The organism is Bacillus sp. 9.4 (assembly GCF_055486415.1).
This window is the reverse complement of the sequence record NZ_JBVFMU010000002.1, coordinates 971,700-1,029,083: the sequence shown is the minus strand read 5'-3', so window position 1 is coordinate 1,029,083 and position 57,384 is coordinate 971,700. Positions and strand designations below refer to the sequence as shown.

Below are 57,384 nucleotides of genomic sequence, written 5' to 3'. Positions count from 1 at the left end.
CCTCCGAGAGTTAAACCTGTGAGCCCTACATTAGCAATGGTGCCTGCGGGAAGCGTCAGGCCGTATTGCCAGAGTGTCCGATAGACTTCTCCCAATTCAGCCCCCGCTTCAATATAGGCCAGCTTTTTATCCTGATTCACAGTTATTTTTTTCATCTCGCTTAAATCAATAACAAGACCGTTATTTAAAAGGGAAAAGTTCTCATAGCTGTGTCTGCCGCCTCTAATACGGAAAGGCACACGGTTTTCACGCGCCCATTTCAGCGCATTGAGTGCATCCTGTTTGTTTTGGCAAAACACAATGATGTCAGGATACCTTTCTAAGCTTAGGTTAATATTGGTTCTTGCTTCGTTATAGTCCGGATCATCCCGTGTCACGATACGTCCGGTCAATTTTGTCTTTTCCACACTCCCACATCTCTTTCTCTCGTATTCTAGTTTCTCTAGCTTATGCGTCAGGGGAAAAGAGTGTATAAGGAAAAAGCGGGGATGCAATCTGATACAGTGTCAACACCCTCAAAAAATAGTTGACAGGTCGGTATTGTATGAATTAACATGGTCAGTACAAATTTTTCAAATTTATCGCGCTGATCGGAACACCGAAGGCTCTTATCGTTTAGATAAGGGCCTTTTTTGTATGAAAAAGGAGGGATTATTGATGGGAGTCAAAAAAGAAAAGGGGAGAAAACGATTCAGGAAGCGAAAAACCTACGGGAATCAGATTTTGCCGCTTGAGCTGCTGATTGAAAAAAACAAACGAGAGATTATAAACAGCGCGGAGCTCATGGAAGAAATTTATATGAAGATTGATGAGAAGCATACGCAATGTGTAACTAAATATAAAAAAACCCGCTGACTACAGCGGGTTTTTGCATTTCTACATTAAGCATCTTTTTTAATCGGCAATCCAAGGCCTTCTGCCACGCGTTTTCCGTATTCAGGATCCGCTTTGTAGAAGTGCTCGATTTGACGAAGCTTGATTTCTTCTTTTTCTACCGGCTTCATAGCATTAACGATATTTTCAACAAGGCGGGTACGTTCATCTTCACTCATTAAACGATACAGATCACCGGCTTGAGTGTAGTGATCGTTGTGATCGTAGCTTACGCTGTCAGCGATACCTTGTACCGGATATGCTGCTTGCTTATCCTCAGGTGACTCTTTTGGACCGCCGAAGCTGTTAGGCTCGTAATACACAGATCCGCCGCCGTTATCGTCAAAACGCATTTGTCCATCACGCTGATAATTGTTTACTTTGTTGCGTGCACGGTTGATTGGCAGCGCTTGATGGTTTGCACCGACACGGTAGCGGTGTGCATCATGATAAGCAAACAGTCGGCCTTGAAGCATTTTATCCGGTGAAACATCAATACCAGGCACGAGTGTTCCAGGTGAAAATGTCGCTTGTTCTACCTCTGCAAAGTAGTTTTCCGGATTCCTGTCTAGAACCATGCGTCCGACCTCGATTAACGGGTAGTCTTTTTGAGACCAAACTTTTGTGACATCAAACGGATCGAAACGATACGTGTTTGCATCTTCTAAAGGCATGATTTGCACATATAGTTTCCATGCAGGATAATCACCGTTTTCGATTGCATTGAAAAGGTCTTCTGTATGGTAATCAGGGTTTTCACCAGCAATTTTTGCTGCCGTATTGACATCAAGGTTTTTTACGCCTTGTTCCGTTTTAAAGTGATATTTAATCCATACGCCTTCGCCTTCGGCATTTGTCCATTTGAATGTATGGCTTCCGAAGCCGTGCATGTGGCGAAGTGTTGCAGGAATTCCGCGGTCAGACATCAGGATTGTCACTTGGTGAAGTGACTCTGGTGAAAGTGACCAGAAATCCCATACAGCCGTAGGGTTTTTCAGGTGTGTTTTAGGATCTCTTTTTTGTGTATGGATGAAATCAGGGAACTTAATCGCATCGCGGATAAAGAATACAGGCGTATTGTTGCCGACGATGTCGTAGTTTCCTTCTTCAGTATAAAATTTAACAGCAAATCCGCGCGGGTCGCGAACTGTGTCAGCAGAGCCAAGTTCACCGGCAACTGTTGAGAAACGGATGAACAACGGTGTGCGTTTGCCGACTTCAGAAAGGAAAGCGGCTTTCGTGTATTTTGTTACGTCGTTTGTCACTTCAAAATATCCGTGTGCGCCTGCTCCTTTGGCGTGAACAACACGTTCAGGAACACGTTCTCGGTTGAAATGGGCCAATTTTTCGAGTAGATGTACATCTTGAATTAAAGTTGGTCCGCGAGAACCGGCAGTCATTGAGTTTTGATTATCTCCAACCGGAGCGCCCCAGCTAGTTGTCAGTTTATTTGAACTCATGTTATCACCTCTTGGAATTTATAAGAACATAATATCATCTCTAAGTAAAAAGTCAATATTATTTTATAATTATTATAAAATAGTTATCTCTATTAATCGATATCTAGTATCGAAAGTGTTGAAAAACCTTGTTGTAACAGCTTTTTATGACACTTAATAATTTTTGGAGAAATAATTTTTTCTTCTCTATTTGCGAAACAAGCAGAGTAAGTGATAAACAAGGATATCAAAAATCGTATTTAAAAAAGAGTTGACATATCGGAATAATTTGAATTAACATGTTATTCAAACAAAAAAACAATTGGGCAGCTGATCGGACCGCCGAAGGCTCTCATCTCTACAAGAACAGAGATGGGGGCCTTTTTGTTTTTTTGAAGGCGGGGTTGGCAGAAAGAGAGGGATAAAAGTGGCTGTGACCATCAGCATCAAAGAAAAGGCATTTGTTCAAGAGGGCCGCAAAAACACGGTCTTAGAGAACATAGAATTATCAATCGCACCAGGCGAATTTCTAACGCTTATCGGACCGAGCGGGTGCGGAAAAAGCACCCTGTTAAAGATTATTGCAGGGCTTGATTCTGAATATGACGGGAGTGTTGAAATTAACGGCCGCAGCGTAACAGCTCCGGGTATTCAGCAAGGATTTATTTTTCAGGAACACCGCCTCTTTCCTTGGCTGACTGTTGAGCAGAATATTGCCGCCGACTTGAATTTGAAGGACCCAAAAGTCAAACAAAAGGTGAATGAACTGATCGAGATTGTCAGATTGAAAGGATCGGAAAAAGCATATCCGCGCGAGCTGTCAGGCGGCATGTCACAAAGAGTAGCCATCGCCCGGGCCCTTCTGCGGGAGCCTGAGGTGCTGCTTTTAGATGAACCGTTTGGTGCACTCGACGCATTTACAAGAAAACACCTGCAGGACGTGCTGCTGGATATATGGAGGAGGAAAAAAACAACGATGATTCTCGTGACTCATGATATAGATGAATCTGTTTATTTAGGAAATGAGCTTGCGATCCTTAAGGCCAAACCGGGGAAAATCCATAAGCTGATGCCCATTCACCTGGCGTATCCGCGAAACCGGACGACTCCGGATTTCCAGGCGATCAGACAGAGAGTGCTGTCGGAATTCGAGAAAACAGAAGATTTGGAGTACGCAGAAGGATCAGGGATATAGAAAGGGCGGAAGCGGAAATGAAAAAAGGACTCATTGTATTGGTTGCCGTTATTTTTCTGCTCGCAGGCTGTGGAGCAAATGGAGCCAGCGGTGACCACAAACAATTGAAGGAAATTCGTATTGGTATTCAGCAAAGCTTAAGCCCGCTTTTGATCGCAAAGGAAAAAGGCTGGTTCGAAGATGCATTTGAAAAAGAAGGCATCAAAGTGAAATGGGTGGAGTTTCAAAGCGGTCCGCCCCAATTTGAAGGCCTTGCGGCAGACAAACTTGATTTTTCTCAAGTCGGTAATTCGCCTGTGATTGCTGGACAGGCGGCAGGCATTGACTTTAAAGAAATCGGTTTGTCTCAGGACGGTTTGAAAGCAAACGGCATCCTTGTCAATCAAAACAGCGGCATTCAAGACGTTAAGGACTTAAAGGGAAAGAAAATTGCAGTCGCCAAAGGCAGCAGCGGGTTTGATTTTTTGTATAAAGCGCTTGATCAAGTGGGGTTGTCAGCTAACGATGTGACAATTATTCAGCTTCAGCCTGATGAAGCAGCTTCCGCATTCGAAAACGGATCTGTTGATGCCTGGTCCATTTGGGAGCCGTACTTGTCCTTAGAAACAATGAAACACGGAGCAAAAATCCTTGTGAACGGAGAAAGCACAGATTTATATTCACCGGGTTTTACTTTAGTAAGAACAAAGTTTTCAGAAGAGCATCCAGACGAAGTGGTCCGTTTTCTGAAGGTGTTTAATAAAGCCGTTGTATGGCAAAAGGAACATCTGGATGAAGCAGCGGACTTGTATTCTGACATTAAAGATCTCGATAAAAAGGTCGTCGAAAATGTGCTGAAAAATACTGAACCTCTGAATGAGGTCATCAGTGACGACATTGTGAAAGCGCAGCAGGAAACAGCAGATTTTCAATTTCGAACAAAGGCGATAGATAAGAAGATTGATGTGAAGGATGTTGTCGATAACACTTTTATCAAAAAAGCATTAAAGGAACATTCCTCAGGAGGTGATCAATGATGAAAGCAGAGGCTGCGGGCTCGCTGCCCAAAACGAATGCGGAAGCGGTGCGAAAAAAGCCCGGAAGGAAGAGATATGGCTGGATGAAGGGGCTTTTACTGCCCGCTGTCATCATTGCCATCTGGCAGGTCATCGGCGGGCTGGGGGTTGTGTCCGCTACAGTGCTGCCTACACCTGTTACGATTGTTCTGACCTTTAAGGAGCTTATTTTGTCCGGCGAACTGTTCGGCCATCTGCAAATCAGCATTTATCGGGCGGCGCTTGGTTTTTTGCTTGGCGCGGGGCTTGGATTGATGATCGGGATTTTGGCCGGATTCTCCAAACGGACGGAGCTGTATCTTGATCCGTCGTTGCAAATGCTTAGAACCGTACCTCATCTGGCCGTCACGCCGCTGTTTATTTTATGGTTCGGATTTGACGAAGTATCTAAAATTTTGCTGATTGCGCTCGGTGCCTTCTTTCCTGTCTATATCAATACGTTTAACGGCATCCGCGGGGTTGACGCGAAGCTGTTTGAAGTCGCCCGGGTGCTTGAATTTAAATGGCATCAGCAGATATCCAAAGTGATATTGCCGGCAGCCCTGCCCAATATATTGCTAGGCATTCGCTTATCGCTCGGCATTGCATGGCTCGGGCTCGTTGTGGCAGAGCTGATGGGCTCAAGCTCGGGAGTCGGCTATATGATCATGGATGCGAGACAGTTTTCACAAACGAATAAAGTCTTTGCAGGGATTATCATTTTTGCAGTGGTTGGAAAGCTGACGGATTCCTTCGTCAGGCTGCTGGAACGAAAGCTGTTAAAGTGGAGAAACAGCTACGAAGGATAAAAGATATAAAGGGGAGATGAATATGGAAATTCTTTGGTTTATACCGACTCATGGAGACGCGAGATATTTAGGATCTGAAAGTGATGGACGGACTGCGGATCATCTTTACTTTAAACAAGTCGCGCAGGCGGCAGACAGGCTGGGATATACAGGAGTTCTTCTGCCAACGGGAAGATCGTGCGAGGACCCGTGGCTTACAGCGTCGGCGCTGGCAGGAGAAACAAAGGACTTAAAGTTTTTAGTCGCGGTAAGACCTGGTTTAATGCAGCCTTCTCTGGCAGCCAGAATGACGTCCACCCTAGACCGCATTTCAGACGGCCGGCTGCTGATCAACGTTGTGGCTGGGGGCGATCCGTATGAGCTGGCAGGCGATGGCCTGTTTATCAGCCATGATGAGCGCTATGAAGCAACAGACGAATTTTTAACCGTTTGGCGGAGACTTTTGCAGGGAGAAACGGTTTCCTATGAAGGAAAGCATATAAAAGTGGAAAACAGCAATCTGCTTTTCCCGCCGCAGCAAGAGCCGCATCCGCCCATCTATTTCGGTGGTTCGTCACAGGCTGGGATTGAAGCTGCCGCAAAGCATACAGACGTATACTTGACATGGGGTGAGCCGCCTGAACAAGTAAAAGAAAAGATAGAGAGAGTCAAAAAGCAAGCGGCAAAAGAAGGGAGATCCGTTCGATTTGGTATTAGGCTGCATGTCATTGCCCGTGAAACTGAACAAGAGGCGTGGGAAGCGGCTGAGCGCTTGATCAGCCACTTGGATGATGACACCATTGCCAAAGCGCAGGCAGCTTTGAGCCGTTACGACTCTTCAGGCCAGCAGCGGATGGCCGTCCTTCATCAAGGCGATCGGACGAAGCTTGAAATCAGTCCGAATCTGTGGGCGGGGATCGGCCTGGTCAGAGGAGGGGCAGGAACAGCTCTTGTCGGTGATCCGCAGACGATTGCCGACCGGATAGCGGAGTACCAGGCACTCGGCATAGAATCGTTTATATTCTCCGGCTATCCGCATTTAGAAGAAGCGTATTATTTTGCAGAGCTTGTATTTCCGCTTTTGCCGTTTGAAAATGATCGGACGAGAAAGCTTCAGAACAAAAGGGGAGAAGCGGTAGGAAACACTTATTTTGTCAAAGAGAAAAATGCATGAGTTTAACTAAAATACAGTCCCCGAACATGGTATGATATTCAAAAAAAGGGGGCTTTTTTTCTGAAAACATTGAGAAGCGCGGCAGTCATTTGCCTCATAGCTATGCTGTCAGCATGCGGACATTCAAAACAGATGGAAATCAAAGCGGCGGACATATCAGAACTTGAAAAAAACAGAATGGATGTTGCAGCTTCACAGGCATTCACTGCTGAAGCCGTCAATATCGGTGAAGGTATTTCTTCAGCTGACATGTACATCGAACATTATCAAAAGGGAAAGCTTGTTGAGAGGTTTGGACCTGTTCGTGCAGATTATTCAGAGGAAAAACCCGATACCATACAATTTGTTTATTTTGAGAATGAAGAGGGGGAAGGAAAGAATAAACATACCACCATTCATTTTGGCATTGTAGATAAACAGGGAACTATAGCGGCTGATTCATCGGTGAAACGCGACGATAGCACAACACAGGAAATGACTCAGAATATTTCATCGCCGGAACCGATTACTTTCGAGAAGCCTGCTTTGATCGGCAGCAGTATTAGAGGGACTGACGAGACAATGCACACCTCTGAACATAAAAAAGAGCTCATTAAGCATCAAGATGCGTTACTGTATTATGTGGAATTGCATCATTAGAATGGGCGGCTTCAGGCCGTCTGTTTTACAAAGCGGTATGCTTGCTTTTTTGAATGGTGCATGATACATTTTAAATCGTAATAATTTCGATTTAAAAGGGAGGCTATGTGACTTGGCTAAAAAATCAAAAGTGGCAAAAGAGTTAAAACGCCAACAGCTTGTTGAACAATACGCTGATATTAGACGCGAGTTGAAGGAAAAAGGAGATTACGAGGCACTCAGCAAGCTGCCAAGAGATTCAGCACCGGGAAGGCTTCACAACCGCTGCATGGTAACGGGGCGCCCGAGAGCATATATGAGGAAGTTTAAAATGTCCAGAATCGCTTTTAGGGAGCTGGCCCATAAAGGCCAGATTCCCGGTGTGAAAAAAGCAAGCTGGTAAGAAAAAACTCCGGCCGATTACAGCGCGCCGGAGTTTTTTTCGTTTTTCTTGAAAGAGATGACGTAGGAAAGGTGCTGGATGATCATGATGATAAACACAATAATAATAGGGAAAAACGGAATACGCGATTGAAATAGCGGATAAAAAATGAGAAGAACGGCTGCGGCAGGCAGCGAGAAGTAGACAGCGATATATGACGCGCGGCATGCTTTTGCCGTCATCATCTGCTCTCTTTCATCCTGCTCTTCAAACTCATCAGGCAGAAGAAGCTGCTTTCTGGCAGGGCGGCTTTTTTTCTGTAAGTACAAATAAACCGCAGACGCCGCAACAAACAGAATAAAGGGGGTGAGGTTTAATTCAAATACCATCCCGCCGCTCTTTGTGCCGAAAAAAGATGCTATGCCTTCTGAGGCTTCAAAGTATGAAATCAGCGTCCAGCATGCAAGGCCAAATAATACAAGGTGAAAAGCTGCTTTTGTTTTCATGCTCATCTTAGTTTTCCTCCTCTAACCAAAAGACATCCTCCATTTTCATGGAGAAGGCTTTGCAGATTTTCAGTGCTAACAGCAGTGAGGGAACATAATCGCCTTTTTCAATCGCTGCCACAGTCTGTCTTGTGACGCCGACCGTTTCTCCGAGTTTTTCCTGAGAATAGCCGAAGCGTGCCCTCAGCTCTTTTACTTTATTTTTCATCATGACGTCTGTCCCCTTCACAATCTCGATTGATTATATTGTATAGTATACTTAACATTATGTAAATGGAACTTAACAACTTTACAAAAAGATAACTTTTTTTCGACAAAATTTTTATATTCCCTTGACGAAAAATAAATAAACATGTAATATAAAAAAAGTCAGAGCGGTACTGTTGCTGACAACCACAAATGCGGGTGTAGTTTAGTGGTAAAACCTCAGCCTTCCAAGCTGATGTCGTGAGTTCGATTCTCATCACCCGCTCCATACATACGTTATTAACGCAGTGTTTCGTTTCTCAGATAAACGAAGTATTGCGTTTTTTTATGTAAAAAAGAACACGGTATTCGTGTTCTTTTACGTAAGCCAATGTACTGTATGGGTGCCGCCGTGAATTTGTTCAAACATTTTCGTTAATGATGATAAGAGGTTAACAGCGCTGCTTTTCTCAATCGATGGCGGGAAAAAAATGATTTGCAGCATATTCTTAGTCTCGTTTGAAACGGGATAGTGGTTGACGCTGTTTTTGAAATCGCCAAAAATGCCGTTTTCATCAGAGAAAAGCAGTATGTTTTCTTTTTCTCCCAATGAGATCCGGACCGGCTCATGAAGCTTTCCGGCATCATAAATCATAATAGGCAGAGAATATTTTAATGCGAAAAAATCGATTGTATCATGGGCCGAGTCTTTACTTTCCATGAATTGTTCCTTGGATATCGGGACCAGCATGTCCTCCATTGGGGTTGTTTCTCCCTCAAATGACGGGTTAAGCTGTTTAAAGAGTTCCTGCCATTCCTTGACGAAGGATTCATCGGATATACCGCCGTCCGCATAGTCGAAAAACAAGGATTCTTGAAACAGGCGGAGTCTGCCTTTCAGCATTTGCGGTGAGGAGCCGACTTCGATATTCTCATAAATGACAGCCGCTGCTCGTAAGCCGGCCGCACGTTCAGTAATAACAGAATCAAGTTTGATATTCACTAGCATTCACTCCAGTTACGTGATATCAACCTATTATAAACGCTGTATCGTTTTATCACAAAGAAAGGAGGCTGTGCAAAACATGAACGTTTATCAGCTCAAAGAAGAATTAATTGAATACGCGAAAAGCATTGGCGTGGACAAGATTGGTTTTACGACTGCTGATACTTTTGACAGTTTAAAAGACCGTTTGATTCTTCAAGAATCACTCGGCTATCTCTCCGGCTTTGAAGAGCCGGATATCGAAAAAAGGGTGACGCCGAAGCTTCTTTTGCCGAAAGCGAAATCAATAGTGGCAATTGCTCTCGCATATCCTTCCAAAATGAAGGATGCGCCGAGAAGCACGAGAACTGAGCGCAGGGGCATTTTTTGCAGAGCTTCCTGGGGAAAAGACTATCATGATGTGCTGAGGGAAAAGCTTGATCTGCTGGAGGATTTTCTAAAAAGCAAGCATGAGGATATCAGAACGAAGTCAATGGTTGATACAGGTGAATTGTCTGATCGCGCCGTTGCGGAACGTGCCGGAATTGGATTCAGTGCGAAAAACTGTATGATCACAACACCTGAGTATGGCTCTTATGTGTATTTGGCGGAAATGATCACAAATATCCCTTTTGAGCCTGATGTGCCGATTGAAGATATGTGCGGGTCCTGCACGAAATGCTTGGACGCCTGTCCGACGGGAGCCCTGGTTAATCCCGGGCAGCTTAATGCGCAGCGCTGCATCTCTTTTCTGACCCAGACAAAAGGATTTTTGCCTGATGAATTCCGGACAAAAATCGGAAACCGCCTGTACGGGTGCGATACGTGCCAAACGGTATGCCCTCTCAATAAAGGGAAGGATTTTCATCTTCATCCGGAAATGGAGCCTGATCCTGAGATTGCCAAACCGTTATTGAAGCCGCTTTTGACCATCAGCAATCGGGAATTTAAGGAGAAATTCGGGCATGTCTCAGGTTCTTGGCGCGGGAAAAAACCGATTCAGCGAAACGCCATTCTCGCGCTTGCGCATTTTAAGGATGCTTCCGCACTGCCTCAATTGGCGGAACTGATGCATAAGGATCCGCGTCCTGTCATCAGGGGGACAGCCGCATGGGCAATCGGAAAAATCGGAGACCCCGCCTACGCGGAAGAGCTTGAAAAAGCGCTGGAAAAAGAGAAGGATGAAGAGGCAAAGTTGGAAATTGAAAAAGGAATTGATTTGCTAAAAGCTTCAGGCATGACTAAACAAGGCTTGTCCTGACATACGTATAGAGCAGAAGGAAAAAACACTTGAGATCATCCAAGTGTTTTTTCTCTATAAAAAAGTATGGCGGGTGGGGTGAGCTTGAAGCACATTTTAGAACAATTAGCGGAGGAGCGGCTGGGCTTTCTGGTTAACGGGCATGCTATGAGACAGGAGTCTCAAGTCGGAGACCTTAAAGTCATGGAGCGTAAGAAAAAGCTTCTGGAAAAACGTAAAGTTGACATCATAAAAGCGAAAGCAAAGGCCGTGATTAATCATGTGCGGGTTGAGGATGACGGAACGACCTGCCTTTCGTATACCATCCATTACGAATACGTGTGTAAGGAACAAGATGACAGCTTGTATATAGAAGAGCACATAGAGGAGCGAATGGCTTTCCTGTATGATCACATTTTGATTAGTGATCAGGAAATTGCGAAAAAGCCGGCTGGATTTCATGAAGGGACCAGTATTATTGACTATTCTGAAGCTGAAGAGGAAAGAGAAGCGTTTAGCAGGGCTTTTCAATACGATCGTCTCGGCGCTGTCCAATATGCCGAGAAATTTTGGAACAAGCGCAATCCTGCTTATAAAAATTTCAGCGATAACTGTACCAATTTTATTTCTCAGTGTCTTCATGCAGGAGGCGCGCCGATGCGCGGTCATCCGAACAGGGGATCAGGCTGGTGGATGAAACAAAGCTCATGGAGCTACAGCTGGACGGTGGCTCACTCTATGAAAATGTATTTGTCGAATTCAAAGGTCGGACTGCGTGCGGTGCGGGTGAAATCAGCGGAAGAGCTGATGCCGGGCGATGTGATTTGCTATGACTTCGAAGGAGACGGCCGGTTTAATCATACAACGATTGTCGTGGCAAAGGACAAAGGCAATATGCCGCTTGTCAACGCCCAGACCTATGACAGCCGGATGAGGTATTGGTCATATGAGGATTCTACGGCATACACGCCGTCAATACGATATGCCTTTTTTCATATCGTTGATGATACGACAAAAGAGTAATTAATGTTATAATGATGGGCGGATAAGAAAAACAGAGGTGAACATTGTGGCATTACATGTCGTTTTATATCAACCAGAAATTCCCGCTAACACAGGGAATATTGCACGTACTTGTGCAGCAACCAATACAACGCTACACCTGATTCGTCCGCTCGGCTTTTCAACGGATGATAAAATGCTGAAGCGTGCCGGACTCGATTATTGGGAGTTTGTTAACGTTGTGTATCATGATTCGTTAGAAGAATTGTTTGAGGCATATAAAAAAGGCAAGTTTTTCTTTATTACAAAATTTGGCCAGCAGCCTCATACATCATTTGATTACACTGATCTTGACGAGGATTATTTCTTCGTGTTCGGAAGAGAAACAAGCGGTTTGCCAAAAGATTTAATTCAAAATAATATGGACCGCTGCCTGCGTCTTCCGATGACAGAGCACGTCAGATCGTTAAATCTGTCCAATACTGCCGCGATTCTTGTTTATGAAGCGCTGCGCCAGCAAAATTACCGTGATTTAAAATAGTGAAAAAACCCGCTCATCGATGATGGGCGGGTTTTTTTGCGGATGTTGAAATGCTTTGTTTCGTTTTTGGGCTTAACAACGTAACAGTGTTATGTTACAATGTACCCATCAAAGGAGCTGGACTTATGGAAGAACAATTAATCTCTAAAAAAGAATTACTTGAAAGAACATCGATTTCATACGGTCAGCTGTATCGATGGAAGCGGAAAAACTTAATACCTGAGGAATGGTTTATTCGTAAATCCACATTTACAGGGCAAGAGACGTTTTTTCCGAGAGAGGAGATTTTAAAACGTATATCAATGATTCAAAAGATGAAAGAAAATTTGTCTTTGGATGAAATGAGGGAAATGCTGTCGCCGAAAATGAAGGATGTCAGCATGACCGCTGATGAATTGCTTCATAAAGGTTTGGTTTCAAGGCCTGCTCTTGAAGCCTATTCAGAAGACGGAGGAAGTCCGGTTTTTTCATCCAGCGATTTGCTTTCGCTGTTTGTGCTTGAGGGCCTGCTGCAGTCTGGAAATGTCGGCCTTGCAGAAGCAAAAATGGCTGCAGAGGTATTAAAGAAGCATGATACTGAAGAGATTGAAAAACAGACGGAGCTGATTGTGCTCCGCAAGCTCGGTGTCACAACTTGTTTTATAGCGGCTGCGGCGGACAGCATTTTGTTTGAATCATCCGTAAAGGTTGTGGAACGGGTAGATTTATTAAAAGCTTCAGAGGAATTAAAAACAACATTTATGCAGGAGGGCCATCAATGGATGTAGTGGAAAAGCTGGTGATAAACGGGTCAGGAAGTTCAAAGGGAGGAACATTTCAATCTGTTGAGATTAATGGCAGCGGGACAGTGGCCGGGGACGTGGAGTGTGACACTTTTTCTTTTAATGGAAACGGAAAAGCCGACGGCAGCGTCAAAGCGAAAGCGGTAACCATCAGCGGTTCAGGAAAGATACATGGAGACGTTGAAGCAGAATCTATCCGGATGAATGGCACTGGTTTTATTCAAGGAGAGGTATCTGCAAAACAATTGAAAATCGCTGGATCATCAACATTTGGCGGCACTGTCAAGGCTGATGGCATTGACATTAGCGGAAAAGCTGTCATGGAAGCAGATTGTGAAACAGAAACCTTTCAATCAGAAGGGAAATGCAAAATCAGCGGGCTTTTAAATGCAGACCAGGTGATCATTAAGCTTTCTGCAGGGGAAAGCTATGTGCGGGAGATCGGCTGCCGCCATCTTCAAGTGACCTGCAGAAAAGGAATGCTGACATTGCTCAGATTGATGCCGCAGCCTGTTCTAACAGCAGAGCTGATCGAAGGTGACGTGATTGAATTGACAAATACAAAGGCGAAAACCGTGCGCGGAAATAAAGTGGTCATCGGCCCGGATTGCCAGATTGAAACCGTCGAATACAGTGGGGACTATACCTGTGATCCAAGCGCGTCGGTTGAAACATCCACAAAGTTGTAAGGAGGATCGTAATGGAGACAACAAAACTGGGAAATTTAAAATTATATGGCGCTGGGCATGCCGCAGGAGGCGCGTATCACAATGTCAGCATCAAAGGAGAAGGTGTAGTTGGAGAAGGGCTGTCTGCTGTAGGCTGCCGCATATACGGAACGGGCCTTTTTCTCGGAAAAGCAGAGACTGAGCGGCTGCGTGTGCTCGGAGAAAGTGAATGTAAAGGCGATCTGACAGCCGGCAAAATCAATATATATGGGACAATGAAAGTCAGCGGTTCACTTCAATTTGATCGATTCAATCTGAAAGGCCAGACTGAAATTGGCGGGAATATGACTGGAGAATCCTGTGATGTGAAAGGGAAGCTTAGCGTAAAAGGTGATTGTGAAACAGAAATGTTCCATGTCACAGGCTGTGTTGATGTATCGGGGTTATTAAATTCGGGTGAGATCAAGCTGGGATTGAGCCATGATATAAGCCATGTGCAGGAAATCGGCGGAACAACAATTACAGTGAAAAGACGCGCGAGTTTTTTTAACCGGAAGAAAGGGAAACTGATCGCCGATGTCATAGAAGGAGATCGGGTTTATTTGGAGAATACCGAAGCGGCAGTTGTCAGGGGAAAAGAAGTGATCATCGGGCCGGGATGCAGCATCGGAACAATTGAGTACGAAAACAAATATGAATGCGATCCGCATTCACAGATTAAAGAAAAAACAAAACTGTAAAACATTGTTCTGTTATACAAAAAGGGTGCTCTTTCAGGAGCACCCTTTTTTATTCTTTTCCAGGCTTGCTTTCGTATCCTGCGGTAAAAATTGATACTAAAAAAGTGACAATGACACCCATCATGATGATTGTTTTCACCGTCTCTCCCCCTCTTCAATTCTTCCGTGCTGTCCGAGTCTGGATGATTCTGTATTTTTCTTTATTATGAACGGTCGCGGTCTGCCTTGTCAACGATGTATAAGTATCTTTATTTTTAAGAAACCAAAGCATGTATCACGAGATGGCGGCATAGATTGTATCAAAGTACCTTATTTGCATAGTGTATCAAACATGATAGAGGAGGTCCTTATGGATATATTAAAGAAAATTGAACAGTACAGAGAGGAAGAGCAGCGGCTGAAATGGGAAGGAACTTTCGCCGATTATTTGGAGATTATTAAAGAAAATCCGATGGTCGCGCAATCTGCTCATTCTCGAGTTTTTAATATGATAAAAGACAGCGGGATAGAGGAGATTGACGGACGCAAGAAGTACAGTTTTTTTGACCGCGAGCTGTTCGGGCTTGAAGAATCTCTGGAGCGTCTTGTGGAAGAGTATTTTCATCCGGCTGCCAAACGTCTAGATGTCAGAAAGCGGATTCTATTGCTGATGGGGCCTGTGAGCGGCGGTAAATCCACGCTGGTCACGATGCTTAAAAAAGGTCTCGAAGCGTACACGCTGACAGATAATGGCGCTGTATATGCGATTAAAGGCTGCCCGATGCACGAGGACCCTCTACATTTAATCCCCCATCATTTACGCGATGACTTTTACAGAGAATACGGCATTAGAATAGAAGGAAGTCTTTCTCCTTTAAATGTCATGAGGCTCGAGGAAGAGTACGGAGGAAGAATTGAGGATGTGAAGGTGGAGCGCATCTTCTTTTCAGAAGATAAGCGTACGGGAATTGGAACATTCAGTCCCTCTGATCCGAAATCTCAGGATATCGCCGATTTGACGGGGAGTATTGATTTCTCAACAATCGCCGAGTACGGTTCCGAATCAGATCCGCGCGCTTACCGGTTTGACGGAGAGCTGAATAAAGCGAACCGCGGAATGATGGAGTTTCAGGAGATGCTGAAATGTGATGAGAAATTTCTCTGGCATTTACTTTCCTTGACACAGGAAGGGAATTTTAAAGCTGGACGGTTTGCGTTAATTTCTGCTGATGAGCTGATCGTGGCTCACACGAATGAAACGGAGTATCGCTCATTTATATCTAATAAGAAGAATGAAGCCCTGCACTCAAGAATCATTGTGATGCCGGTTCCTTATAATTTAAAAGTGTCTGAGGAAGAGAGAATTTATGAAAAAATGATCGCAGAAAGCGATGTGGCGGATGTTCATATTGCCCCGCATACGTTGAAGGTCGCCGCGATGTTCTCAATCCTTACCCGGTTAAAGGAGCCGAAGCGGTCGGATATTGATTTGGTCAAGAAAATGAGACTGTATGATGGAGAAAGTGTGGAAGGATATAATTCTGTCGACGTTGAGGATATGAAAAAAGAATATAATGATGAAGGCATGAGCGGCATTGATCCGCGGTACGTGATCAACCGGATTTCTTCAACGATTATCAGAAAAAATATGGAATCGATTAATTCTCTCGATGTCCTTCGCTCCTTAAAAGAAGGTCTTGATCAGCACCCATCAATTTCAAGCGAGGACAGGGAGCGGTATTTGAATTTTATTTCTGCCGCCCGCAAGGAATATGACGACATTGCGAAAAAGGAAGTTCAAAAAGCGTTTGTGTATTCGTATGAAGAATCAGCAAAAACACTTATGGACAATTACCTAGATAACGTAGAGGCTTATTGCAATAAAAACAAGCTTCGTGATCCTTTGACAGGAGAGGAAATGAACCCTGACGAAAAGCTGATGAGATCCATCGAAGAGCAGATCGGCATTTCGGAAAACGCCAAAAAAGCGTTCCGCGAAGAAATTTTAATCCGCATCTCGGCCTATGCGAGAAAAGGCAAGCGGTTTGATTACAATTCCCATGAAAGACTGCGTGAAGCTATTCAGAAAAAGCTGTTTGCTGATCTGAAGGATGTCGTTAAAATTACGACCTCAACAAAAACGCCGGATGAGCAGCAGCTGAAAAAGGTAAATGAAGTCGTGGCCCGTTTAATTGATGAGCACGGCTACAACTCGACGAGCGCCAATGAGCTGCTGAAATATGTCGGCAGCCTGCTGAACCGATAAGCAACGTGACCCGTCCGAATAGGGCGGGTTATTTTGTCCCATTTTCTAAATAGTTTGTCAATTAAATGTGCTTTTATGCATATGATGAATATAAATCTTTTCGAAAGACTTGTTTCATAATCTGGCACAAGCCGGAATACGTATGTATCACGACCACAAATGGTTAAGGAGGGGAATTCATGTCCCAAAATGACAGCGGCCATTTTTTGATTTCTGAGGAAAACTGGTCCCTCCATCGCAAAGGCATCGATGACCAGCAGCGCCACCAGAAAAAAGTGCAGGAAGCGATCAAAAACAACCTTCCGGACCTCGTAACTGAGGAAAGCATTATTATGTCCAATGGAAAAGATGTAGTGAAGATCCCAATCCGTTCACTTGATGAGTATAAAATCCGTTATAACTATGATAAAAATAAACATGTAGGGCAAGGAGACGGCGAGAGCCAGGTTGGAGATGTTGTGGCCCGGGATGGATCAGACAAAAAACAAGGGCCTGGAAAAGGGCAGGGTGCCGGTGATCAGGCAGGCGAGGATTATTATGAAGCGGAAGTTTCATTAATGGATTTAGAAGAAGCGCTTTTTAAAGAATTAGAGCTTCCGAATCTCCAGCAAAAAGAGCGGGACAATATCATTCATACAGATATCGAGTTTAATGATATCCGTAAAACAGGGTTAACCGGTAATATTGATAAGAAAAGAACGATGATGTCAGCCTTTAAACGAAACGCAATGTCAGGAAAACCGTCGTTCTATCCAATTTATCCGGAGGACCTGAAATATAAGACGTGGAATGACATCACAAAGCCCGAATCAAAAGCCGTCGTTTTAGCAATGATGGATACAAGCGGCAGTATGGGGGTTTGGGAAAAATACATGGCCAGAAGCTTCTTTTTCTGGATGACCCGTTTTTTGCGGACAAAATACGAGACTGTGGAAATTGAATTTATTGCCCATCATACAGAAGCAAGAGTGGTCTCGGAGGAGGATTTTTTCTCAAAGGGAGAAAGCGGCGGAACAATTTGTTCTTCCGTATATCGGAAGTCGCTTGAGCTTATTGATGAAAAGTACAATCCCGCCCGCTATAACATTTACCCGTTTCATTTTTCTGACGGTGACAACCTGACATCTGATAACGCGCGCTGTGTGAAGCTGGTCAATGATATTATGAAGAAGGCCAATCTGTTTTGCTACGGCGAGGTCAATCAGTACAACAGGCATTCAACGTTAATGTCTGCATATAAAAATGTAAAAGATGAGAAATTTAAGTACTATATTTTAAAACAGAAATCTGATGTTTTTCAGGCTCTAAAGAACTTTTTCAGAAATGAAGAGTCTGGTGTAAGCCATCAATTTTCGTAATGAAAAGCCCATTTCAGGGCTTTTTTTTATTTAATAAAAGCAAGAAAACGCTTGCGAAAAAAATACGGGAGAAAAAGAAATTTTTCCTTTGACAAATCTTCTTTCATTTATTAATATTTTATCTTGTGAACTATTATTGAGGAATGAGGTGAAAAGGAGTTGACTGAATCAGAACGTGCTTTGCTCACTTTTGAACAGCTCTTCGATACGTCTCGGGCGATATATAAAAAACAGAAGAAGATATTGGAGATTGTGCTTGAGCCTTTTGATATTACAGTCCTTCAATATTTGCTGATGTTTAAAATTCATCAAAGCGGAAGCACCCCGCTAAGCAAGCTGGCAATGTCGCTTGATCTTAAGCCTGCTTCTGTGACGCGGATGACAGATATTCTGTATAAACGCCAATTGATGAATCGATATGACAGTCCGGATGACCGCCGTATCGTCATGATTCAGTTAACCGAAGAGGGGGAAGAACTGATAGAAAAAGCCGCTGTGCAATATGCAAAAATGGGTGCTGGCTTGTACCAAAAGCTTGATACCTCCCAGCTGCAGTATTTGCGCAAACTAGCCGGAAGCTTAACGAAGCTTGCTGAAGGCTGTTCAGAAAAAAGCGGTAATTAAAAACTTCTCACATATTTTCACCAGCTTTCCGCAAAATGATAGAGGATGAAACGAAAGGAGAAAACAAAATGAACAGAGGACGTTTAATTCTGACCAACATTATCGGTTTGATTGTTGTTCTTGCAATTATAGCTGGAGGTGCTTATTACTATTATCAAAGCACAAACTACGTAAAAACAGATGAAGCAAAAGTAGCGGGCGATATGGCTGCTATTACTGCTCCAGCAGCAGGTAAAGTATCTGACTGGGATCTGGACGAAGGAAAAACAGTGAAAAAAGGCGACACAGTTGCAAAAATCAAAGGCGAACAAACTGTTGACGTAAAATCCATTATGGATGGAACAATTGTGAAAAACGAAGTGAAAAACGGACAAACCGTACAAGCTGGTACAACAATTGCACAAACGATTGACATGGACAACCTATACATCACAGCAAATATTAAAGAAACAGATATTGCGGATATTGAAGTAGGAAATAGTGTAGACGTAGTAGTTGACGGAGACCCTGATACAACATTTGACGGTACTGTAGAAGAAATTGGCTATGCGACTAACTCAACTTTTGATATGCTTCCATCTACAAATTCAAGCGGAAACTACACAAAAGTAACACAAAAAATTCCTGTGAAAATTTCAATCAAAAACCCATCTGATAAGGTGCTTCCTGGAATGAATGCATCTGTTAAAATTTCTGAGTAAAACAGATCAGTCATCAAACCATGAAAGGAGGTTGTCTTAGATGGCTACAGGCAAAGAAAAAAATGCAAAAAACCCTATGTCATTGCTGATTGTGCTAATGGCGGGTTTATTTTTGGCAATCCTAAACCAAACACTGCTTAATGTTGCAATGCCGCACTTAATGACTGAATTTGGCGTAAGTGCAACGACGATTCAGTGGCTGACAACAGGTTACATGCTTGTTAACGGTGTATTGATTCCGTTATCTGCTTTCCTGATTACACGATTTGGCCAGCGGAGTCTCTTTCTCGTCGCGATGTTTTGTTTTACGCTCGGTACGTTAGTCTGCGGTATCGCGCCTAACTTCTCTACAATGCTGATCGGCCGTTTGATTCAGGCCGTGGGCGGAGGTATCTTGCAGCCGCTCGTTATGACAACCATTCTGTTAATTTTCCCGCCTGAAAGCAGGGGGAAAGGAATGGGGATTTTCGGGCTAGCGATGATGTTTGCTCCAGCGGTCGGCCCGACTCTTTCCGGATGGATTATTGAGCATTATACATGGCGCATTATGTTTTACGGACTTGTGCCGATCGGCGCAATTGTTATCATTGTGGCTTTCTTCATCTTTAAAAATATGGTGGAGCCGCAAAAAATCAAACTCGATACTCTTGGCGCAATCCTCTCGATTGTCGGATTCGCCTCCTTATTATACGGGGTCAGTGAAGCCGGATCTGACGGCTGGACCGACCCGATTGTATTGTCTACAGTTATTATCGGAGCCATTGCAATTGTTGCTTTTGTTGTTCAGCAATTGCGTCATGATGATCCGATGCTTGATTTCAGAGTGTTTAAATATGACATTTTCTCACTCTCGAGTGTCATTAATATCATTATTACAGTGGCACTTTACACTGGTATGTTCCTTTTACCGATCTATCTGCAAAACCTGGTCGGCTTTACGGCGCTTCAATCCGGTCTGCTTTTGCTTCCGGGTGCGATCGTTATGCTGATTATGTCACCGATCTCAGGTATTTTGTTCGATAAATTCGGACCGAGACCGCTTGCGATTATCGGGCTTCTCGTGACAGTGGTAACAACCTATCAATACACGCAATTGACAATTGATACACCATATACACACATCATGCTGATCTATTCAATTCGTGCATTTGGTATGTCTCTCTTAATGATGCCAGTCATGACAGCCGGGATGAACCAGCTTCCTGCCCGTCTGAACAGCCACGGAACGGCGATGAGCAACACGCTTCGCCAAATCAGCGGATCAATCGGAACAAGTTTAATTACGACGATTTATACAAACCGGACGACATTCCATTATTCACAAATTGCAGATAAAACAAGCACGGCGGACCCGAACTTCCTCCATGCGTTCCAAAATGCAGTTTCGAATTTAATGGTGAATATGAATGTGTCTTATGATACGGCGAAAACATATGTGTACTCACATATTTATAAACACGCGTCACTCGATTCTAATGTCATGGGGATAAATGATGCCTTTATGTGGGCAACCTTATTCTGTGTAGCAGGTTTGATTTTAAGTATCTTCCTGCGTGACGTCAGAAAAGATAAATTGCGTAAGAAGAAAAAAGAGGAGCTTTCATTACTTCCTGCTCCAAAAGAAGCTAAGGAATCTTAATCTGTACAGGGAGGTTTCCTGAATGAAAATTTATGTAGTGTATGATAGTGAAGGCGAACATACTAAAGTGCTTGCAGAAGCAATTGCTGAAGGCGCGCGAGAAAACGACGCGGCTGAAGTGTTCATCGACCATGTAGATCAGGCTGATATCCGCAAGCTTAAAGATATGGATGCGATTATTTGGGGATGCCCAGGGCATTTCGGAACAATCAGCTCCGGTCTTAAAACTTGGATCGACAGACTTGGCTACTTGTGGGCTGAAGGCGAGCTGATCAACAAAGTCGGTGCTGTCTTCTGCACAACGGCAACAACACACGGCGGCTTGGAAATGACAATGCACAATTTAATCACGCCGATGTTCCACCAAGGCATGATTGTTGTCGGACTGCCTGGCAACGTGCCTGAAAACGCACTTTATGGCTCTTATTACGGAGCAGGTGTCACTTGTCCGGTAGACAGTGATGAGTTAATGTCTGAGGAAGGTATTCAGCTTGGACGCGCGTTGGGAAGACGTGTCAGCCAAGTCACAGGAAACCTAACAGCAGGACAGTAAGGAGAGGTTGAAATGGCCATTATTATAGCAATAATTGCTGCTGTCATTGTCATTGCGGCCCTTATTACATTTAACGTCCGCAACGCCTCACCTGGACCTGAGAAGCAAGAAGCAACCGATAGAATCGCACCTCCAGAAGAGGAAAAAAACGAAGCGCATTACCCTGCTGAAGCAAGGGCTGCCGAGCATACGCCATCCGTTGTCAAAAACGATTCTCCAAAAGAGAAGCGTGACACAATGGGTGATGATATTTACAGGCAGGCGCTGCAAAAGTTTAAGCATTCTGATGAAGTTCATGCAGAAGAAGAGGTCACTGAGGAAAGTGACAAAATGCAGGACCGCAGCTATCGTGATGCGCTGCTCTCTATGAAAAATAAGAAAAAGTAATGAAAAAGGCAAATCCGTTTACTCATGCGGGTTTGCCTTTTTTGCTGTTTCCATCAATTATGTTTTTATCAAATAAATCCATGGAATATGTTGTATTCCATCTTGATCTAGTGTACTATGTTACTCATACACCGAGGATTTTTTCCGGGAGGTAAAGACATGAATTCTTTTTTAGGTTTATTAAAGAAAGATATCAAGCTTTCAAGAATGTGGCTGCTAGTATGGATATGCGGAATCATTTTCTTATTGGGAACAGGCCATATTATAGCTTCTCGCACGAAAGAACCTCTAGTCATTTTTGGTTTTTTTGTTGCAGTTGCTTTTTTTCTGCTTTTCTTATCTCCTGTTTTTGTGTTTTATCACCTTCGCAAGGAAGGGAAATCACAGCTTTGGCTGTACAATCCAAATGGCGGCTTCTGGCTGTTTTCTTCTAAATTGGCAGCATCTTTGCTCTATCAATTTGTGATTCAGTTGGCATTAACAGCCTATGGCATATGGATATATCATATGCTCTCTGTAAAAAATCTGCTGGAGCATCAAGTTGATATAACGAGTACAGTTGCTTTGCTGAATATGTATGGGCTTATTTCTTCGTTAGATATGTCAGTAACAGTCATTGTGTTTTGGACTGTTTTTCACTCTCTCAGAAATTGGCGCGGAATGCGGTGGGCTGCGATGGTTCTGTTGGTTGCAGTGTGGTTATTCTTCGATGAATACATCATAAGCCCTTTGGTTGAATCTCAAAAGCATTTCTGGCCTGTAACAGTCTATTGCAATTTTGATTTCCACTTCCACAATGTTTGGAGATTGGAATTAAAACCTATCCATCTGTCTGTGCTAGGGTTGCCTATTACTTTAGTCATCACATTCTTGCTGCTCATTATGGCTTCAAAACTGCTTGATCGTAAAGTAGAGGTGTAAATATGGACAATCAATTCCAATCCTCGAAACCGATTTATCTGCAGATCGCTGATCAGATCTTTTATAGGCTGGTCAGGAAGGAGCTGCTCCCAGGAGACAAGCTTCCTTCAGTAAGAGAAATGGCGATTCAAACTAAGGTAAATCCCAATACAATTCAAAGAACTTACAGTGAGATGGAAAGGCTGGGTATTGTGGAGACAAGAAGAGGTCAAGGGACGTTTATTGCGGAAAAAGCAGAAATCGTAGACGAGCTGAAAGACAAGCTGACACGAGAGGTGCTGGAAGGATTTGTCAAGCAAATGAAAGAGCTGGGGCTAACGAAAGAGGAAATGGTAGAAGGGATTAAAACATTCACAGAGGGAGGCTAAAATGGAAATCAAGCTAGAACATGTATCAAAAAAATATGGCCGCCATACGGCCGTCAATGATGTGTCAATCACCCTATCATCCGGACGGATTTATGGCCTGATCGGACCGAACGGCAGCGGCAAGTCAACGACCCTGAAAATGATGGCTGGCCTTCTGTTTCCGACTTCAGGATTTGTGAAAGTTGATGAAGAGCAGGTTACGAGAGAAATGGTGCGTCAAACGGCTTATCTTACTGAGCTTGATATGTTTTATCCGCATTTCACTGTTAAAGATATGGTGAATTTTTATCAGTCGCAGTTTCCTGATTTTCAAACAGAACAGGCTTATAAGCTATTGAATGAGATGCAGCTGAATCCGGAAAAAAAGATCAAAAAGCTATCAAAAGGAAATCGGGGCCGGCTGAAAATCGTTCTTGCTTTAGCGAGACGGGCAGACGTCATCTTGCTTGATGAACCTTTTTCCGGGCTTGATCCGATGGTCAGGGATTCCATCGTAAACAGCCTTGTGTCGTACATTGATTTTGAGCAGCAGATTGTCGTGATCGCGACACATGAAATTGATGAAATTGAGACTTTGTTAGATGAAGTAATCATCCTCGCCAATGGAGAAAAAGTTGCGCAGCGTGAAGTAGAAGATATTCGTGAACAGGAAGGCATGTCTGTTTTGCAATGGTTTAAATCAAAAATGGAAGTTTGCTAGAAAGAGGAGGAATATGATGAAAACAGTGTTGGAATTGAAAAACGTGACTAAAAACATCAGAGGCCGAACGATCATTGATGATCTCAGTTTTACGATTCGTGAAGGCGAGGTGTTCGGTTTTTTGGGACCAAACGGAGCGGGGAAAACGACAACCATCCGGATGATGGTGGGGTTAATGAAGCTGTCGAAAGGTGATGTCCTCATTTGCGGCCAATCAATTACGAAAGAATATGCCAAGGCGATTAAGCATATTGGAGCGATCGTTGAGAATCCCGAGCTGTATAAATTTTTGAGCGGATATAAAAATCTCCAGCAATACGCAAGGATGGTCAAGGGTGTCACGAAGGAAAAAATTGATGAAGTTGTTGAGCTGGTCGGTTTAACAGACAGAATCCACGACAAGGTGAAAACATATTCTCTAGGGATGAGACAGCGTCTTGGCTTGGCACAATGCCTTCTGCACGATCCGAAAGTGCTGATTTTGGATGAACCGACAAACGGCCTTGATCCGGCGGGGATCAGAGAAATCAGAGATCATTTAAAGAAGCTGACCCGAGAAAGAGGAATGGCTGTCATCGTTTCAAGCCACCTGCTGTCAGAAATGGAACTGATGTGTGATCGAATTGCGATTCTGCAAAAAGGAAAGCTGATCGATATTCAAAATGTAAAAGATGAAAACATTGATGAGAATGATACATATTTCTTCCAGGTTGAGCAGCCGAGTGAAGCCGCTACTGTTTTAAATCAGTACGATTTGCTGAGTAAGACAAATGGTGTAGAAATCAAACTGGCTAAAGAGGAAGTCCCTGCGGTTATTGAATTGCTGGTGATGCAGCAAATCCGTATTTATGAGGTCAAGGTCATAACAAAATCATTAGAGGACCGTTTCTTAGAAATGACAGGTGAAACAAAAGAGGAGGTTCAGCATGCTTAATTTGATTTATAATGAGTGGCTCAAAATTTTCAGCCGAGCCGGAACATGGGTGATGATCGGAATTCTGGGGCTGACAATGGTTGGTTTTGCATTTTTGGCGAATCATTTTTCTGCTGGTGAATCAAATTCCCATTGGAAACAAGAACTTCAAGCACAAAACGCCGAATTAAAGAAAGAAATCAAAGAAGATCCTTCACTGAAAGATGGGTATAAAGAAACAATCACACTCAACGACTATCGCATCGAGCATAATATCCCTAGTGACACGGGCTATACGGTATGGTCTTATGTAACGGATTCGGCAAACTTTACCATCCTTACCGGTCTGTTTACTATTATCATCGCGGCCGGAATTGTCGCGAACGAATTTAATTGGGGAACGATTAAGCTATTAATGATTCGGCCGCTCAGCCGTTTTCAAATTTTGATGTCCAAATATATTACAGTTCTCCTGTTTGGGCTCCTGTTGCTGTTGATTTTATTTATCGGTTCTACTTTATTAGGGTTGATCTTCTTCGGAACGGGTGGTGAAACCGCCGCGAATATTCATTTAATCTATAAGGATGGCCATGTCATTGAGCAAAACATGATAGGGCATTTGGCCACAACGTATCTTTCTGAATCCGTCTCGGCTTTAATGGTGGCGACGATGGCGTTTATGCTGTCTGCGGTATTTAGAAACAGCTCTCTTGCGGTTGGTTTTTCCATCTTTTTGTTGGTTGCCGGTACGACTGCAACTGCATTTATTGCAGCGAAATTTGACTGGGCAAAGTATATATTGTTTGCTAATGTCGACTTGACTCAGTATGTGGATGGCACACCGTTAATAAAAGGGATGACTATGACGTTTTCTATCGTCATGCTGGCGATCTACTTTATCATCTTCCTGTTGCTTGCTTTCGGAATCTTCATGAAGCGGGATATTGCAAACTAATAAAGAAAGCTGTTTTGCTTATGCAAAACAGCTTTTTTGTCAAAATAAAAACTGCAGGTTTGCACCTGCAGTTTTTCATATCAATTTATGCTTACGCTTCTTTAGTAACGTTAGCAGCTTGTGGTCCGCGGTTTCCTTCAACGATTTCAAAAGAAACAGCTTGGCCTTCTTCTAAAGTTTTGAAGCCTTCGCCTTGAATAGCAGAGAAATGAACGAATACATCGTCTTGACCTTCTACTTCGATGAATCCGAAACCTTTTTCAGAGTTGAACCATTTTACTTTACCTTCTAACATGAAATTTCCTCCTAAAGCGATCATAACGCTTAAATTCACTATTCTTGCTCTTAACAAACTTTCAAGACGAAAACTCTTACAAAACTTTCTTCTTAAAGATAGTTCGAACAAAAATAATTACCTTTACTCTACCAGTAATCTTCGGAAAAAACAACTGCTTATTGAAACTTTTTTCGGAAAATACCATATTTATTTTTCAATTTGATATTTATTTGCGGAAATTCATCTGCTTTCTCGATATGTGATCATACGTTTGCCTTAGTATTTCTTCATTTTGGGAAGATAAGTAATAGGAATTGACAACCTTATTGGATATGAGTAAGGTAAAAGTTAATCAATATTACAAATGACAACGTTTATCAACTAAGAGAGCGTATGATTTTTATGTCTGATATTGCTTGCATGCTCTAATACATAGATAGGAGTATGGTCACAATGAAAAAGTGGCTTATATGCAGTTTTGTCCTTGTTCTTCTCGTTTCATTTACTGCATGTTCACCGTCTGCAGAACATGAATCGATAAAAATCGGGATTGCTGAGTCTGACGGGGCAATATGGAACTATATTGCTCAAAAGGCTGAAGAGGCAGGGCTGGATATTCAGCTGATCCCTTTTTCTGATTATGCGGAGTCTGATATCGCACTTGCTAACAAAGAAATTGATGCCAACGCCTTTCAAACCATTTCATATTTTCAGTCGTTCACTCAAAAATACAAACTTAATTTGGCACCGCTCGGAACGACATACATAACGCCCATGGGCATTTATTCAAAACGATATGACCAAATCCGAGATATACCGCGAGGAGCTGTCGTTTCTGTTCCGGATAAAGCGTTCGATTTTGGCAGGGCGCTTACGGTGCTCCAAGAAGCGGGTTTGCTAACGCTGAAAAACGGATTTAACGGAACAGGTTCAGTTGATATGATTAAAGATAATCCGAGACACCTGAAATTAAAAGCTGTCCGGCAACAGGATGCAGTGAGCGGTGCCGACGTGTTTGTCATGAAACCATCAGAAGCAAAAAAAGCGGGCCTGAACCCGAAAAAGCATACGCTAAAGAGCGGCGGACCTATGTCTGAGGAAGAGATGAATTTGATTGTTGTCAGAGCGGAGGATCAAGATCGGGAAGCGCTGCAAACCATTCTTGAGCTTTATCAAGCTGATGATACAGCGGCATTTATAGAAAAAGAATACCAGGGAGATCTTGTCCCGGCTTTCCTGCCTTTGAAACGTCTTTCAGATTGGAAGAATGAATTCGAACATTGAATTCATTCTTTTTTTTCTGAAAAACACACTCTGTTCCGTCCCGTTTCTTTCGCTTTGTAAAGCATTTGATCGGCAAGAATGGGCAAGGATCCTGGCTGTTCCGTATTATTGGGGTAATGAGCGGCCCCTAGTGATATCGTAACTGAAAGCTCTTCGCCGTTTGTTAATACAATCGGTGCATCACTTACAGTTCTCCTGATCCGTTCAGCGATCCGGGCTGCTTTATCAAGAGAACAGTTCGGCAGGAGCACGGCAAATTCTTCACCGCCGATCCGAGCGGCAGGATCAGTATTTCGGATGCTCTGCTTCAGACGTAACCCCAGCTCTTTGAGCACCTGATCTCCTTCATGATGGCCATATTGGTCATTGATGGTCTTAAAATGATCGATATCCATATAAATCAGTGCAAATTGAAAATGCGGGGTATCGGCCGCCTGCTGATACAGAGCTTTCGTGGTTTCTTCAAACTTTCTTCGGTTATACACGCCTGTTAAAAAGTCAAAGTGCGCCTGAAACTTATATTGTTTAAAAAGAAGATGTGCATTTGTTTCATGATCAATAATATATAAACTGAGCATGCCGCCCGCTATTGATATGATCCAAAAATACAAATGAAGTTCGTATGAATGTAAATCTATAAGAAAATAAAAGGAAAAGGAGATCAAGCTATTTGTGATTATTAAAAGATAGAAAGCATGTTTTAGTTGAACTTTTTTTCTTCTAGAAACAATGAGTGACGGAATGGCAGCGATACAAATGATAATAACCGAGTATAGTGCAGATGTGTTCATCGTAATCAGCAAGCGGCCTGCAGTGATCATGGCCAGGGCCGTTGCCGTTGAAACCCAGCCTCCATAAAGAGCGGCAATCATAATAGGGATATTTCGAAGATCAATAATTGAATGCTGATAGCTAAATCCAAAAACCATTAGAATAACCCCGAGCAAACCGCAGGCCAGTCCTTTAACAGCTTGAAAAGATATGCTGTCTTTTTTATGTACTAGCCTTTCTTTAAACAGGTGGGTGAAGAGATAATTAAATGTGATTAAAATGGTCAAATTTACAAACAGTTCTTTCAGCAAATATTATCACCCTTATATAAGGTACTAAAGATGGAAGGGAAAGAAAAGAACAAAAAAGGCATTATATAAGGTTTTTTTACTTGAATTGATAAGTTAAAATAATTCGCACTTGACCCATCGGAATTAGTGTAATATAGTAAATGAGAAAATTTGAAGGGAGAGTTTACCTGCTTTGGAGACTTTACTGGTTGTATTACATGTATTTATTTTATTTTTACTTATCTTAGGGCTCTTTGTTATGCAGAAAAAACATGTTTCCTTCTCTAAACGTGTATTTACTGCGCTGGGGCTGGGGATTGTATTCGGATTTGCGCTTCAGCTGATTTACGGCCCGACTTCAAATATAGTCATTCAAACAGCCGACTGGTTTAATATTGCCGGGGGCGGATATGTCAAATTGCTTCAGATGGTTGTCATGCCGCTCGTCTTTATTTCGATTCTCGGCGCATTTACAAAGCTGAAGCTGACAAAAAATCTTGGGAAAATCAGCGGTTTGATTATCGGGATTTTAGTAGCAACAACAGCAGTTGCTGCAGCTGTCGGTATCGCGTCCGCGCTTTCATTTGATCTGCAGGCGATTCAGGTTGACCAAGGAAGTACAGAGCTTTCACGGGGACAGGAGCTTCAGCAGAAATCAGAGGATATGACAGCGAAAACGCTGCCGCAGCAGATTGTTGAACTGCTGCCTGGAAACCCATTTTTAGATTTTACGGGAGCTAGACCGACTTCAACGATCGCTGTCGTTATTTTTGCCGCTTTCCTTGGAGTGGCATTCCTCGGCGTAAAACACAAACAGCCGGAACAGGCAGAAACATTTAAAAAACTGGTTGATGCCGTTTATGCCATTGTCATGCGTGTTGTCACACTCATTTTGAGACTGACGCCTTATGGGGTGCTGGCCATCATGACAAAAACAATTGCAACGAGTGATCTTGACAGCATTCTAAAACTGGGCATGTTCGTGATTGCATCATATGCCGCGTTAATCACTATGTTTATCATTCATTTGCTGCTGCTGACGTTCAGCGGCTTGAATCCGGTGATTTATTTGAAAAAAGCGGTGCCTGTACTTGTATTTGCATTTACGTCAAGGTCTAGCGCAGGTGCTTTACCGCTGAATATTAAAACACAGAGAAGCATGGGTGTACCGGAGGGAATCGCAAACTTTGCCGGTTCGTTCGGTCTTTCGATCGGCCAAAATGGATGTGCCGGCATTTATCCTGCGATGCTGGCGATGATGATTGCTCCGACTGTCGGCCAAAATCCATTTGACCCGGTGTTTATTATCACTGTTATCGCAGTCGTTGCCATCAGCTCCTTCGGTGTTGCCGGAGTCGGCGGCGGAGCCACATTCGCGGCGCTTCTTGTTTTATCATCATTAAACATGCCTGTCGCGCTCGCTGGTTTGTTAATCTCAATTGAACCGTTAATCGACATGGGGCGTACTGCTTTGAATGTCAGCGGAAGCATGACATCCGGTCTTATTACAAGTAAGGTCACAAAGGAAATTGATCAAGGGGCATTTCATGATCAATCCAGAGTGATTGAAGCTGAAGAAGCGTAACATATGAAAACGTGTAATCCAAGAGGATTACACGTTTTTTTAACGGCCGGGTTCTAAGTCCTCCAGCATTTCCATCATCGTGTTGTCGTCCATGACATTCATTGCGCTTTGTTCAAAATGAATGGGTTCAGCATAATGCGGCTGTCTTTTTTTCGCGGCTGACTCAGTTTGCCTAGTTTGAGACTGTGTATGCTGATGCAGTGGTTGCTGCTGTCCGGCGTGCTGGTGCTGACGGCCATTTTGCCGCTGGCTTTGATGTTGCGAACGGTCTTGGTTATCCCCGCTGCCTCCGCCAAATGCTTGTTTGACTATGTTTCCTACATTAGAAGCATCAAATGTGTTATTTTCTGAATTTCTTCTGTTCATTTGGCCTGTGATAAACCCGCTGATTCTTTGGCGGATCTGAGGTGATAATGCAGCAATAAGCATAGTTGATACTATGATCAATGCTGCGGGGCTGATTCCTCTTCGCTGGTTGAACAACATGATCCCTCCTTTGCAGTGTATTCATATTTTCCCCCTCGTTAGACAAATTAACCGTTATATTTCCCGGGAAAGCATTTCCTCCAGATTTGCATGCATAATTAAAGCCAGTTAGAAAAACCTATAAGTAAAGTGATAAAGGAGGAATTCACATGTTTGGAAAAAAACAAGTCCTTGCGTCTGTGCTTCTTATCCCTTTGCTTATGACTGGCTGCGGTGTGGCCGACCAAGGTGAGGGCAGACGTGATAATAATGATGTAAGAAACGTAAATTATCGAAATCCGGCCAATGACGATATGCGGAATGTAAACAATCGGGATAACGTTGACAACAATGTTAATGATAATGTCAATAACAATCGTGTAAATGACGATAATAACAACGACCGAAAACTTGAGGTTGCTGATGAAGCAGCTGATAAAGTAACAGACCTAAAAGAAGTAAAGCATGCCGATATCATTGTGGCTGGAAATCAAGCCTACGTTGCAGTCGTTTTAACCAATGGAAATAAAGGTGCAGTAGAAAACAATCTGAAGAAAAAAATAGCCAAAAAGGTAAGATCTACTGACAAAAACATTGATAATGTTTACGTTTCAGCTAACCCTGATTTTGTAGAGCGTATGCAAGGATATGGAAAGCGTATTCAAAATGGTGACCCAATCGCCGGATTATTTGATGAATTTACACAAACTGTACAGCGCGTATTCCCTAACGCTGAATAAATGAAAAAAGCCGCACAATTTGTGCGGCTTTTTCTTTGCGTTAATGACACACTGCGAACTCAGGCTGCATAGAGTAAAAATAAAAAGGTACAAGACGGACCGGCTCAGGGAGGGAGACGTTTGCGGGATGGCATAGGAAAGCGTGCGGCATCCGCTCTATTCCTGTGCGGAGTCCTTGTGATGCTGGCTGTAAGCTCAGCCATCGTATCAAGCGCGATGTATATCCTGTCTTTTCCAGGTCAGGCATCTGGAATAACAAAAGAACAAGTGACGAAGCACATGAAGAAAGAGTCATTCAAACAGGCCGATATTTATTACACTTCTAAGGAAAAGTCCTTACTGCCATTGACGAAAGAAACGCTTGAATATGCGGTCAGTATTAATCAGATTATGATTGGATATTCGAATCAAAAGCCTATTGACATTATTTTTTTTCCTAATGAAAAACAGATGGAGGCTTACTCCGGTTTATTGGATGTAGTTGGTTTTTATTCTGAACGGGAGCAGCTGATCGGATTGTTGCCTGAAGAGAAAAAGAAACTGTTAGAAGGGGACGAGGTAGCGGTTTATTTGTACCAGAGATTGTTGATTCATGAATACTCGCACCATGCGTTTCACCAGAAATTGAAGGAGCTTGAGACGGATCCCGATGAGTTTCCGTTATGGTTTCATGAAGGGTTAAGCGAGTGGATTGCGAACTATGAATTGCTCATAGATCCGATCACGTTTTCTGTCGTGCCCTTTGACCGTTTGCAGACTGATCGAGACTGGCAGGAAGCCAGAGCCGAATATGACACTGATGTCTATTTGCAAAGCTTTTATATGATCGATGAGCTGACGGACAAATACGGGAAAGACATTATTTCAGAGATGATTAAGGAAACGGCAAAAAAAGGGGACTTTGAAAAAGGGTTTAAATCAGCAACAAAGGAAAGTCTTGATCAATTTGAAAAAGATTTTAAAGAAAAATTTGAAAAAAACAGTGCGGCATTGGATAGTATCTATCCAATGCCTTTGTTATTAGTGAAGTCCTTGCTGACCCATTCCGCCTTGTGTCGGAGGCATTTGTCCTTGGGCAGGGGCGAATGAATTTCTCAGCTGTTCCATATCCTGCGCATCAAGCTGAGGAACCTGGTAATAGCCGTGTTTGTTTTGGTATAGGAAAATTTCAAATGCCATTTCAACATACTCCTGAATTTGCGCAGACAGTACGCGTCTTACGGCCGGATTTGTCATTTCCAGAGAAGCCATCGTCAGCATAGAAGCTTGTGCTTTAATCGCGCAAAGCATTTGTCGGCTGATGATGCTGTCATCAATATCATTCATGGATTGAACAGGTTTTTTAGGCTGTGACGGCTGCATGCCGTAAACAGTCTGGTTGTCTTCCTTCATCATATAAGTTGCTGTTTTTTGTGAAGGTTCGCTTCCTGTTTTGAAGCATTCTGCAGTTATATTGTATTGAGATGTGATGAATTGATGTTGACGATCAAGGATGTTTAATAATTCTTGATCCTTACAGAATTGTCTCAGCATCATAAACTGATCAAGCACAGTAAGTGTTCCGGAAAGCACCTCATGCATATCAAACATTTCATGTCCGCCATGGTTTTTATGCGGTTTGCCAGGAATACCTTTGTTCATTTGGGATTGCTGCTGATTTAACTGATCCAAACCGAATTCCTCCTTTTTTTTCAGATCAGCTGTATTTTGTGTCAGTCTGCCGTGTATTATGCAGAAGCCTGAAAGGAATTATATGCTGTCTGTCGAAATGATAAGCAGACAAAATCGTTGTCATTATGTGTATATTAAGGGAGGAAATATGATGAGGCGTATTCTGCATATTGTGTTGATCACGGCATTGATGTTCTTAAATGTAATGTACACGTTCGAAGCTGTAAAGGCAGCTGAACCGCAGCAGCCTATATCGATTGAGAAGGCAATACAGCAAAAAGAAGGACAGGCGCTTATCGAAGGATATGCAGTCGGCCAGGCTGTTTCCCCGCAGCATTATAAGCTGACAAGCCCTTTTTCAAATGATTATAATGTCGCGCTGGCAGACCGTAAAAACGAGACATCGCCTGATCACATCCTTCCTGTGCAAATCCCCTCCGCCTTCAGAAGCCAATTTGGGCTGCAAACCAATCCGCTTCTTCTTGGGAAAAAGATAACGGTTCAAGGAAAGCTTGAAAATTACTTTAACACGACAGGACTTAAAAACGTTCAGTCGATGAACGTAACCGATGACACGAAAACTCCGCCGGCTGAACAGCCAGTGACCATAAATGAAGCCCGGGGAAGGCTGAATGAAGAAGTAACGATAAAAGGGATCATTACAGCTGATCAAAACGCAATCGGAGGCGGGAAGCTGTCGACCTTTTTGCAAGATGAAACCGGAGGCATTAACATTTATTCGCCATCCCCTGAACAATTTCCCGAATTAAAAGAGGGTATGGATGTCACGGTGACAGGGAAAATCACGTCTTACCAGGGGCTGAAAGAAATCGTTCCAAGCTCATCAGGCATCAAAATCAACCAGTCAAACCAATCCCTCACCGCCCCCAAACACTTAACAATCAATGAACTTATTAACGGTAGCCTAGGTGATCAGTATGAAGGACGCCTTGTGAAACTAACCGCTTTTGTTTCCTCAATTCCAAGTTCTCCTGCCGGCGGCGGTTACAATGTAACAATGATTGATGACGACCATCATGCAATGACGCTCCGGGTTATGAATGAAACAGGGGTGATAGACGAGCTTGATGAGGACAAATGGTATGACTTTACCGGTGTGTTAAGCAGATACCAAACCTTTCAGCTGCTTCCGCGAAAATCGGCTGACCTGAAGCTGCTTGAAGAGCAGCCCGCACCTCCGTCTGCGAAGGGAGAATATGAAGGGATTGTTGACCGGGTAGTTGATGGCGATACCATTCATCTCAAATCTCCGGTGCTTGGAACGACAAAAATCCGGTTTGTAAATGTAGATACACCCGAAACATATCACACACCAAAAAACGACGCAGATGAAAATCAATTAAGATTTGGCAAAAAAGCATCTGACTATCTAAAAACGGTTCTGTCCCCGGGTGATAAAATTACTGTCAAGGTCGGGAGTGAAGCCAAGGACAGCTATGGCAGATTGCTCGGACAAGTCATAACCGAATCAGGTTCAAACGTGAACTTAGAGCTTGTAAAAAACGGCTATGCTCCGACGTATTTTATTTGGCCGGTTGACAATGAAGAGGATTATCAGCAGTTTCAGGCCGCAGTAGCCGCTGCAAAAAAAGACCAAAAAGGAATTTGGAATGAAAACGATCCGCTCATGGAAATGCCGTTTGAATTCAGAGCCAGAGAGCAAGGGAAAGGCCTGACAAGATATGTGGGGGACTCGTCGAATAAAACATATGTGCAGCCAGCTCACTGGAAGAAGGTAGCTGTGGAAAACAGAATTTTCTTCGCTTCAGCAAGTGAAGCGGAGAGCGCGGGATATAAAAAAACGCAAACGGCACCTCAAGAACATGTGCCGCTTAGAATTCTCAGCATGAATGATTTGCATGGCAAAATCGATCAGCAATATGAGCTTGATCTTGATGGAAATGGAACTGCAGACGGCACGTTTGGACGCATGGATTATGCCGCCGCATATTTAAAAGAAAAAAAGGCTGAAAAGAAAAACTCGCTGATTGTGCACGCGGGAGATATGATCGGCGGAAGCTCTCCAGTTTCCTCTCTTCTTCAGGATGAACCGACTGTAGAACTGATGGAGGACATCGGATTTGATGTCGGAACCGTGGGAAACCACGAATTTGATGAAGGCACGGATGAACTGCTGAGGATCTTAAACGGCGGTGATCATCCGAAAGGCACAAGCGGATATAATGGACAGAATTTCCCCCTAGTATGTGCCAATTGTAAAATGAAATCAACTGGAGAGCCCTTTTTGCCGGCTTACGACATCATTAATGTGGAGGGCGTACCCGTTGCTTTTATCGGAGTTGTCACACAGTCGGCAGCTGGCATGGTTATGCCTGAAGGGATAAAGAATATCGAGTTTACAGATGAAGTGACAGCGGTGAATGAGGCGGCCAAAGAGCTCAAGAAAAAAGGCGTGAAGGCCATCGTAGTTCTCGCACATATGTCAGCTGAACAAAACAGCAACGCCATTACCGGTGAGTCTGCTGATCTTGCAAACAAAACAGATTCTGAAATTGACGTGATTTTTGCCGCGCATAATCATAAGGTAGTTAACGGCGAAGTGAATGGAAAACTGATTGTTCAAGCGTATGAATATGGAAAAGCGATAGGTGTCGTTGATGTAGAGATCGATAAAACAACAAAAGATATTGTCAAAAAGTCCGCGGAAATCGTATATGTGGATCAAAGTAAAATCCAACCTGATGCCAGCGCTTCAGCCATTTTAAAGAAATACGAAGCTATTGCTGAACCGATTATCAGCGAGGTAGTCGGCGAAGCCGCTGTTGATATGGAAGGGGGGTATTCAAATGACGGCGATACACCTCTTGGAAACCTGATTGCGGATGGTATGAGAGCTGCCATGAAAACGGATTTCGCCCTTATGAATGGCGGCGGCATACGTGAAGCGCTGAAGAAGGGCTCGATTACGTGGGGAGATCTTTACAATATTCAGCCGTTTGGAAATGTGTTAACGAAGCTTGAGATTAAAGGAAAAGATTTAAGAGAGATTATCAATGCTCAAATCTCGCCGGTTTTTGGGCCTGACTACAGCATCAGCGGGTTTACGTATACGTGGGATAAAGAAACCGGAAAAGCAGTTGATATGAAAATGGCAGATGGCACCGAGATCCAGCCCGATGCCACATATACATTGACCGTCAACAACTTTATGGCGACGGCGACAGGAGCCAAATATCAGCCAATCGGACTGCTGGGAAAAAATCCGGTGACAGGGCCTGAGGATTTGGAAGCGACAGTTGAGTACGTGAAGAGTTTTGATGAGCCAATTGCGTATACAAAAGAGGGAAGAATTAAGCTTGCTGAAGTCAGTGATATTGAAGACCCTGTAACAGAAGACCCGATTACGGAAGAGCCTGGAGATGATCCGGGGACGGAGGATCCGATTAAAGAGGATCCAAGGCCAGATGAAGATTTGCCTGATATAAAAGAAACTCCGGGAACAGCACCGGTTCATCAGCTTCCGCCTTCAGCCATTTCGAGATTCAATGAAATACCAATCAACAACACAAAAACCGCTGATACTGCTAATAGCATCAGCACATTGCCGTTACAAACCGAGGCTGCGGAAAGCGGGTCTGATCATCAGCTTCCGGATACGTCAGCGGGCTACTATAACTTTATGGTAATCGGTGCGGCGGTGACATTGTCAGGAACTTATCTATATGTCAGAAGAAAAAGGAGCGCCTCCAGAACGTGAAAAAAGTTATTCCACTATTCATCATTGCTGCCGGCCTAGTGATCGCAGGCTATGGAGGCTTTAAATTGATCGATACGAATATGAAAACGGAACAGACATTAAAAGAAGCAAAACTTGCGGCTGAAAAGCCGCAGGAACCTTTGGGGACGAAAAATAGCACAGATCAAGCAAAGAACAAAGCATCATTTAAGCCTGAGACCGGCCAAGCGAGCGGAATTTTGGAAATACCGAAAATCAATGCAGAGCTTCCGATCGTGGAGGGCACCGATGCTAATGATTTAGAAAAAGGTGTCGGGCATTACAAGGACAGCTATTATCCTGAAGAAAACGGACAAATTGTGCTGTCGGGGCATCGGGATACCGTGTTTCGCCGGACGGGAGAGCTGGAAAAGGGGGATCAGCTCCGTCTTCTCGTGTCATATGGAGAATTCACATATGAAATTGTAAAAACAAAAATTGTCGATAAGGATGACACATCTATTATCACGCTCCAGCATGAAAAGGAAGAGCTTATTCTGACGACCTGCTATCCGTTTTCATACGTCGGAAATGCTCCGAAGCGCTATATTATATATGGAAAACGAGTGACTTAAAAAGCCGAGGCAGTGCCTGCGGCTTTTCTTCATGAAAAATATGTGCGGCAAAGGTTTTCCATATCAGCAGGGAAAGGGGCTTCAGCAACTATGAGCTCGTCTGTTATCGGGTGAACTGCTTGTACTTTATTGGCGTGCAGCGCCTGCCTGTTTAGCAGCTTGCTCCCGCCTCCGTAAAGCGAGTCTCCTGTCAACGGATGTCCGAGGCTCGCCAGATGAACACGAATTTGGTGTGTTCTGCCTGTTTCCAGCTCTAATTCAACGAGTGACAGCCGCTCTTTCGCATTGCTGGCCATTACCTTGAAATGAGTGACGGCTGTTTGCCCGCCTGGTGAAACCCGGCGTCTTGTCGGGTGTGATCGGTCTCTGCCGATCGGTGAATTAATTGTCCCTTTTTTCGTCCGTAGCTTACCTTCAGCGATGGCGGTATACGTACGTCTCAGCGTCTTTTTCTCTAACTGCTGGTCTAAGATGGCGTGTGCCAAACGATGCTTGGCAAAAACGATAGCGCCAGATGTATCCTGATCAAGACGATGGACGTGGCGCACCTTACATGTTTCGCCATTTATCTGATAATGATACGCGATCAAATTAGCCAATGTGCCGGTTTGCCCATCCTCATTCGGATGCGTCGCTATGCCAGCGGGTTTATTGACGATAAGCATGTGATTGTCCTCAAATAAAATATCAAGCTCGCCATACTCCGGAATGACCGAAGATGCTTCACTTTCCTGAAGATCAATGAACACGCGGTCTCCCTTTTTTACAATCATATTGTTTAAGACGGATTCGTGATTGACCTTTATCTGTTGATGGGACATCCAGTCTTGTATCACTGGTTTAGAAGCTTTGAGCGCTGTTTTGAGTACGGAAAACAGCCATTGGCCGTCCTGTTTTTCATTGATGAGGATCTCAAGCCCTCTGCCTTTTTGGTTCATGTTAAATGGCTCCTTTTCGAAGCGGAAGGCTGCTGTTTCTCATAGGAAACACTTACCTTAGCTTTCGCGTTTTTTTCTGTGCTATTCTTGAGTAAGACTTAGGATATTCGATGGCAAGAAAGGTGATTGACGTGAGAATTGTGAACGCAGCAACTGCAGAACAGGAGAGCTTTATCAAGGAGCTGTCTATGGAGTTGATCCATGATGTATTTCCTCTTTATTTCTCCGAACTGGACATTCAGCGCTTTAAAAAGAAAGGCGTTCTGTCTTTAAATAACCATTATTACCAAGGAACATTAAAAGAAGCATTTCAAATTATGGCTTGTCTGCAAATGATACATATTATCCTGACCAAGCCTTCGCCGCACTCTGATTTGAGTGATCAGGTGATTTTTGAAAAAAACAGCAAGATGCTGAATGATTTTGGGATTTATTTTCCGTTTGCTTTTTCTGACTTTCAAAAGAAGACTAACAAAGCCTTTTTCGGTCAAAGAAGGCTGATATAATCATGCGGCAAGGGCTTTTCTATTTTTAGAAAAGCTCTTTTTGTATCAGAGAAATCATATCATAAAACCTTTCCTCTAACTCCCTTTTTAAACGGCTCGTGTCTGAACATACTAATGATTGAAAGGGGTGCTGACAATGAGTTCAGTTAAAGATACAATGACAACGCAGGTGGCAACCGTTTCTCCGAATCAAACGATTCAGGAAGCGGCTTCTCTAATGAAACAGCATAACGTCGGGGCGATCCCCGTTGTAGAGCAAGGTGTTTTAAAAGGAATGCTGACTGACCGTGACATTGCATTAAGAACTACAGCTCAGGGCCGTGATGGCCAGACACCCGTTTCAGAAGTGATGTCAACAGAACTCGTATCAGGAAACCCTAATATGAGTCTGGAAGACGCGTCGCAGCTGATGGCCCAGCACCAAATCCGCCGCCTTCCTATTGTAGATCAAAACAATCTAGTCGGGATCGTTGCGCTTGGAGACCTGGCAGTCAATCAGATGTCGAACGAGTCTGCGGGATCAGCGCTGACAAACATTTCTCACCAAAACATTCATTAATAAGAAAGAGCTTGCAGTGTGCAGGCTCTTTCTTCACATAAAACCTTACTTTTTGAAAGCAGACTTGTTTCGGGGTATAGTGAGTGTATACATATGTCTCAATTCGTACTAAAGGAGTTGTACCCAGTGATTAAAGCGTTAATTTTTGATTTTGACGGGCTTATTCTAGATACAGAAACACACGAATATGAGGTTCTTCAGGAAATATTTGAAGAGCACGGCTCAGTGCTGCCGCTATCTGTCTGGGGGAAGGTCATCGGAACTGCTGCGGGTTTCCGGCCTTTTGAATATTTAGAAGAGCAGATCGGGAAAAAGCTGAACCATGAAGAGCTCACACAATTGAGAAGAGAGCGGTTTGCTAAACGCATGGAATCAGAAAAAGCGAGACCTGGTGTCGAAGCGTATTTGAATGCGGCAAAGGATTTAGGCTTAAAAATAGGCCTTGCCTCCAGCTCTGATTATAAATGGGTGTCCGGCCATTTGAAGCAAATCGGCCTGTTTGATGATTTTGAAGTTATTCAAACGGCTGATGATGTGGAAGAGGTGAAGCCGAATCCTGAACTCTATTTATTGGCGGCAAAGAACCTCGGGGTATCGCCAGCGGAATGTCTCGCGTTTGAGGATTCTGTCAATGGTTCGATTGCTGCGAAACGCGCAGGAATGAAGTGTGTCATTGTCCCGAATAAAGTAACGGGCACCCTGATGTTTGAAGACTATGATCACAGGCTTGAATCAATGGCGGAAATGGAGCTCGCCCTATTGCTTGATCATCTGAACTCACAAAACTAGAAAGGAGCGAGTAGGTTGTCTGAGAAATTAGATTTGACCCGGTTTGAAAAGAAAATGGTTATCCGCAATATCGAAGAGAAAGACATCGACAAAATTATCGATCTTCAAAAGGACTGCTTTCCGGGGATGGAGCCTTGGAAGCGAGAGCATTTAATCAGCCATTTGGAGCATTTTCCAGACGGGCAGTTTTGTGCAGAATTCGAAGGTGAAATTATCGGTTCGTGCTCAAGTCTCCTGATTAACTTTGATGAATATGATGACCGCCATACGTGGCAGGACATTACAGATGACGGTTATATCACCAACCATAATCCTGACGGCTTGAATATGTACGGAATTGAAGTCATGGTGCACCCGAAATACAGACGAATGAAGATCGGCCACCGTTTGTACGAGGCGAGAAAGGACTTAGCCAGACGCTTAAACCTGAAAAGCATCATCATAGGCGGACGGATTCCAAACTATCACAAATATGCAGATGAAATGACAGCGAGAGAGTATGTTGAACAGGTGACACGCCACCAAATATACGATCCGGTTCTTTCTTTTCAGCTGATGAACGGCTTTACCCTTATGCGAATTAACCCGAATTATCTCCCAGATGATACAGCTTCGATCAAGTATGCGACGCTGATGGAATGGAATAATGTCGATTATCTACCTCAGCAGACAAAACGCTATTATAAATCGGCGTTCCCTGTTAGAATTTGTGTGATCCAATACGAAATGAAGAAAATTTATTCCTTTGAGGAATTTGCGAATCAAGTAGAATACTATGTCGATGTTGCTTCAGACGCAAGATCTGATTTTGCGGTGTTCCCGGAAATTTTCACAACCCAGCTGATGTCCTTCCTTGAGGAACGGTCACCGAGCTTGGCGGTGCAGAGAATTACCGAGTATACAGAAGATTACATCAGCCTGTTTACTGACTTGGCTGTGAAGTATAACGTCAACATTATCGGCGGATCTCATTTCGTCGAAGAGGAAGGCAAGATCTATAATATCGCTTACCTGTTCAGACGGGACGGAACAATCGAAAAGCAATACAAACTCCATATTACGCCGAATGAACGCAAATGGTGGGGGATCAGCGCAGGTGACCAGGTTCGCGTGTTTGATACGGACTGCGGAAAAATCGCGATCCAGATCTGTTATGACATTGAATTTCCTGAGCTTGCCCGGATTGCGGCTGATAAAGGAGCCAAAATCATCTTTACGCCATTTTGTACAGAAGACCGTCAAGGCTATCTGCGTGTCAGATACTGTTCGCAGGCAAGAGCGGTTGAAAATCAAATTTATACGGTTATCTCGGGAACGGTTGGAAACCTTCCGCAAACGGAAAACATGGATATCCAATACGCCCAGTCAGGCATCTTTGCCCCGTCTGATTTTGAATTCGCCCGAGACGGCATTGTTGGCGAAACAAACCCGAATATTGAAATGGTCGTCATCGGCGATGTTGACCTGGAAATTCTCAGAAGACAGCGCCAAAACGGTACAGTGCGCCAGCTAAAAGACAGACGGCGTGATATTTATCATATTCAATATAAAAAATAATTCCCAAAAAACCCGCCTGAATTGGCGGGTTTTTTAAACAAAAGCGGAATTGTTTAGGTGCTATCTTTAAAATAAAAGTAGGTATAGTGGAGGTGCCTTATGGAGTTTCTGTATTTTCGCCATTTCCTATATCATACAGAAAACGGCTAGGCTTCACATTGCTATTGCAATGGCTGTCCAAGTTGTTTCGAGTGCGACCTTTATCAGTACGATGCTGAGCATTGTCACTTTGCCTGTTTTGCTTTGGAAGCTGCATCCTCTTTCTTCTTGAGAAAGGGGATGTTTTATTATTTACGCGGTTTATTGACTCTGACCCGGTCTGGCTTTATATTGAAGGCAGGGAAATCATCACCAAGACATCACATAAAGAGAAGGTCTGTTTCAATTGAATTGGCATTATAGGGAACGCTAATGAAATGGAGATGATGGGGATGGAAAACATTCAGCAAAATCAGGGATTAAAGCAGAAAGATGAGCAATTTGTGTGGCATGCCATGAAGGGAGCGCATCAAGCGGACAGCCTGATAGCCCAGAAGGCCGAGGGGGCCTGGGTAACCGACATAGACGGACGCCGCTATTTGGATGCGATGTCCGGTTTGTGGTGCGTCAACATTGGTTACGGCAGAAAGGAGCTTGCGGAGGCTGCCTATGAGCAACTAAAGGAGCTGCCTTACTACCCGTTAACGCAAAGTCACGCACCTGCAATTCAACTGGCGGAAAAGCTGAATGAATGGCTTGGCGGCGATTATGTTATCTTTTTTTCCAACAGCGGATCGGAAGCAAACGAAACTGCTTTTAAAATTGCCCGCCAGTACCATCTGCAAAACGGCGACCACAGCCGTTATAAATTCATCTCAAGATATCGGGCATACCACGGCAATACATTGGGAGCGCTCTCAGCTACCGGACAGGCGCAACGGAAATATAAATACGAGCCTTTGAGCCAAGGGTTCCTGCATGCAGCTCCGCCAGATATATACCGGAATCCTGATGATGCAGACACGCTTGAAAGCGCAAATGAAATCGACCGCATCATGACATGGGAATTAAGCGAAACGATTGCCGGGGTCATTATGGAGCCCATCATTACAGGCGGAGGCATCCTAATGCCGCCGGACGGATATATGAAAAAGGTGGAGGACATTTGCCGGCGCCACGGAGCCCTTTTGATTTGCGATGAAGTGATCTGCGGGTTTGGACGGACAGGCGAGCCGTTCGGGTTTATGCACTACGGTGTGAAGCCTGATATCATTACGATGGCAAAAGGAATCACAAGCGCGTATCTGCCATTGTCAGCGACTGCTGTGAAACGGGACATTTTCGAAGCGTATCAGGGGGAAGCTCCTTATGACCGTTTCCGCCACGTGAACACGTTCGGCGGAAGCCCGGCTGCCTGTGCCTTGGCGTTGAAAAACCTGCAAATTATGGAGGACGAACAGCTGATTCAGCGATCCCGCGATCTTGGAGCAAAGCTTTTAGGTGAGCTTCAAGCTCTGAGAGAACACCCGGCAGTCGGGGATGTTAGAGGAAAAGGGCTGCTGATCGGAATCGAACTCGTCAAAGACAAATTGACTAAAGAGCCGGCTGATGCCGCCAAAGTAAACCAAGTGGTTGCGGCGTGCAAAGAAAAAGGGCTGATCATCGGCAAAAACGGCGATACAGTCGCCGGCTACAACAATGTCATCCAGCTTGCGCCGCCATTTTGCCTGACAGAAGAGGACCTTTCCTTTATCGTGAAAACGGTGAAAGAAAGCTTTCAAACGATATAATATAAAAGTGATTTATTAAAGGAGCACATGATGAGTTTTCACAACCAGCCGATCTTACCGGCTATTCGCAATATGAAGCAATTTGATGAGTTTTTGAACAGTTCGTTCTCTTACGGTGTTATTCTTGATATTCATCTCGGCCAGCTGAAGGGCGTGATCAAAGAAGCGCAAAAGCACGGAAAGAACATGATGGTGCACGTCGATCTCATTCAAGGGATTAAGCATGACGAATACGGTGCGGAATTTATATGTCAGGATATCAAGCCCGCTGGGATTATTTCCACAAGATCGAACGTGATTGCCAAAGCGAAGCAGAAGAAAATTTATGCCATTCAGCGCCTGTTTTTGCTTGATACAAGCGCGATGGAGAAAAGCATGGAGTTTATCGGCAAGCATAAGCCTGACTTCATCGAAGTGCTTCCCGGCATCGTTCCGACACTCATTCAGGAAATAAAAGAGAAAACAGGGATTCCCATCTTTGCCGGGGGTTTCATCCGTACGGAAGAGGATGTAGAGCAGGCATTGAAAGCGGGGGCTGTAGCTGTCACAACATCTAATACCAAATTGTGGAAAAAATATGAAAACTTTTTGACGGAAAGTGATTGACACCGCTTTCATGCACTGATACAATTGCACTAGGTTAATACATTGTGATGGAGAACTCGGAGACCACAGCAGCTCTTTACGGCAAATGTTTATGCACCCGTAAAGCGGTTTGTTGTGGTTTTTTTATTCTCTTCTTCTCTATCATGCTTTTTAATCGTGACTTTAGGAGGAATGTGCTATGACAGCATTTTGGGGAGAAGTCATCGGTACGATGCTGCTTATCATTTTTGGTGCAGGTGTTTGTGCAGGTGTCAATTTAAAGAAATCGCTTTCATTCCAGTCTGGCTGGATTGTTGTTGTATTTGGATGGGGATTGGGTGTTGCGATGGCGGCATACGCGGTTGGCGGCATCAGCGGTGCCCATTTGAATCCGGCGCTAACGATAGCGCTTGCATTTGTAGGAGATTTTCCTTGGAAAGAGGTTCCGGTTTATATTGCGGCGCAAATGATCGGAGCGATCATCGGTGCGGTGATTATCTATCTGCATTACCTCCCGCACTGGAAGTCAACGGATGATCCCGCTGCCAAGCTGGGTGTTTTCTCAACAGGGCCCAGCATTCCGCATACATTTGCAAACGTTTTAAGCGAAGTGATTGGGACATTTGTCCTTGTGCTTGGAATCTTGGCCATTGGGGCAAATCAATTTACAGAAGGACTTAATCCTTTAATCGTCGGTTTCCTCATTGTAGCAATCGGTATTTCTCTGGGAGGCACCACCGGCTATGCTATCAATCCTGCACGTGACTTAGGTCCGCGGATAGCCCACGCTTTTCTTCCGATTCCGGGGAAGGGCTCATCAAACTGGAAATACGCATGGGTTCCGGTAGTCGGCCCGATTTTAGGCGGATCATTCGGCGGCGTATTTTACAACGCTGCATTTAAAGGGCACATCACAAGCAGCTTCTGGATTGTAAGCGTTATATTGGTTGTGGTATTGTTAGGACTCTATGTTTATACGAAATCACATTCTGCTAAAACATTATCAAATTCAAAATATATTTAATCAAAGGGGAGACATCTTATGGAAACGTACATTTTATCCTTAGATCAGGGGACGACAAGTTCAAGAGCGATTCTGTTTAATAAAGAAGGCAAAATCGTTCACTCTGCTCAAAAGGAATTTACACAATACTTCCCGCATCCTGGCTGGGTTGAGCATAATGCCAATGAAATTTGGGGCTCTGTCCTCGCGGTTATCGCCTCAGTCATCTCTGAATCAGGAATCAGCGCTTCTCAAATTGCCGGCATCGGCATCACGAACCAGCGCGAGACGACGGTTGTGTGGGATAAAGATACAGGAAGTCCTGTCTATAATGCAATCGTTTGGCAGTCCAGACAGACGTCCGGCATTTGTGAGGAACTTCGTGAAAAAGGATATAATGATAAATTCAGAGAAAAAACTGGGCTTTTAATCGATCCATACTTCTCCGGCACGAAGGTGAAGTGGATTTTAGACAATGTGGAAGGCGCAAGAGAAAAAGCGGAAAAAGGCGAGCTGCTGTTTGGAACGATTGATACGTGGCTCATTTGGAAAATGTCAGGCGGAAAAGCGCATGTGACCGATTACTCCAATGCCTCAAGAACACTGATGTTTAATATTTACGATTTAAAATGGGACGATGAACTGCTCGACATTCTAGGCGTACCGAAATCCATGCTCCCTGAAGTGAAGCCGTCTTCCCATGTGTATGCGGAGACTGTTGATTATCACTTCTTCGGAAAAAATATCCCGATTGCGGGAGCGGCAGGCGACCAGCAGTCCGCATTGTTCGGCCAGGCATGCTTTGAAGAAGGCATGGGGAAAAACACTTACGGCACAGGATGTTTCATGCTGATGAATACCGGGGAAAAAGCAATTAAGTCTGAACATGGGCTTTTGACAACAATCGCTTGGGGCATTGACGGAAAAGTGAACTATGCGTTAGAAGGAAGCATTTTTGTCGCTGGCTCTGCCATCCAGTGGCTTAGAGACGGATTGAGAATGTTCCAGGATTCATCGCTTAGCGAATCTTATGCAGAGAAAGTGGATTCAACTGACGGCGTGTATGTTGTTCCGGCCTTTGTCGGACTGGGCACGCCTTACTGGGACAGTGATGTGCGCGGTTCGGTTTTCGGCCTGACAAGAGGGACAACAAAAGAGCACTTTATCCGTGCGACACTGGAGTCATTGGCTTATCAGACAAAAGATGTGCTTGACGCAATGGAAGCAGACTCAAACATTTCATTAAAGACGCTTCGTGTAGACGGAGGAGCTGTGAAAAACAATTTCCTAATGCAGTTCCAAGGAGACCTGTTGAATGTTCCTGTGGAGCGCCCGGAAATTAATGAAACGACTGCACTTGGCGCGGCTTATTTGGCGGGTATCGCTGTGGGATTCTGGAAGGACCGTTCTGAAATCGCGAACCAGTGGAATCTGGATAAACGGTTTGAGCCTGAATTAGAAGAAGAAAAACGAAATGAGCTGTATAAAGGCTGGCAAAAAGCCGTGAAAGCAGCTATGGCTTTCAAATAAAGTAATACTATGGTATAATGGTTACAAGTTAATAAGAACGGTCCTGAGATGAGGAGAGACCACAGCACCAAAGTGTAAGCATGCACTTTGGCTGTTGTGGTCTCTTTTTCTATTTACCGTGACAACAAGGAGGAAACGTAATGATGAAACATCAATTTTCAAGTCTTGAAAGAGATCGCATGCTGACAGACATGACGAAAAAAACATATGACCTATTTATTATCGGAGGAGGAATTACAGGAGCCGGAACAGCTCTTGACGCGGCATCAAGGGGAATGAAGGTCGCACTAAGCGAAATGCAGGACTTTGCGGCAGGAACATCAAGCCGATCAACGAAGCTGGTACATGGCGGCTTGCGCTATTTAAAACAATTTGAAGTGAAAATGGTCGCTGAGGTAGGAAAAGAGCGAGCGATTGTGTATGAAAACGGCCCGCATGTCACTACACCGGAATGGATGCTGCTTCCATTTCATAAAGGCGGCACATTTGGTTCATTTACAACATCTATCGGGTTAAGAGTTTATGACTTCCTTGCAGGTGTGAAAAAGTCAGAACGAAGAAGCATGCTTTCAGCAAAAGAAACGCTGCAAAAAGAGCCTTTGGTAAAAAAAGACGGCTTAAAAGGCGGCGGGTACTATGTGGAATACCGCACTGACGATGCGAGACTGACCATCGAAGTCATGAAGGAAGCGGTGAAATTCGGGGCAGAGCCTGTGAATTACTCCAAAGTGAAGGAGCTTCTTTACGAAAAAGGCAAAGCCGTCGGCGTATTAATTGAAGATGTGCTGACAAAGAAAGAATATAAAGTGTATGCGAAAAAAATTGTCAATGCTACAGGCCCTTGGGTCGATCAGCTCAGAGAAAAAGACCATTCGAAAAACGGGAAGCATTTGCAGCATACAAAAGGCATTCACCTTGTATTTGACCAGTCTGTCTTTCCGCTGAAACAGGCTGTATATTTCGATACACCTGATGGACGGATGGTATTTGCGATTCCTCGTGAAGGCAAAACATACGTGGGAACAACAGACACTGTTTACAAAGAGGCGCTGGAGCATCCGCGGATGACAACGGAGGATCGTGATTATGTCATCAATTCAATCAATTACATGTTCCCGGAACTGAATATCACTGCGAATGACATCGAATCCAGCTGGGCGGGGCTGCGTCCGCTGATTCATGAAGAAGGCAAAGATCCTTCTGAAATTTCACGGAAAGACGAGATTTGGACATCTGACTCAGGCCTGATCACCATTGCCGGCGGAAAATTGACTGGATACAGAAAAATGGCGGAGCACATCGTTGATCTTGTCCGTGATCGCTTAAAAGAAGAAGGCGAAAAGGATTTTGGACCATGTAAAACGAAAAACATGCCAATCTCTGGCGGGCACGTCGGCGGTTCGAAAAATCTCATGTCCTTCGTTACCGCAAAAACAAAAGAAGGAATTGCAGCCGGTTTATCAGAAAAAGACGCAAAACAGCTTGCGATCAGATACGGCTCTAACGTAGATCGCGTCTTTGACCGGGTAGAAGCGCTGAAAGATGAGGCCGCGAAACGCAACATTCCGGTTCATATTCTTGCTGAGGCAGAATACAGTATAGAAGAGGAGATGACTGCAACCCCTGCTGACTTCTTTGTCCGCAGAACGGGACGTTTATTTTTCGATATCAATTGGGTAAGAACATATAAAGATGCCGTTATTGATTTTATGAGCGAGCGATTCCAATGGGATGAGCAGGCGAAAAACAAACATACAGAAAACCTCAACAAGCTTTTACACGATGCGGTCGTACCGCTTGAGCAATAAATCATAACGGGCTGTCTGCAGCCCGTTATTTCTTTTTACGTGCCGAAAGGGCCAGATCTCAGGTTATCAAGTGACAGAGGCACCCGCTTCATATAAAATAATGGCATAAGCTGATACATAGGAGGACGAATATGACTTGGAGAAAGAGCTATGAACGCTGGAAACAGACAGAACATTTAGACCCGGAATTAAAAGAGCGCCTTATTGAATTAGAGGGGAATGAACAGGCCCTTGAGGACTGTTTCTATAAAGACCTTGAATTCGGTACCGGCGGAATGCGCGGGGAAATCGGCGCCGGGACAAATCGGATGAATATTTACACTGTGCGCAAAGCATCGGCCGGGTTTGCGGCATACATCTCGAAGCAAGGTGAGGAAGCGAAAAAACGGGGCGTTGTCATTGCTTATGATTCCCGCCATAAATCTCCGGAGTTCGCGATGGAAGCGGCAAAAACACTTGCGACACAAGGCATCCAAACATACGTGTTTGATGAGCTTCGCCCGACGCCAGAGCTGTCATTCGCTGTCAGACAGCTGAACGCTTATGGGGGAATTGTAGTAACGGCAAGCCATAACCCGCCTGAATATAACGGCTACAAAGTATACGGGGATGATGGCGGCCAGCTGCCTCCAAAGGAAGCGGACATCGTCATTGAGCAGGTAAACGCGATTGAAAATGAGCTGACGATCACAGTGGACGAAGAAAATAAGTTAAAAGAAAAAGGCTTAATCAAAATCATCGGTGAAGATATTGATAAAGTTTATACAGAAAAACTGACGTCCATTTCTGTACATCCTGAATTATCGGAAGAAGTAGATGTAAAGGTTGTTTTCACACCGCTGCATGGAACTGCAAATAAACCGGTCAGACGCGGACTTGAAGCACTCGGCTACAAAAATGTAACGGTTGTCAAAGAACAGGAACTGCCGGATTCAAACTTCTCCACTGTTACATCGCCAAACCCGGAAGAGCATGCGGCATTCGAATATGCCATTAAGCTTGGGGAGGAGCAGAATGCAGATATTCTCATTGCGACAGATCCTGATGCTGACCGCCTCGGCATCGCGGTGAAAAACGATCAAGGCAAATATACAGTGCTGACAGGAAACCAAACCGGAGCGCTGCTGCTTCATTACCTGCTTTCTGAAAAGAAAAAACAAGGCATCCTACCTGATAACGGTGTTGTTCTCAAAACGATCGTCACAAGCGAAATCGGCCGTGCTGTTGCTTCTTCATTCGGCCTTGATACGATTGATACGCTGACAGGCTTTAAGTTTATCGGTGAAAAGATTAAGGAATACGAGGCATCAGGCCAGTATACCTTCCAATTCGGTTATGAAGAGAGCTACGGTTATTTAATCGGGGATTTTGCCCGCGATAAGGACGCCATTCAGGCTGCGCTTTTGGCAGTTGAAGTTTGCGCGTTCTATAAAAAACAGGGAATGTCTTTGTATGAGGCGCTCATCAATCTCTTTAACGAGTATGGTTTTTATCGTGAAGGGCTGAAATCCCTGACGCTGAAAGGCAAACAAGGAGCAGAGCAAATTGAAGCGATTCTTGCTTCCTTCAGACAAAATCCGCCGCAGAAAATGGCGGACAAACAGGTTGTCACAGCAGAAGATTACGCTGTAAGCAAACGGACGCTTCTGACTGAAAGCAAAGAAGAAGCCATCGACTTGCCAAAATCAAATGTATTGAAATACTTCCTGGAAGACGGGTCTTGGTTCTGTCTTCGTCCTTCAGGAACTGAGCCGAAGGTGAAATTTTATTTCGCCGTAAAAGGGTCATCTTTGGAAGACAGTGAACAGCGTCTTGCCTCCCTTTCTGAAGATGTAATGAAGACGGTGGATGAAATTGTTGAGTCAACAGCAAAATAATTCAAGTATGAGCTGGGTCATTGTAAATGATCCGGCTTTTTCTTTTTCTCATCCAAAAGTCTGAAAGAAAATCATCCTACAAGTGAAGCAATGAAATACAAAAAACTGGTATAATCTTAAATACAAGATCAATGCCGGAGTGAGAAACGTGAGCAAAACGAGGATGGAAAAATTAAAAACGCTGAAAACGATTGCGGAAACCTTAAATCAAGGGCACGATATCAAAGCAACACTGGATGAGGTTTTAAAAGAGTTGCTGAGTCTGACAAACCTTCAATCCGGATGGATTTTTCTGATCGAAGAAGATGGGTCTTATACGTTAGCGGCCGACGCTTATCTGCCCCCGGCTTTAAGCCGCAAGGAAAAAGTGCTGATGTGCGAAGGGGAGTGTTACTGCCTGACGAAATTCAATAACGGAGGGCTTAGAAAAGCTGCAAATATCATGAACTGCAAACGCATCGAATCAGCAGAAAACCTGCATTGTTTTGACACAGAAGGGATTACGCATCATGCAACTGTGCCTTTAGAAGACGGGGACAGAAGATTCGGATTGTTAAATGTAGCGGCGGCCGGAAAAACCATGTTTGATGAGGAAGAGCTGCATTTACTCGAATCTGTCGCCTTTCAGATCGGAACGGCAATCCAGCGTATGAGGCTTTCTGAATATCAACAAAAAAATGCTCTTTTAATGGAGCGTAACCGACTCGCTCAGGAGCTTCACGATTCTGTCAATCAAATGCTGTTTTCCGTCAGTTTAACTGCCAAAGCTGCGAAGACACTAACAAAAGATGAGAATTTACAGCAGATGATTGATTTCATCCAAAACCTATCACAGGACGCGCTCGCAGAAATGAAAGCGTTAATTTGGCAGCTTCGCCCCGGAGGATTGGAAAAAGGGCTGGCTGAAGCCATTAAAAGTTATGGTGCGCTCATTGGATTGAAGATCATTTTTACACAAAAAGGCAGTCCTGTTCTGACTGATGAGCAGGAGCATATGCTATGGCGTGTCGTCCAGGAAGCTTTAAATAACTGCAAAAAGCATGCCGGAACGGATACGGCTTATGTTAGTCTGACTGCTTCTTTGTGCCATGCGGAGCTGGATATAATCGATCATGGGGCAGGATTTCGCTATGAAGCGCATGCCGGTCTGCCTTCACTTGGCATCAAGGGTATGAAAGAACGGGCGGAAAAAGCCGGCGCTAAGTTTTGGATTGAGTCAGCGCTTGGAACTGGAACAAAGCTGTCCATCAGGCTTCCGCTAACAAGCCGAAAAGGAGGGGCGGTATGAAAATTGTCATTGCTGATGATCATCATGTTGTCAGAAAGGGTCTGCGTTTTTTCTTTGCCACCCAGGATGATATTGAAGTTGTCGGAGAAGCTGCAACCGGAATAGAAGCTCTCCGTGTCATCGAAGAGACAAAGCCGGATCTTGTGCTAATGGATCTGTCTATGCCCGAGATGGACGGCATTCAAGCCATTAAAAAAGCAATACAGCAATTTCCGGAGACGGATATCATTGTGCTGACGAGCTACTCTGATCAGGAGCACGTCATCCCCGCGCTTCAGGCAGGCGCGAAGGCGTATCAATTAAAGGATACGGAGCCCGAGGAATTGGTGAAAACACTAAGACAAGTGCATGCTGGAGAATACAAGCTTTCTACAGCTATTATGCCCCATGTGCTGACACATATGAAAAATCAGCACGACCCGGAAAAAGAAAAATACTATCAATTAACAAGAAGGGAAAAAGACGTTCTGACTGAAATAGCAAACGGGAAAAGCAATAAAGAAATCGCAGCAGCCTTGTTTATTTCAGAAAAAACAGTAAAAACCCATGTATCGAATCTTTTAGCAAAACTTGAAGTGGCTGATCGCACGCAAGCAGCGCTTTTCGCAGTGAAATATAATCTGAATGGAGAGATCTCAAAATGAACATGTTAGTCATAAATGGCACGCCAAGAAAACATGGCAGAACAAGAATTGCAGCATCCTATATTGCAGCTCTGTATCACACGGGTTTGATTGATCTAAGCGAGTTTGTATTGCCGATTTTTAACGGTGAAGCTGATCAATCTGAACTGTTGAAGGTACAGGAGCTTAAGCAACGCGTTTCTAAAGCGGATGCGATTGTATTATTATCGCCTGAATATCACAGCGGCATGAGCGGCGCTTTAAAAAATGCCTTGGATTTTCTAAGCAGCGAACAATTCAAATATAAGCCCGTTGCATTATTGGCAGTAGCGGGAGGCGGAAAAGGCGGCATCAATGCGCTGAACAATATGAGAACTGTGATGCGGGGTGTCTACGCCAATGTCATTCCGAAGCAGCTGGTGCTTGATCCGGTGCATATTGATGTTGAAAATGCTACAGTGGCTGAAAACATTAAGGAAAGCTTAAAAGAGCTTGTTGAAGAACTCAGCATGTTCGCAAAAGCAGGAAATCCCGGCGTTTAAACGCCGGGATTTGTTTATGTGAGAAGGGCTATTTGATCTTCATAAGTCAGCTCTGTGGCATGATCAATATAACGGAGAAGGGAATACAGCATCTTTTCTAAAACGGCGTAATCCTGTTCAAAATGATACGCATGCAGAAAATGCTCAATTCGTTTTGACAACAAATCGTCCTCTGTACGCACCATTAAAATTAATAAATTATCCCATTGAGAACGATGGGTGTAATAAAGCGCTTTATCGTAATCGGCATAATCCATGAATCGCTTCTCCTTTCTTGGGTGAGAAGTTCATGATTAGTTTATGCCGCATCCTCTGTTATTGACGGGGCAAAACTTGGCGTCTGCGGCAGTAAAGGGGTAGCAAAATGAGGGAGACATAAAATCAAAATGCCTGAATGAAGATATCGCTTTTGGTAAACCTATGAGGGAACATATTCTGGGTACAGGAGACTGAAAAAATGAAATCTCTGCCGTATACCATCGCGCTTCTTTTTTGCGGATTGATTATCGTGTCAATGGCTGCAAAAGGTCATTCAACGGACACAAACGAGTCCGTTCAAAAGTGGGAACAGCTTGCCTGGAGCAAAATTCAGGATGAATATAAGGACGCTTCATTTTCTGATTATGCTTATATGGGGCGTACAGAGGTGAATGATCAGCAGACGAAAGATGTCTTTCGGGTAACAGTCAGACAAAAAGATGACACTTTTTCTGTTCGGGCCGAAGTCTATTTTCATCCGGTGACAAATCATATGATCAGCATCAACGTCTTTAGGCTCTAATAAAAAACTGTACAGCCGTTAAGGCCGCACAGTTTCTGTTTTTAGAAATATCGTTTTGCACCGAGATAGCGCTGTTTCCAGTAAGAGTTGTTCATATTGGAAATGACAACTCCGGAATCGTTGGCATTTATGAATTCCCCGTTGCCTAGGTAAATTCCGACGTGGGAAGGGCCGGCTTTATATGTTGTAAAGAAAACGAAATCTCCGACAGCAGGCTGGCTAACTGATTTCATTGTGTTCCAATATCCCGCTGCCGTTAATCTAGATACGGAAGTGACTTTGTTCAGTACATAGTAAATGAATCCGCTGCAGTCAAACCCGGACGGTGTCGTGCCTCCCCAGCGATACGGAACCCCAAGCTGCGCTTTAGCGGCCGAAATCATTGTGTTAATCTTCGCACTCGTTGAGCTGGTGGTGTTTGAAGAACCGGATGAAGACGATGATGAAGCTTTTCCGGAAATGACCAGCTTTTGGCCAACCTGCAAGACATCCGTTTTTAAATTGTTTTTCTCACGAATCTGCTGAGCTGTTACATTAAATTTTTGAGCAATCACCCATAAGGAATCACCGCTTTTCACCGTGTATGTAGTCGTCGTGCCGGAGCTTGCATTTGACGAAGAAGACGACGATGAAGAGCCTGAAGATGCTTTACCTGTCAGCTTCAATACTTGTCCAACGTAAAGCACATCTGATTTCAGATTGTTGATATTTCGGATTTGCTGTACAGTCAGGTTATAGTTGTTTGCGATTTTCCAAAGTGAATCACCGCTTTTAACGGTATATTTAGTTGTTGCTGAAGTTTGGTTCGATTTGGATGAAGTGTCTTTAGTAGACGTATCAGAGCCGTTTGATTTTGTTTTCAACACCTGATTCACGTAAATGGTGTCTGATTTTAAGTTGTTCAAGACCTTCAATTCAGCGATGGACATATTGACTTTGTTTGCAATTTTCCAAAGTGAATCTCCAAGCTGCACCTTATATGTTCCCGTAGAAGATGAGGAACTTGAACTCTTATTAGAACTGCTTTTTGAACTGGAGCTTGAGCTCTTGTTAGAGTTGCTTTTTTTACTGGAACTAGAGCTTGAAGAAACAGTACCGGACACCTTTAATTTCTGCCCAGCACGAATTAAATCGCTGCTTAGTCCGTTTAATTTTTTCAGTTCCTGCACCGTCATTTTAAACTCATTTGCGATCAGCCAAAGTGAATCTCCGCTTTTCACTGTGTAAACAGAACTTCCGCTCTTCTTGGTTGTTGAGCTTGAAGTAGATGAAGAAGTGCTGGATTTGCTGCCTGGAATAGTAAGCGTCTGGCCGATCGACAGAACAGTAGTCGAAAGATGATTGGCGGATGTGAGGGCCGCCACACTTGTGTTATAGGTTTGGGCCAGTTTCCATAAAGAATCTCCGCTTTTGACCTTAATCGTTGCTGCTTCAGCTGGTGTCACTACTAAAGTTGTGCCGACAATCGCAGATGCTGTCAGCCCTGCTGCTAATTTCTTTTTCATCTTAGCTCTCCTTTTTCCCCCAATGATTTTGCATTTGCTGTTTCTTTTTTATATCGGCACATTTGTCTCATCGTTTTGCCTTTTTATAAAAATAGCCAAATTATCTTAACAATAAGGGGGAAAAAGGGCATAAAAAAAGAAGGAATCATGGATCTATTCCTTCATTTTTAAAAGCTTCATGATATCTTCCTTGTTTTTGACGAGGTCGCGCAGTGTATATTTGTCTAAAACCGCAAGATAGGCCAAAAGCGCTTCATTCAGCACATGTTTTAAGCCGCAAACCGGGGAAATAACGCAGAGATTCTTGTTCGCATCAAAACATTCAACAATATTAAAATCGTCCTCCGTTTTTCTGACAACCTCACCGATGTTGATGTCTTCAGGTTCCATGCCTAATCGTATGCCGCCGCCCCGTCCGCGTATCGTTTCTACGTAGCCGAGCTGGCCGAGCCTGTATATGACTTTCATGAGATGATTTTTTGAAATAGAATACGTTTCGGCAATCTGTTTTATATTTGAAAGTTCTCCGGGACGCTCTGCAGCCAGAAAAATCAACACTCTTAATGAATAATCTGTATAATTGGTTAACTTCATAATAAGACCTCAGAATAAGACATTTTCTATATCTTATCATAATCGATTGAAAAATGAAAAAAAAGGAATTAAAAAACATGCACCCAGCTGGGTGCATGTTTTTTGCTTACATGTCATTCGGCGGATTTTGGTTTTTACGGTTTTTTTCGATTTCTGTGTTTTGCATTTTGCGTTCAAATGTAGACAGATAACGTGATGCAAAATCCTTACCGCCAAGGCCGAAGGATAAACCGAAAGCGAGTGCGAAGCCGCTAAGAACGATGATGAACGCGGAATTGACGATTGTCGCAGCGACACCAAGCTGATCCAGGGCCATAAAGAAAGCAAGTGCGATAATCGTATATTTAGCAATAGGCGCTAAAGACTTGAATTCCTGGCCTTTTATCATGCTTGCGAGCACTTTTCTCACCAATTCTCCTGCGTAAAGGCCGAGTCCGAGAATGAATACTGCGACAAGGACATTCGGCAGATACGCGATGATGCCAGTGGCAATTTCTACGAGGAAGTGCAGCCGAACAATTTGAAGCGCCTCAGCTGTAAAGAGCAGAATGACAATGATTTGCGCAATCATACCGACAACTTGAGACAAGGACAGCTTTGCAGGCGTTCCGGCATCCATGCCCATTTTCCCTAAGACAGAATCAAAGCCTGCGCGATGGAGCAGTCCGGACACCATGGATTTCACCCATTTTCCTGCCCAGATACCCGCTAAAACAAGCACGATGGCAATCATGATGTTCGGAAGCATGTTTAAAATCGTATTCAGCATAGAGACAGCCGGTTTTGAAATGCCGGCGACATCCAGCTGATCAAGCGCTGAAATGACCACCGGAATAATAATCAGCACATAAGCGATTGTTCCGATGACTGCTGAAAGGCTTGTATCTTTTAAGTAAATTGATAAACCCATACGTGCCGCGAATCTTTCGGTGCCGATGCTTGCAAGGAAATTCGTAATGATATCACGAACAAGGCGGGCAACAAGCCAGCCGATTAATACGATAAGCGCCGCTGCAAATAATTTCGGCAGAAAAGCGAGCACGCTTTCCATCATATTTGTAAAAGGACCTGAAATGCCGCTGATTTTCAAAGAAGATAAGACCCCTGGCAGAAAAACAAGCAGCACGAGATAAAAGACAATTTGTGAAGCGGTATTGACAGCCTGGTGAATATCTTTTCCTTCAGACACCAAATTCCACTTGCGCAGTTTGTCACTCGTGTTCAGCTTCATCCCGATTTTTTTGACAAGGAAGCTCAAAACAGAGGCTGCAGCCCATCCTAACAGCAGAATGAGTCCAGCTTTCAGCACGCTTGGGATCGCGGCTGCAATCGCCGAAAGCATACTGACAAACGGCGATGCCACTGTTGTCAGGTGCAAAATGTTAAAGAATAAAATAAAGACGATGATCAGTGCGATAAAATAAACGACCTTGCTTATGACTTTTTCCGAGGAATAGCGTGAAGGCTTTTTCCCAGCAAAGAGCTTGTCGTCAATTTTTGTTTTGCTGAGTCCTTTGTATACCGCTTTTTCAATGATTTTAGCAATAGCCCAGCCGATTAATAAGACGAGTAAAGCAATGATTACGTTTGGCAGCTTACTGAGATAAGAAGAAAGCACGTCTGCTACATTCAATTGGTATCGCTCCTTTTTCGTAGTATGGTGTGTGTTTACCCACTGATCCAATAAGCAAACAGATGAATGTGCCGGGGGAATTTTTTCTTGCCCGAGTGAGACTATCATCTTTTGTCTGGCGGGCTCATACATTATAGATAAGTCCAAGTAGGGGGGATTCGGTTGAACGCGGAGGAGAAGAAGGGATTACAGCGGGCAATTGAGGAAATTACCGAAATTGCAAAAGGATTCGGCCTTGATTTCTACCCGATGAGATATGAAATCTGCCCGGCTGAAATTATTTATACATTTGGCGCGTACGGGATGCCGACAAGATTCAGCCACTGGAGCTTCGGCAAGCAGTTTCACAAGATGAAGCTGCACTATGATCTAGGGTTAAGTAAGATCTATGAGCTGGTCATTAACTCAGATCCATGCTACGCTTTTTTGCTGGACAGCAACTCACTGATCCAAAATAAATTGATTGTCGCACACGTTCTTGCCCATTGCGATTTCTTCAAAAACAACTGCCGTTTCCAAAACACGAAGCGCGATATGGTGGAAAGCATGGCGGCAACGGCTGAAC

General features: G+C 43.9%; 61 protein-coding genes, 1 tRNA gene and 1 pseudogene (2 of these 63 running past the window's edge). 49 read left to right on the top strand and 14 right to left on the bottom strand.

The features are described from left to right. Nucleotides 1–407, bottom strand: partial view of an FAD-binding oxidoreductase gene (locus ACZ07B_RS11905; RefSeq protein WP_024572626.1) — the 5' end (the start) only. Its footprint begins 949 nt before the window's first position; 407 of the gene's 1,356 nt are visible here — the first part of the coding sequence; it begins with the start codon at nt 405–407; its stop codon lies beyond the left edge, outside the window. 250 nt (nt 408–657) lie between these two features. Between ACZ07B_RS11905 and senS the strand changes: the two genes are divergently transcribed. Then, nucleotides 658–855, top strand: coding sequence for a transcriptional regulator SenS (senS, locus tag ACZ07B_RS11900; protein ID WP_003245192.1), 198 nt, complete (start codon nt 658–660; stop codon nt 853–855). 26 nt (nt 856–881) lie between these two features. Here the strand turns inward: senS and katA are convergent, their stop codons facing one another. Continuing rightward, the gene (gene katA, locus ACZ07B_RS11895) at nt 882–2,333 is read right to left on the bottom strand and encodes a catalase KatA (protein ID WP_014476225.1); all 1,452 of its coding nucleotides are present in this window, start codon (nt 2,331–2,333) and stop codon (nt 882–884) included. Between the two features lie 406 nt (nt 2,334–2,739). Here katA and ACZ07B_RS11890 point away from each other — a divergent pair, with 406 nt between their 5' ends. From ACZ07B_RS11890 to rpsN, 6 genes are all read left to right on the top strand, one after another. Further along, nucleotides 2,740–3,507, top strand: a complete 768-nt coding sequence (locus ACZ07B_RS11890; protein WP_086344579.1) for an ABC transporter ATP-binding protein — start codon at nt 2,740–2,742, stop codon at nt 3,505–3,507. Between the two features lie 17 nt (nt 3,508–3,524). Continuing rightward, on the top strand, nt 3,525–4,523 hold the full coding sequence (locus tag ACZ07B_RS11885; RefSeq protein WP_024572624.1) for an aliphatic sulfonate ABC transporter substrate-binding protein: 999 nt from the start codon (nt 3,525–3,527) through the stop codon (nt 4,521–4,523). Next, the gene (locus ACZ07B_RS11880; protein WP_010886451.1) at nt 4,520–5,350 is read left to right on the top strand and encodes an ABC transporter permease; all 831 of its coding nucleotides are present in this window, start codon (nt 4,520–4,522) and stop codon (nt 5,348–5,350) included. The genes ACZ07B_RS11885 and ACZ07B_RS11880 overlap by 4 nt, the downstream gene beginning before the upstream one ends. Before the next feature lie 22 nt (nt 5,351–5,372). Next, the gene (gene ssuD / locus ACZ07B_RS11875) at nt 5,373–6,503 is read left to right on the top strand and encodes an FMNH2-dependent alkanesulfonate monooxygenase (protein ID WP_003245787.1); all 1,131 of its coding nucleotides are present in this window, start codon (nt 5,373–5,375) and stop codon (nt 6,501–6,503) included. A gap of 102 nt (nt 6,504–6,605) precedes the next feature. Next, nucleotides 6,606–7,142: a hypothetical protein gene (locus ACZ07B_RS11870; RefSeq protein ID WP_172861251.1), complete on the top strand. Its 537-nt coding sequence runs from the start codon at nt 6,606–6,608 to the stop codon at nt 7,140–7,142. A gap of 112 nt (nt 7,143–7,254) precedes the next feature. Beyond that, nucleotides 7,255–7,524: a 30S ribosomal protein S14 gene (gene rpsN / locus ACZ07B_RS11865; protein WP_024573218.1), complete on the top strand. Its 270-nt coding sequence runs from the start codon at nt 7,255–7,257 to the stop codon at nt 7,522–7,524. 17 nt (nt 7,525–7,541) lie between these two features. On the opposite strand, the gene ACZ07B_RS11860 is transcribed toward rpsN, so the two are convergent. Together ACZ07B_RS11860 and ACZ07B_RS11855 are read right to left on the bottom strand one after the other, a co-directional pair. Continuing rightward, the gene (locus ACZ07B_RS11860; protein ID WP_014476230.1) at nt 7,542–8,015 is read right to left on the bottom strand and encodes a membrane protein; all 474 of its coding nucleotides are present in this window, start codon (nt 8,013–8,015) and stop codon (nt 7,542–7,544) included. 1 nt (nt 8,016) lies between these two features. Next, a complete protein-coding gene (locus ACZ07B_RS11855) occupies nt 8,017–8,217 on the bottom strand; it encodes a helix-turn-helix transcriptional regulator (RefSeq protein ID WP_009966860.1) in 201 nt (66 codons plus the stop codon). Nucleotides 8,218–8,410: 193 nt separating this feature from the next. Between ACZ07B_RS11855 and ACZ07B_RS11850 the strand changes: the two genes are divergently transcribed. Next, nucleotides 8,411–8,484 (top strand) — tRNA-Gly (locus ACZ07B_RS11850). A 90-nt stretch (nt 8,485–8,574) separates the two neighbouring features. Here the strand turns inward: ACZ07B_RS11850 and ACZ07B_RS11845 are convergent. Beyond that, on the bottom strand, nt 8,575–9,198 hold the full coding sequence (locus tag ACZ07B_RS11845) for a hypothetical protein (RefSeq protein ID WP_464877215.1): 624 nt from the start codon (nt 9,196–9,198) through the stop codon (nt 8,575–8,577). Nucleotides 9,199–9,280: 82 nt separating this feature from the next. On the opposite strand from ACZ07B_RS11845, the gene queG reads away from it, so the two are divergent. The 19 genes from queG (at nt 9,281) to ACZ07B_RS11750 (ending at nt 25,517) form a co-directional block, all read left to right on the top strand. Then, the gene (gene queG / locus ACZ07B_RS11840; protein ID WP_464877214.1) at nt 9,281–10,441 is read left to right on the top strand and encodes a tRNA epoxyqueuosine(34) reductase QueG; all 1,161 of its coding nucleotides are present in this window, start codon (nt 9,281–9,283) and stop codon (nt 10,439–10,441) included. A 66-nt stretch (nt 10,442–10,507) separates the two neighbouring features. Next, a complete protein-coding gene (locus ACZ07B_RS11835; RefSeq protein ID WP_464877213.1) occupies nt 10,508–11,443 on the top strand; it encodes an amidase domain-containing protein in 936 nt (311 codons plus the stop codon). Between the two features lie 37 nt (nt 11,444–11,480). Beyond that, nucleotides 11,481–11,963, top strand: coding sequence for a tRNA (uridine(34)/cytosine(34)/5-carboxymethylaminomethyluridine(34)-2'-O)-methyltransferase TrmL (trmL, locus tag ACZ07B_RS11830; protein WP_010886453.1), 483 nt, complete (start codon nt 11,481–11,483; stop codon nt 11,961–11,963). Between the two features lie 125 nt (nt 11,964–12,088). Continuing rightward, nucleotides 12,089–12,730 carry a YhbD family protein gene (locus tag ACZ07B_RS11825; protein ID WP_464877212.1) on the top strand — a complete coding sequence of 214 codons (642 nt, stop codon included), beginning with the start codon at nt 12,089–12,091 and terminating at the stop codon, nt 12,728–12,730. Beyond that, complete coding sequence (locus ACZ07B_RS11820; RefSeq protein ID WP_021479697.1) at nt 12,721–13,434, top strand: bactofilin family protein; 714 nt, start codon at nt 12,721–12,723, stop codon at nt 13,432–13,434. Before ACZ07B_RS11825 ends, ACZ07B_RS11820 begins: the two co-directional genes overlap by 10 nt. A gap of 11 nt (nt 13,435–13,445) precedes the next feature. Beyond that, nucleotides 13,446–14,153: a polymer-forming cytoskeletal protein gene (locus tag ACZ07B_RS11815; protein ID WP_161476344.1), complete on the top strand. Its 708-nt coding sequence runs from the start codon at nt 13,446–13,448 to the stop codon at nt 14,151–14,153. A 349-nt stretch (nt 14,154–14,502) separates the two neighbouring features. Continuing rightward, entirely contained in the window at nt 14,503–16,398 is a 1,896-nt protein-coding gene (gene prkA, locus ACZ07B_RS11810) for a serine/threonine protein kinase PrkA (protein ID WP_003239626.1), read from the top strand. A gap of 179 nt (nt 16,399–16,577) precedes the next feature. Beyond that, nucleotides 16,578–17,756, top strand: coding sequence for a sporulation protein YhbH (gene yhbH / locus ACZ07B_RS11805; protein ID WP_217019796.1), 1,179 nt, complete (start codon nt 16,578–16,580; stop codon nt 17,754–17,756). A 159-nt stretch (nt 17,757–17,915) separates the two neighbouring features. Then, nucleotides 17,916–18,380, top strand: a complete 465-nt coding sequence (locus tag ACZ07B_RS11800; RefSeq protein ID WP_003233431.1) for a MarR family transcriptional regulator — start codon at nt 17,916–17,918, stop codon at nt 18,378–18,380. A gap of 35 nt (nt 18,381–18,415) precedes the next feature. Further along, the gene (locus ACZ07B_RS11795; protein ID WP_014476241.1) at nt 18,416–19,081 is read left to right on the top strand and encodes a biotin/lipoyl-containing protein; all 666 of its coding nucleotides are present in this window, start codon (nt 18,416–18,418) and stop codon (nt 19,079–19,081) included. 40 nt (nt 19,082–19,121) lie between these two features. Further along, nucleotides 19,122–20,720 (top strand): MFS transporter, encoded by a 1,599-nt coding sequence (locus ACZ07B_RS11790; protein WP_003233429.1) that lies wholly within the window; start codon nt 19,122–19,124, stop codon nt 20,718–20,720. Between the two features lie 22 nt (nt 20,721–20,742). Continuing rightward, complete coding sequence (locus ACZ07B_RS11785) at nt 20,743–21,273, top strand: NAD(P)H-dependent oxidoreductase (protein WP_003233428.1); 531 nt, start codon at nt 20,743–20,745, stop codon at nt 21,271–21,273. Nucleotides 21,274–21,285: 12 nt separating this feature from the next. Then, nucleotides 21,286–21,660, top strand: a complete 375-nt coding sequence (locus ACZ07B_RS11780; RefSeq protein ID WP_003233427.1) for a hypothetical protein — start codon at nt 21,286–21,288, stop codon at nt 21,658–21,660. Further along, nucleotides 21,660–21,815, top strand: coding sequence for a hypothetical protein (locus ACZ07B_RS11775; protein WP_003233426.1), 156 nt, complete (start codon nt 21,660–21,662; stop codon nt 21,813–21,815). Before ACZ07B_RS11780 ends, ACZ07B_RS11775 begins: the two co-directional genes overlap by 1 nt. A 4-nt stretch (nt 21,816–21,819) precedes the next feature. Next, nucleotides 21,820–22,581 carry a hypothetical protein gene (locus ACZ07B_RS11770; protein ID WP_123373283.1) on the top strand — a complete coding sequence of 254 codons (762 nt, stop codon included), beginning with the start codon at nt 21,820–21,822 and terminating at the stop codon, nt 22,579–22,581. A 2-nt stretch (nt 22,582–22,583) separates the two neighbouring features. Then, the gene (locus tag ACZ07B_RS11765; RefSeq protein WP_015252495.1) at nt 22,584–22,949 is read left to right on the top strand and encodes a GntR family transcriptional regulator; all 366 of its coding nucleotides are present in this window, start codon (nt 22,584–22,586) and stop codon (nt 22,947–22,949) included. A gap of 1 nt (nt 22,950) precedes the next feature. Then, on the top strand, nt 22,951–23,649 hold the full coding sequence (locus ACZ07B_RS11760) for an ABC transporter ATP-binding protein (protein ID WP_015252494.1): 699 nt from the start codon (nt 22,951–22,953) through the stop codon (nt 23,647–23,649). 16 nt (nt 23,650–23,665) lie between these two features. Beyond that, the gene (locus ACZ07B_RS11755) at nt 23,666–24,583 is read left to right on the top strand and encodes an ABC transporter ATP-binding protein (protein ID WP_029317524.1); all 918 of its coding nucleotides are present in this window, start codon (nt 23,666–23,668) and stop codon (nt 24,581–24,583) included. After that, nucleotides 24,576–25,517: an ABC transporter permease gene (locus tag ACZ07B_RS11750; protein ID WP_072173890.1), complete on the top strand. Its 942-nt coding sequence runs from the start codon at nt 24,576–24,578 to the stop codon at nt 25,515–25,517. Before ACZ07B_RS11755 ends, ACZ07B_RS11750 begins: the two co-directional genes overlap by 8 nt. Before the next feature lie 91 nt (nt 25,518–25,608). On the opposite strand, the gene cspB is transcribed toward ACZ07B_RS11750, so the two are convergent. Beyond that, nucleotides 25,609–25,812: a cold shock-like protein CspB gene (cspB, locus tag ACZ07B_RS11745; protein WP_003224086.1), complete on the bottom strand. Its 204-nt coding sequence runs from the start codon at nt 25,810–25,812 to the stop codon at nt 25,609–25,611. 435 nt (nt 25,813–26,247) lie between these two features. Here cspB and ACZ07B_RS11740 point away from each other — a divergent pair, with 435 nt between their 5' ends. Further along, nucleotides 26,248–27,078, top strand: coding sequence for a MetQ/NlpA family ABC transporter substrate-binding protein (locus ACZ07B_RS11740; protein ID WP_464877211.1), 831 nt, complete (start codon nt 26,248–26,250; stop codon nt 27,076–27,078). Nucleotides 27,079–27,080: 2 nt separating this feature from the next. Here the strand turns inward: ACZ07B_RS11740 and dgcK are convergent, their stop codons facing one another. Then, nucleotides 27,081–28,160 (bottom strand): diguanylate cyclase DgcK, encoded by a 1,080-nt coding sequence (gene dgcK / locus ACZ07B_RS11735; protein WP_464877210.1) that lies wholly within the window; start codon nt 28,158–28,160, stop codon nt 27,081–27,083. Nucleotides 28,161–28,332: 172 nt separating this feature from the next. Between dgcK and tcyP the strand changes: the two genes are divergently transcribed. Further along, a complete protein-coding gene (gene tcyP / locus ACZ07B_RS11730) occupies nt 28,333–29,724 on the top strand; it encodes an L-cystine transporter TcyP (RefSeq protein WP_003244685.1) in 1,392 nt (463 codons plus the stop codon). 39 nt (nt 29,725–29,763) lie between these two features. On the opposite strand, the gene ACZ07B_RS11725 is transcribed toward tcyP, so the two are convergent. After that, complete coding sequence (locus tag ACZ07B_RS11725) at nt 29,764–30,210, bottom strand: hypothetical protein (protein ID WP_464877209.1); 447 nt, start codon at nt 30,208–30,210, stop codon at nt 29,764–29,766. A 149-nt stretch (nt 30,211–30,359) separates the two neighbouring features. Between ACZ07B_RS11725 and ACZ07B_RS11720 the strand changes: the two genes are divergently transcribed. Both ACZ07B_RS11720 and ACZ07B_RS11715 read left to right on the top strand, forming a co-directional pair. Beyond that, complete coding sequence (locus tag ACZ07B_RS11720) at nt 30,360–30,929, top strand: YhcN/YlaJ family sporulation lipoprotein (protein WP_003245125.1); 570 nt, start codon at nt 30,360–30,362, stop codon at nt 30,927–30,929. Between the two features lie 120 nt (nt 30,930–31,049). Further along, the gene (locus ACZ07B_RS11715) at nt 31,050–32,018 is read left to right on the top strand and encodes a hypothetical protein (RefSeq protein WP_464877208.1); all 969 of its coding nucleotides are present in this window, start codon (nt 31,050–31,052) and stop codon (nt 32,016–32,018) included. Here ACZ07B_RS11715 and ACZ07B_RS11710 read toward each other — a convergent pair. Then, nucleotides 31,950–32,600 (bottom strand): spore coat protein, encoded by a 651-nt coding sequence (locus ACZ07B_RS11710; RefSeq protein WP_041519184.1) that lies wholly within the window; start codon nt 32,598–32,600, stop codon nt 31,950–31,952. The genes ACZ07B_RS11715 and ACZ07B_RS11710 overlap by 69 nt on opposite strands. Nucleotides 32,601–32,682: 82 nt before the next feature. Between ACZ07B_RS11710 and yhcR the strand changes: the two genes are divergently transcribed. Both yhcR and srtA read left to right on the top strand, forming a co-directional pair. Then, nucleotides 32,683–36,339 (top strand): endonuclease YhcR, encoded by a 3,657-nt coding sequence (gene yhcR / locus ACZ07B_RS11705; protein ID WP_464877207.1) that lies wholly within the window; start codon nt 32,683–32,685, stop codon nt 36,337–36,339. Next, entirely contained in the window at nt 36,336–36,932 is a 597-nt protein-coding gene (gene srtA, locus ACZ07B_RS11700; protein WP_464877206.1) for a sortase SrtA, read from the top strand. The genes yhcR and srtA overlap by 4 nt, the downstream gene beginning before the upstream one ends. 29 nt (nt 36,933–36,961) lie before the next feature. On the opposite strand, the gene ACZ07B_RS11695 is transcribed toward srtA, so the two are convergent. Further along, nucleotides 36,962–37,870 (bottom strand): RluA family pseudouridine synthase, encoded by a 909-nt coding sequence (locus tag ACZ07B_RS11695; protein WP_134155010.1) that lies wholly within the window; start codon nt 37,868–37,870, stop codon nt 36,962–36,964. Between the two features lie 110 nt (nt 37,871–37,980). On the opposite strand from ACZ07B_RS11695, the gene ACZ07B_RS11690 reads away from it, so the two are divergent. From ACZ07B_RS11690 to yhdA, 14 genes and pseudogenes are all read left to right on the top strand, one after another. Beyond that, nucleotides 37,981–38,376 carry a YhcU family protein gene (locus ACZ07B_RS11690; protein WP_134155012.1) on the top strand — a complete coding sequence of 132 codons (396 nt, stop codon included), beginning with the start codon at nt 37,981–37,983 and terminating at the stop codon, nt 38,374–38,376. A 136-nt stretch (nt 38,377–38,512) separates the two neighbouring features. Continuing rightward, nucleotides 38,513–38,935 carry a CBS domain-containing protein gene (locus tag ACZ07B_RS11685; RefSeq protein WP_003245462.1) on the top strand — a complete coding sequence of 141 codons (423 nt, stop codon included), beginning with the start codon at nt 38,513–38,515 and terminating at the stop codon, nt 38,933–38,935. Nucleotides 38,936–39,061: 126 nt separating this feature from the next. Beyond that, a complete protein-coding gene (locus tag ACZ07B_RS11680) occupies nt 39,062–39,724 on the top strand; it encodes an HAD family hydrolase (RefSeq protein ID WP_003245030.1) in 663 nt (220 codons plus the stop codon). A 15-nt stretch (nt 39,725–39,739) separates the two neighbouring features. Continuing rightward, a complete protein-coding gene (locus tag ACZ07B_RS11675; protein ID WP_014479282.1) occupies nt 39,740–41,281 on the top strand; it encodes a bifunctional GNAT family N-acetyltransferase/carbon-nitrogen hydrolase family protein in 1,542 nt (513 codons plus the stop codon). A 169-nt stretch (nt 41,282–41,450) separates the two neighbouring features. Next, nucleotides 41,451–41,552 (top strand): annotated as a pseudogene (locus ACZ07B_RS11670) (AEC family transporter); the annotation flags it as partial. A gap of 145 nt (nt 41,553–41,697) precedes the next feature. Next, complete coding sequence (locus ACZ07B_RS11665; protein ID WP_003233390.1) at nt 41,698–43,050, top strand: aspartate aminotransferase family protein; 1,353 nt, start codon at nt 41,698–41,700, stop codon at nt 43,048–43,050. Nucleotides 43,051–43,077: 27 nt separating this feature from the next. Further along, nucleotides 43,078–43,656: a glycerol uptake operon antiterminator GlpP gene (gene glpP / locus ACZ07B_RS11660; RefSeq protein WP_077670554.1), complete on the top strand. Its 579-nt coding sequence runs from the start codon at nt 43,078–43,080 to the stop codon at nt 43,654–43,656. A gap of 178 nt (nt 43,657–43,834) precedes the next feature. Beyond that, on the top strand, nt 43,835–44,659 hold the full coding sequence (glpF, locus tag ACZ07B_RS11655) for a glycerol uptake facilitator protein GlpF (protein ID WP_003233386.1): 825 nt from the start codon (nt 43,835–43,837) through the stop codon (nt 44,657–44,659). 18 nt (nt 44,660–44,677) lie between these two features. After that, nucleotides 44,678–46,168: a glycerol kinase GlpK gene (gene glpK, locus ACZ07B_RS11650; RefSeq protein ID WP_003233384.1), complete on the top strand. Its 1,491-nt coding sequence runs from the start codon at nt 44,678–44,680 to the stop codon at nt 46,166–46,168. 140 nt (nt 46,169–46,308) lie between these two features. Continuing rightward, nucleotides 46,309–47,976: a glycerol-3-phosphate dehydrogenase gene (gene glpD / locus ACZ07B_RS11645; RefSeq protein ID WP_015715569.1), complete on the top strand. Its 1,668-nt coding sequence runs from the start codon at nt 46,309–46,311 to the stop codon at nt 47,974–47,976. Nucleotides 47,977–48,107: 131 nt separating this feature from the next. Next, entirely contained in the window at nt 48,108–49,853 is a 1,746-nt protein-coding gene (locus ACZ07B_RS11640) for a phospho-sugar mutase (RefSeq protein WP_464877205.1), read from the top strand. Between the two features lie 148 nt (nt 49,854–50,001). Next, nucleotides 50,002–51,141, top strand: coding sequence for a two-component system sensor histidine kinase YhcY (yhcY, locus tag ACZ07B_RS11635; protein WP_029726343.1), 1,140 nt, complete (start codon nt 50,002–50,004; stop codon nt 51,139–51,141). Then, nucleotides 51,138–51,785, top strand: a complete 648-nt coding sequence (gene yhcZ, locus ACZ07B_RS11630) for a two-component system response regulator YhcZ (protein WP_153255838.1) — start codon at nt 51,138–51,140, stop codon at nt 51,783–51,785. Before yhcY ends, yhcZ begins: the two co-directional genes overlap by 4 nt. Further along, complete coding sequence (gene yhdA, locus ACZ07B_RS11625; RefSeq protein ID WP_464877204.1) at nt 51,782–52,306, top strand: FMN-dependent NADPH-azoreductase; 525 nt, start codon at nt 51,782–51,784, stop codon at nt 52,304–52,306. Before yhcZ ends, yhdA begins: the two co-directional genes overlap by 4 nt. A gap of 14 nt (nt 52,307–52,320) precedes the next feature. Here yhdA and ACZ07B_RS11620 read toward each other — a convergent pair whose 3' ends face one another. After that, nucleotides 52,321–52,563, bottom strand: coding sequence for a YhdB family protein (locus ACZ07B_RS11620; protein ID WP_003233373.1), 243 nt, complete (start codon nt 52,561–52,563; stop codon nt 52,321–52,323). Between the two features lie 200 nt (nt 52,564–52,763). On the opposite strand from ACZ07B_RS11620, the gene ACZ07B_RS11615 reads away from it, so the two are divergent. After that, a complete protein-coding gene (locus ACZ07B_RS11615) occupies nt 52,764–53,087 on the top strand; it encodes a YqzG/YhdC family protein (protein ID WP_024573280.1) in 324 nt (107 codons plus the stop codon). Between the two features lie 41 nt (nt 53,088–53,128). Here the strand turns inward: ACZ07B_RS11615 and lytF are convergent, their stop codons facing one another. From lytF to ACZ07B_RS11600, 3 genes are all read right to left on the bottom strand, one after another. Further along, nucleotides 53,129–54,592 (bottom strand): peptidoglycan endopeptidase LytF, encoded by a 1,464-nt coding sequence (lytF, locus tag ACZ07B_RS11610; RefSeq protein WP_464877203.1) that lies wholly within the window; start codon nt 54,590–54,592, stop codon nt 53,129–53,131. Nucleotides 54,593–54,745: 153 nt separating this feature from the next. After that, on the bottom strand, nt 54,746–55,186 hold the full coding sequence (gene nsrR / locus ACZ07B_RS11605) for a nitric oxide-sensing transcriptional repressor NsrR (protein ID WP_014479293.1): 441 nt from the start codon (nt 55,184–55,186) through the stop codon (nt 54,746–54,748). A 106-nt stretch (nt 55,187–55,292) separates the two neighbouring features. Further along, nucleotides 55,293–56,819, bottom strand: a complete 1,527-nt coding sequence (locus ACZ07B_RS11600; protein WP_464877202.1) for a mechanosensitive ion channel — start codon at nt 56,817–56,819, stop codon at nt 55,293–55,295. 162 nt (nt 56,820–56,981) lie between these two features. Between ACZ07B_RS11600 and spoVR the strand changes: the two genes are divergently transcribed. Next, nucleotides 56,982–57,384: the 5' portion of a stage V sporulation protein SpoVR gene (gene spoVR, locus ACZ07B_RS11595; RefSeq protein WP_003233364.1), read on the top strand. It continues 1,004 nt past the right edge of the window; 403 of the gene's 1,407 nt are visible here — the first part of the coding sequence; it begins with the start codon at nt 56,982–56,984; its stop codon lies beyond the right edge, outside the window.

Bases quoted from the DNA above. Each gene is read 5' to 3' on its own strand.
- glpF (WP_003233386.1), top strand. From the start codon at position 43,835: ATGACAGCATTTTGGGGAGAAGTCATCGGTACGATGCTGCTTATCATT.
- ACZ07B_RS11695 (WP_134155010.1), bottom strand. From the start codon at position 37,870: ATGAACCAAAAAGGCAGAGGGCTTGAGATCCTCATCAATGAAAAACAG.
- ACZ07B_RS11795 (WP_014476241.1), top strand. From the start codon at position 18,416: ATGATAGAGGATGAAACGAAAGGAGAAAACAAAATGAACAGAGGACGT.
- ACZ07B_RS11685 (WP_003245462.1), top strand. From the start codon at position 38,513: ATGAGTTCAGTTAAAGATACAATGACAACGCAGGTGGCAACCGTTTCT.
- ACZ07B_RS11665 (WP_003233390.1), top strand. From the start codon at position 41,698: ATGGAGATGATGGGGATGGAAAACATTCAGCAAAATCAGGGATTAAAG.
- queG (WP_464877214.1), top strand. From the start codon at position 9,281: ATGAACGTTTATCAGCTCAAAGAAGAATTAATTGAATACGCGAAAAGC.
- glpD (WP_015715569.1), top strand. From the start codon at position 46,309: ATGATGAAACATCAATTTTCAAGTCTTGAAAGAGATCGCATGCTGACA.
- senS (WP_003245192.1), top strand. From the start codon at position 658: ATGGGAGTCAAAAAAGAAAAGGGGAGAAAACGATTCAGGAAGCGAAAA.
- ACZ07B_RS11825 (WP_464877212.1), top strand. From the start codon at position 12,089: ATGGAAGAACAATTAATCTCTAAAAAAGAATTACTTGAAAGAACATCG.
- cspB (WP_003224086.1), bottom strand. From the start codon at position 25,812: ATGTTAGAAGGTAAAGTAAAATGGTTCAACTCTGAAAAAGGTTTCGGA.
- lytF (WP_464877203.1), bottom strand. From the start codon at position 54,592: ATGAAAAAGAAATTAGCAGCAGGGCTGACAGCATCTGCGATTGTCGGC.
- yhcZ (WP_153255838.1), top strand. From the start codon at position 51,138: ATGAAAATTGTCATTGCTGATGATCATCATGTTGTCAGAAAGGGTCTG.
- ACZ07B_RS11770 (WP_123373283.1), top strand. From the start codon at position 21,820: ATGAATTCTTTTTTAGGTTTATTAAAGAAAGATATCAAGCTTTCAAGA.
- ACZ07B_RS11740 (WP_464877211.1), top strand. From the start codon at position 26,248: ATGAAAAAGTGGCTTATATGCAGTTTTGTCCTTGTTCTTCTCGTTTCA.
- ACZ07B_RS11785 (WP_003233428.1), top strand. From the start codon at position 20,743: ATGAAAATTTATGTAGTGTATGATAGTGAAGGCGAACATACTAAAGTG.
- glpK (WP_003233384.1), top strand. From the start codon at position 44,678: ATGGAAACGTACATTTTATCCTTAGATCAGGGGACGACAAGTTCAAGA.
- ACZ07B_RS11755 (WP_029317524.1), top strand. From the start codon at position 23,666: ATGAAAACAGTGTTGGAATTGAAAAACGTGACTAAAAACATCAGAGGC.
- ACZ07B_RS11815 (WP_161476344.1), top strand. From the start codon at position 13,446: ATGGAGACAACAAAACTGGGAAATTTAAAATTATATGGCGCTGGGCAT.
- katA (WP_014476225.1), bottom strand. From the start codon at position 2,333: ATGAGTTCAAATAAACTGACAACTAGCTGGGGCGCTCCGGTTGGAGAT.
- ACZ07B_RS11765 (WP_015252495.1), top strand. From the start codon at position 22,584: ATGGACAATCAATTCCAATCCTCGAAACCGATTTATCTGCAGATCGCT.
- ACZ07B_RS11615 (WP_024573280.1), top strand. From the start codon at position 52,764: ATGAAATCTCTGCCGTATACCATCGCGCTTCTTTTTTGCGGATTGATT.
- ACZ07B_RS11760 (WP_015252494.1), top strand. From the start codon at position 22,951: ATGGAAATCAAGCTAGAACATGTATCAAAAAAATATGGCCGCCATACG.
- ACZ07B_RS11690 (WP_134155012.1), top strand. From the start codon at position 37,981: ATGGCAAGAAAGGTGATTGACGTGAGAATTGTGAACGCAGCAACTGCA.
- ACZ07B_RS11835 (WP_464877213.1), top strand. From the start codon at position 10,508: ATGGCGGGTGGGGTGAGCTTGAAGCACATTTTAGAACAATTAGCGGAG.
- glpP (WP_077670554.1), top strand. From the start codon at position 43,078: ATGATGAGTTTTCACAACCAGCCGATCTTACCGGCTATTCGCAATATG.
- ACZ07B_RS11885 (WP_024572624.1), top strand. From the start codon at position 3,525: ATGAAAAAAGGACTCATTGTATTGGTTGCCGTTATTTTTCTGCTCGCA.
- ACZ07B_RS11870 (WP_172861251.1), top strand. From the start codon at position 6,606: ATGCTGTCAGCATGCGGACATTCAAAACAGATGGAAATCAAAGCGGCG.
- ACZ07B_RS11780 (WP_003233427.1), top strand. From the start codon at position 21,286: ATGGCCATTATTATAGCAATAATTGCTGCTGTCATTGTCATTGCGGCC.
- ACZ07B_RS11720 (WP_003245125.1), top strand. From the start codon at position 30,360: ATGTTTGGAAAAAAACAAGTCCTTGCGTCTGTGCTTCTTATCCCTTTG.
- ACZ07B_RS11725 (WP_464877209.1), bottom strand. From the start codon at position 30,210: ATGTTGTTCAACCAGCGAAGAGGAATCAGCCCCGCAGCATTGATCATA.
- nsrR (WP_014479293.1), bottom strand. From the start codon at position 55,186: ATGAAGTTAACCAATTATACAGATTATTCATTAAGAGTGTTGATTTTT.
- yhbH (WP_217019796.1), top strand. From the start codon at position 16,578: ATGTCCCAAAATGACAGCGGCCATTTTTTGATTTCTGAGGAAAACTGG.
- yhcR (WP_464877207.1), top strand. From the start codon at position 32,683: ATGCTGTCTGTCGAAATGATAAGCAGACAAAATCGTTGTCATTATGTG.
- prkA (WP_003239626.1), top strand. From the start codon at position 14,503: ATGGATATATTAAAGAAAATTGAACAGTACAGAGAGGAAGAGCAGCGG.
- ACZ07B_RS11820 (WP_021479697.1), top strand. From the start codon at position 12,721: ATGGATGTAGTGGAAAAGCTGGTGATAAACGGGTCAGGAAGTTCAAAG.
- yhdA (WP_464877204.1), top strand. From the start codon at position 51,782: ATGAACATGTTAGTCATAAATGGCACGCCAAGAAAACATGGCAGAACA.
- ssuD (WP_003245787.1), top strand. From the start codon at position 5,373: ATGGAAATTCTTTGGTTTATACCGACTCATGGAGACGCGAGATATTTA.
- ACZ07B_RS11775 (WP_003233426.1), top strand. From the start codon at position 21,660: ATGAAAAAGGCAAATCCGTTTACTCATGCGGGTTTGCCTTTTTTGCTG.
- ACZ07B_RS11790 (WP_003233429.1), top strand. From the start codon at position 19,122: ATGGCTACAGGCAAAGAAAAAAATGCAAAAAACCCTATGTCATTGCTG.
- ACZ07B_RS11620 (WP_003233373.1), bottom strand. From the start codon at position 52,563: ATGGATTATGCCGATTACGATAAAGCGCTTTATTACACCCATCGTTCT.
- ACZ07B_RS11855 (WP_009966860.1), bottom strand. From the start codon at position 8,217: ATGAAAAATAAAGTAAAAGAGCTGAGGGCACGCTTCGGCTATTCTCAG.
- ACZ07B_RS11640 (WP_464877205.1), top strand. From the start codon at position 48,108: ATGACTTGGAGAAAGAGCTATGAACGCTGGAAACAGACAGAACATTTA.
- ACZ07B_RS11860 (WP_014476230.1), bottom strand. From the start codon at position 8,015: ATGAGCATGAAAACAAAAGCAGCTTTTCACCTTGTATTATTTGGCCTT.
- ACZ07B_RS11880 (WP_010886451.1), top strand. From the start codon at position 4,520: ATGATGAAAGCAGAGGCTGCGGGCTCGCTGCCCAAAACGAATGCGGAA.
- ACZ07B_RS11750 (WP_072173890.1), top strand. From the start codon at position 24,576: ATGCTTAATTTGATTTATAATGAGTGGCTCAAAATTTTCAGCCGAGCC.